Below are 57,671 nucleotides of genomic sequence, written 5' to 3'. Positions count from 1 at the left end.
GCTCCACCGGACTACCCAAAGGCTGTTTGCGGCACGAAAGCTCTTGGCTGGCCAGCTTTGAAGCAGACCAACCCTTCTCTGAAGTCACCGCGCAATCAACCATTCTGGTGGCCGGCAGTTTTGCCCATTCGCTGTTCACCTATGCGGCCATTCGCGGCCTGGTGGCGGGGGCGAAAATTGCGCTGCTACCCAACTTCCACCCCGGCGCTTTATTGCGGCAGATTGAACAGCATGAACAAGCGATGCTGTTTGCCGTGCCGACGCAATTGGATGCGCTGGTGAACGCCGCCAAAGGCACCTATCCCAATTTGAGCAAAGTGCTCTGCACGGGTTCGAAATTGGCCCCACACCTCGCGGCTAAGGTGAAAGGTCGTTTTCCCAAGGCTGACCTAATCGAGTTTTACGGCACGTCCGAGCTGAGCTATGTCGCGGCGCGGCCCGTGCAGCAAGACGATGCGGCAAGCCTTGTGGGCAAGCCGCTTTCTCCGGTGCAAATCGAAATTTTGAATGAAGAGGGGCAGCCTGTGCCGCCGGGCGAAACCGGGCAGGTTTTTGTGCAAAGTCCACTGGCGTTTAAAACTTACCTCACCGAAGCGGGGCAGCGCGATATGCCGAACCGGATCAGCGTTGGCGATACAGGCTTTGTAGATGCGCAGGGGAACTTGCATCTGGTGGGGCGGGCGGACCGCATGTTCACCGTCAGTGGCCGCAATGTGGCGCCGGAGGAAATTGAAGCGGCCTTGCAGAAATTACCGTACGTTGCCCATGCCGCCGTGTGGGGTAAGTCCGACCCCAAGCGTGGCCACCAGATCGTTGCGGCGCTACAGCTAGAAACCACGCAGTCGCGCGCCCAGATTTTGAGTGACTTGCGCCCGCATCTCACCCCCTATTTAATGCCGCAATATCTGTTTGCCGCAGGCGATTGGCCATACACCAGTTCGGGCAAAACCGATCTGCAAAAGTTAAATGCCCAATGGCAGGCAAACCAATTGCAGGAGCTGACATGAGCAACGGGGTCTATATGGTGGCGGCAAAGCGCAGCGCGGTAGTACCGCGCGGCGGCGCGTTCGCCAATTTGCGCCCCCATGAGCTGGCCACCCCAATCGTGCAGGCGCTGTTGCAGGAATCCGCGCTGGACACGGCCCAGATCGACCATGTCGTGTTGGGCAATGGCCTCTCGGGCGGCGGCAATGTGGCCCGCATGGTCGGGCTGGCGGCGGGCCTGCCCCAAAGCGTACCCGCGATCACGCTAGACAGCCAATGCTGCGGCGGCATGGATGCGGTGCAAATGGGGATGCATATGATCGGGGCCGGGGCGGCGCAAACGGTGCTGGCGGGGGGCGTGGAAAGCTATAGCACCGCACCGCGACGCATCGCCCGCGGATTGAACGGTGCGCCCGACCAAGAATATCAGCGCCCACCCTTTGCCCCAGACCCGACGCAAGATCCGGATATGCTCGACGCAGCGGCGCAATTGGCGGCTACGCGCAGGGCCAGCCGCGCTGCGCAGGAAGACTTTGCCATCCTCAGCCATCAAAAGGCGATAGATGCGTCGGCTAGACTGCACGATGAAATTGTGCCCATCGCAGACATCGACCAAGATCAATTCACCCGCCAGCTCAGCGCCAGACTGTGCGCCAAACTGCCCGTGCTGACCGGCGACAAAGAAACAGGCCTCACCGCGGCCACCACCGCTGTGGAAGCGGATGGGGCGGGGCTTTGCCTTTTGGTGTCTGAAGCCATGCTGAAGGCGCATCCACAATGGCAAGATCGCGCAGTAAAACTATGTGGCGGTATCAGCAGGGGCAGCGATCCGGCCATGCCTGCATTGGTGCCTATACCTGCCATTCAAGATGTTTTGCAACAGCTTGGGCTTAGCGCAGCAGATATCTCAGTGATCGAAATGATGGAAGCTTTTGCCGTGCAGGCCATGGCCTGTCTTAAGGAAACAGATTTGCCGCTCGACCGCACCAATTTAGGCGGAGGGGCCTTGGCGCGGGGCCATCCCATCGGGGCATCCGGTGCGATCAATTTGGTGCGTCTATTTTATGAATTGCGGGGGCTTGAAGCTGGGGCTTATGGTTTGGCGGCCATCGCTGGCGCGGGTGGAATAGGATCAGCCATGGTGATGCAAAAATGATCGAGATAATACAGATCATCGATTGGCCAGAATATATGGGCACAACATTTGAGGATGCCTCACCGAGAGCGGTGACGCCAGCTCAGCTGGCGGCCTTCTTGCAGGCCTCGGGCGATGCAAATGCGATTCATCAGGGCGATGAAGCGATCATTCCTGGCAACTTGCTGGTGAGCCTCGTACCCCAGTTTGTACAGCAGCATTTGAAATTATCTGACACCATAATTGGCATGAGCGTTGGATACGACAAGGTGCGTTTTAAAGCCCCTGTCAAACTTGGAGAGCCACTATTCTATATGGCCGAAATCGCGCAAGTGCGGATGCACAAAGATGCTGCCTATGTGACCTATCAGGTGCGATGTGCACGCGCAGGACAAGTGGTGGTGACGTTGGAAATGAACGACCATTTTACCACCAATAATCTGGCCGACTGATCAGATTGGCATGTGCTAAAAGCCCTATTCTTCAACAAATTCTTCGAGCAGATCGAGAAGTTTTTCAATGCGCTCAACGCCATATTTTTCTTCTAGCGACTGATAGATGCGGCGCTGTTCTGGCGAGATGGCTTCAATAAAAGCTTTGCCGCTTTCGGTGACAGAAAGCACGGCGCGGCGGCCATCATCATCGGCCCGGCGGCGCAGAATAAAACCGCGATCTTCAAGCGTTTTGATGATGCGCGTAAGGCTCGGCGCCAACACAGAAGCACGGTTCGCCACTTCGGTGGCATCCAACGGGCCTTCTTCATCAACAACACGGAGCACCCGCCATTGTTGCTCGGTCACATTGTGCGCAGCCAGCATTGGCCGAAAATGAGACATGACAGATTCGCGAGCACGCAACAGGGCCATTGGCAGTGAGCGGCGGGTACTTTGTGGAAACATATTTCTTTCCATCCGGCTTCAAAAAACTTGGCACCCTTTATTGCGGGATTGTTGAATTGGGGCAAGCCTTTTCCTTTGATGCTTGACAAGAGAGAAAAATATATTTAACACGTTAAACAATATTGGGACGGAGGCAACTATGCCGCATTTGAGCATAGAATACTCAGCCAACCTGGCTGATAAGATTGATATGAACGCACTTTGCCATGCGCTGCATGAGGTGATGATCAATGCAGGGCCGTTTGAAAAAGGCGGCGTGCGCGTGCGCGCTTTCCGAGCAGATCATTATGCCATTGCGGATTTGCATGCGGAAAATGCATTTGTCGATATCAATTTGCGCATTGGTCAAGGCCGCAGCCAAGAAGAGAAAAAGCAGGTGGGCGAAGCGCTGATCGCACGCGCTGAGGCCGAATTGGCATCGCTTTTCGAAACCGAACATTTTGCTCTTTCACTCGAAATTCGCGAAATTGACGCCGAATTGAGTTGGAAGCGCAACACCATCCATAAACGCATTCGAGCAACAGGATCTAACGCATGACCGACCTGAAGACCAATATTGAAAAGGCACAATCCTATTTAGAACGCTTTCGCAAAGAGGGTGTGTTGAACCATATTGCAGGGCAATCAGTTGCAGCAGATAGCGGCGAGCAGTTCGAAATTATCTCGCCGGTTGATCTAGAGCCGATTGCAAAGGTTGCGCGCGGCGGCGCATCGGATATCGACAAAGCTGCAAAAGCGGCAAAGGCAAGCTTTGCGGAATGGGCTGCGATGCCAGGCAAAGAACGCAAGAAGCTGTTGCACCGCATTGCCAATGCGATTGAAGCGCGGGCCGAAGAAATTGCGTTTGTTGAAAGCATGGATACGGGCCAAGCCATCCGCTTCATGTCTAAAGCCGCTTTGCGCGGGGCAGAGAATTTCCGCTTTTTCGCAGATCGTGCGCCAATGGCCCGCGATGGCGAAGCCTTGCGCGCCAACAATCAATTGAACATTACAGCACGCTCGCCAATCGGCCCCGTTGGGATCATCACCCCATGGAATACGCCGTTTATGCTGTCGACCTGGAAAATCGCCCCAGCGCTAGCGGCAGGCTGTACAATTGTGCACAAGCCTGCGGAATTTTCGCCGCTTACCGCGCGCCTATTGGTGGAGATCGCAGAAGAGGCAGGCCTGCCAAAAGGGGTGTGGAACCTGGTGAATGGCTTTGGCGAAGATGCCGGCAAGGCGCTCACCGAGCATCCCGACATCAAGGCGGTGGGCTTTGTGGGCGAAAGCCGCACCGGCTCCATGATCATGAAGCAGGGCGCCGACACATTAAAGCGCTTCCACTTTGAGCTGGGCGGCAAAAACCCGGTGGTGGTTTTTGATGATGCCGATCTGGACCGCGCAGCAGATGCAGCCGTGTTCATGATCTACTCACTAAACGGCGAGCGTTGCACCTCTTCATCACGCTTGTTGGTGCAATCATCCATCTATGATGAATTCACTGCCAAGGTGGCGGAAAAAGCCAAAAACATCAAAGTGGGGCACCCGCTTGACCCGCAAACCGTGGTCGGCCCGTTGATCCATCCAGTGCACGAAAAGAAAGTGCTGGAATATCTTGAGATCGGCCCGAAGGAAGGCGCAACTGTTGCTGCTGGCGGCAAGAAAGCGGAAGGGTTTACCGGCTGCTATGTGGAGCCGACTTTGTTCACCAATGTCACCAACGATATGCGCATCGCTCGGGAAGAGATTTTTGGCCCCGTTTTGAGCGCCATGAAATTTGACAGCGAAGAAGAAGCGCTAAGCATCGCCAACGACACCGAATATGGCCTCACAGGTTATGTGTGGACTTCAGATGTGACCCGCGCCTTGCGCTTCACCGAACAGCTAGAAGCGGGCATGATCTGGGTAAATTCAGAAAATGTACGCCATTTGCCATCGCCATTTGGCGGCGTGAAAAGTTCTGGCATCGGCCGCGATGGCGGCGATTGGTCTTTTGATTTCTACATGGAGACAAAGAACATCGCTTTTGCCACCACCGCACATGCCATTCCAAAATTGGGTGGCTAAGCCCGCCCCACAAATAAGAATTGAGTTTGCGGTTTTAGGCCGCGTTGAGGAGATCCGTTAAAATGCCTGTACCCAAGAGTAATTTATATCCCGACTTCAACATTGTTCGCCTGTCTCATGTGGAATTTATGGTGACCGATTTGGCGGCCAGCAAAGCTTTTTATGCTGATACGCTTGGGTTGCAAATCTCTTACGAAGATAGCGAAACAGTGTTTTTGCGTGCTTTGGAAGAACGCAATCATCACTGTATCATTCTGCGCAAAGGCCAGAAAGCTGAAGCCAATGTGCTGGGCTTCAAGGTCTATGATGAGCAGGAATTGGACAAGGCTGAAATCTATTTCAAAGAAAAAGGCCTGCCCAGCGAATGGATCGAACGTCCACATCAGGGCCGCACATTGCGCACTCAGGATTTGCATGGCATCCCGCTGGAATTCTATGCACGCATGAACCAGCTCGACCCAATCCATCAGCAATATAAGCTTTATAAAGGCGTGCGGCCCTTGCGCATTGACCACTTCAACTGCTTCTCCACCAATGTGGATGAAAGCGTGGCCTTTTATAATGATCTCGGCTTCCGCGTGACCGAATATACCGAAGATGAAGAGAGCAAAAAACTTTGGGCGGCGTGGATGCACCGCAAAGGTGGCGTGCACGACATGGCCTTCACCAATGGCCGTGGCCCACGTTTGCACCATACGGCCTTTTGGGTGCCAAACCCGCTGGCCATCATCGATCTACTTGATCTGATGTCGACAACTGGCTATCTCGAAAACATTGAACGTGGCCCGGGCCGTCACGGCATTTCAAATGCGTTTTTCCTCTATATTCGCGACCCAGATGGTCACCGGATTGAGATCTATTGTTCAGACTATATGACCGTTGATCCGGACCTTGAACCGATCAAGTGGGATTTGAAAGATCCGCAGCGGCAAACTCTTTGGGGGGCGCCAGCACCGCGCAGCTGGTTTGAGGAAGGCACTACCTTTGCCAATACAGAAATCAGCGACAGCCAATTGGCCGCGCAGCCTATTGTGGCGCCATAAAGCGAACCCACTGGCGTTGGACGGGGCTAAGATAACGGCAAGGCGAGAACTTTTCACGCACTGAGTCGTTGACCAATTAACCCGCACCAACGCCAAGAGGCGTTTGACTTGAACGGCCAACAAAGGAAAGCGACATGAAACTGAACGACCCAAAATTGCTCCGCGAAGCCCTGCCAGTTGCTGGTAAATGGATTGAAACCAGCGATGATATGCTGACGGTCAAAAATCCATCTACTGGTGATATTGTGGGCAAGCTGCCAAAAATTGGCGCTGAAGAAGTGGAAGAAGCGATTGCCGCAGCGGCCAAAGCGCAAAAGCAATGGGCCAAACGCACCGCAAAAGAGCGGGCACAGATTCTGCGTCGCTGGTTTGAATTGATGATGGAACATCAGGATGACCTCGCGGCCATTCTGACCATTGAGCAAGGCAAACCGCTTTCCGAAGCCAAAGGTGAAATCGCCTATGGCGCAAGCTTTATTGAATGGTTCGCCGAAGAGGCGCGCCGTGTTTGTGGCGATTTGATCCCGGCCCACCGCACCGATAGCCGCATCATGGTGATGAAGCAGCCCGTTGGCGTTGTGGCGGCCATCACGCCGTGGAACTTCCCCAATGCGATGATCACCCGCAAAGCCGGACCAGCGCTCGCTGCAGGCTGCGCCATGGTGCTGAAACCCGCGTCGCAAACCCCGTTCTCGGCGATTGCATTGGCCGTGCTGGCGGAACGCGCCGGGTTGCCCATGGAATTGTTCTCCGTGGTCACTGGCTCCTCCAAAACCATTGGCGTTACGCTGACGGCCAGCGATGTGGTGCGCAAAATCACCTTTACCGGGTCCACGGAAGTGGGGGCGATGCTCTATGAGCAAAGTGCACCAACCATCAAAAAACTCGGCCTGGAACTGGGCGGCAATGCACCCTTTATCGTGTTCGACGATGCCAATGTGGACGACGCGGTGGAGGGAGCAATCATCGCCAAGTTCCGCAATAATGGCCAGACGTGTGTGTGCGCCAACCGTATATATGTGCAGGCTAATATTTATGATGAATTTGCCCAAAAGCTGAAAGAAGCATTGCAGAAACTCAAAACCGGGGATGGTTTTGCCGATGATGTGACCTTCGGGCCGTTGATCGATCAGGGCGCAGTTGAGAAGGTGGAAGAACATATTGCGGACGCCAAGCAGAAGGGGGCGGAAGTAACCTTGGGTGGCCGACGCCATAGCTTGGGCGGCACCTTCTTTGAACCCACCATCATGACCGGCGTCACCCAAGATATGACCGTGGCGACGGAAGAAACTTTTGGTCCCGTTGCGCCGCTGTTCAAGTTTGAGAGCGAAGCTGATGTGGTGCACATGGCCAATGACACTGAATTTGGCCTCGCCTCCTATTTCTACGCCAATGATTTGAGCCGAGTTTGGCGCGTCGCCGAAGAATTGGAATATGGCATGGTGGGCGTGAACACCGGGCTTATCTCCACTGCGGAAGCGCCATTTGGTGGCGTCAAACATTCCGGACTGGGCCGCGAAGGCTCCCACTATGGCTTGGATGAATTTTTAGAACTCAAATATGTCTGCCTTGGCGGCATCAAGGAAAATGAGGAATAATATGACCAATCGGGCGCGCATCGCCACCTTTAAGCGCAACAACAAGCTGGGCTATGGGGCCATCACCGACACAGGCGTGGTGGACCTTTCTGCCCGCTTTGGCACCAAATATGCGGGGTTGCGTGAAGTGATCGAAGCGGGCGCGCTGCCTGAACTGGTTGAGGCTGCAAAGGGCCAGCCGGACGATTTTGGTTTGGATGAGATTTCAAACGAAATTCCGATCCAAAACCCCGAGAAATTGATTTGTGTGGGCGTAAACTTCCTTAACCGAAATGAAGAATATAAGGACGGGCAAGAGGCACCGCCAAACCCGTCACTTTTCATCCGGTTCCCACGCTCCTTCACTGGCCATGACCAAGCCTTGGTACGCCCCCACGCTTCGCCACAATTGGATTATGAAGGCGAGATCGTGTTAGTGATCGGCAAAGGCGGTCGGCACATTGCTGAAGAAGACGCGCTGGACCATGTGGCGGCCTTGACCTTGTGCAATGAAGGCACCATTCGCGATTGGGTGCGCCATGCCAAGTTCAATGTGACCCAAGGTAAAAACTTCGACGATACGGGCTCAATCGGCCCTTGGTTGGTGCCGTTTGAAGGCGAAGAGCAATTGGCCGATGTGCGCCTGACCACCAAAGTGAATGGCGAAGTCCGTCAGGATGATCGCACCTCACGTATGATTTTCAGCTTTAGAAAATTGATCAATTATATTTCGACCTTCACCACCCTAGTGCCCGGCGACGTGATCGTGACTGGCACACCAACAGGCGCAGGCGCCCGGCTTGACCCGCCACAATGGCTGAAGCCTGGCGATGTGATCGAAGTGGAAGCCGAAGGCATCGGCCTGTTGCGCAACACAGTGCGGGATGAGGATTAAAATGATTAGTGATAATGATGCCAAAAAGCTGGCGGAAGAACTGCATAACGCCGAGGAAACGCGGCAGCAAATTCCGCTGATCTCCAAGCGGTTTCCGGAGGCAGAACTGGCCGATGCCTATAAGGTGCAAGATGCCTGGGTGGCCCATAAATATGGGTTGGGGCGTCGACGCATTGGCTGGAAAATCGGCCTCACGTCAAAAACCATGCAGGCGGCATTGAACATCACCACGCCGGATTCAGGCGTGTTGTTTGACGATATGGCGTTTGAAAATGGCGCGACAGTGCCAAAAGATCGATTTATTCAGCCGCGTATTGAAGCGGAAATCGCCTTTATTTTGAAAGCACCGCTCAAGGGCGACAAGGTCACCCTGTTCGATGTGCTGAACGCCACGGACTATGTGATCCCGTCTCTGGAGATTTTGGACACGAGGGTCGTGCGCAAAGATACCGAAACCGGGCAAATGCGCACCATTGTCGACACGGTGTCAGATAATGCGGCCAATGCCGGGCTGGTGTTAGGTGGCCGTGCCATGCGGGTTGACGAGGTGGATTTGCGCTGGGTTGGCGCCATCGTGCAACGCAATGGCGTGGTGGAAGAAACCGGTCTTGGCGCGGGGGTGCTGAATCACCCAGCCATGGGCATTGTGTGGCTGGTGAAGCGGCTGGCGCAATTTGACATTGGCTTAGAGCCTGGTGAGATTATCCTCTCCGGCTCCTTCATCCGCCCCGTGGAAACCCGCCATGGCGACACCATCATGGCAGACTTCGGCCCCTTGGGCACTGTCAGCACTTTTTTCGAATAAGGAACATCAACATGCCAGCACCCACCAACAAATTTAAAGCCGCCATCCTGAATGGCGAAAAGCAGATTGGGCTTTGGATGGGCCTTGCCAATTCTTATACGGCTGAAATTTGCGCGGGGGCCGGCTTTGATTGGCTGGTGATCGATGGTGAACATGCCCCCAATGATCTGCAATCTATTTTGGGCCAACTGCAAGTTTTATCCAACTATCCGGTGAACCCGGTGGTGCGGGTGCCGATTGGCGAAACCTGGTTGATCAAACAAGTGCTGGACCTTGGGGCGCAAAATATTTTGGTGCCGATGGTGGAAAGTGCTGAACAGGCAAAAGAACTCGTGCGCGCGATTAAATATCCGCCTGCTGGCGTGCGCGGCGTTGGCGCAGCGCTGGCCCGGGCATCGCAGTTCAACCGCATTGGCGATTATCTGCAAACGGCAAATGATCAAACCTGCCTGATTGTACAGGTGGAAAGCCAAGTCGGCGTTGAGGCGATTGAAGAGATCGGTCAGGTTGAAAGCGTGGACGGCATCTTTATCGGCCCTGCTGATTTGGCAGCAGATATGGGCTATCTGGGCCGCCCCGGCGAGCAGACAGTGAAAGACGCGGTGCTTGACGGTATTGCAAGGATTGCTGCCACAGGTAAAGCCGCAGGCATTCTGAGCGCCGACAAAGCTTTTGCGCGCGCTTGCCTAGACCAAGGCGCCCGCTTTGTGGCGGTGGGCACGGATGTAACCCTTTTCTCCGGTGCCACCAGCAAGCTGGCGGAAGAGTTTACAGGTGCGGGCCATGCTGCACCTGCAGGTGACAAGACCTACTAGTTTTCTAAAGCTATGCCCTGCCAATCAGACGAGCAGGGCAAACTTGCGCGCGAGCTTTTCGAAATTTACATTTCTGGGTGGGCAGCTCGATTTGTTTGAAATACCAAACATGGCTTTGCCCTACTCACCTGTAGTCGCTTAGCGGCGCTTTAAATGTTACAACCGCTTTATTTGTGGTTGTGGGAGTAAATTGAGATGCAAAACCAAATTTTGTCCTGCCAATGTGGCAACGTGCAGTTGAGCATAAAGGGCAAGGAAATGGCCAGCGCCGATTGCGGATGCGGCAGTTGCCGCACGGCGGGTGCGAAGATGCAGGCTTTGGATGGCGCACCTACAATTTTGAATTCGCACGGCGCGACGCATTTCGAGCTTTATCGCAAAGATTATATCAATTGCGAAAAGGGCGCTGAGCATTTGGCGCAGTTTCGCCTGAAGGAAGATAGCCCCACCCGTCGCATCATCGCCACGTGCTGCAACACACCGATGTTCCTCGATTTTGGACCGGGCCATTGGGCCAGTGTTTACGGGATTTTGTGGCCAGCCGGTACCGTAACGTCAAAACGTGCTAAATCATTTTCAGCTGGTTTTATGGCCAAGCTATTGTGGGCATGGGCAAAGATGGGCTTCAAATCGCCTAAGATCACATTTGTCGATCGGCAAATTGAACTTTAAGGGCGCCAATTGCATGTGTAAAATCCACTTTTGCGTGTAAAAAACGCCTATTGCATTGTTTTGCCTTAACTTCTCCCTTAGCTTTATCGAGATTTATTTGGGGAGGTAGCCAATGAGCGGTACGGAGAAATATAACGCGCCAGCGCTCGATAAAGGGCTCGACATTATTGAAACATTGGCCGAGGCAGGGGAAAGCCTCACCCAAGGTGAAATCGCCAAACGTCTGGATCGCTCTGTCAGTGAAATTTTCCGGATGCTGGTGGTGCTGCGGCGGCGTGGGCTGATCGCGCTGGATGAAACCAGCGACCGCTATTACCTCACCACACGCCTGTTTGAATTGGCCCATCGTATCCCCATCGTAAAGCGGTTGACCGTGGCGGCCGCACCTGTAATGCAGCGCTTAGCCGCGCAAACCAACCAATCCTGTCATTTGGGGGTCCGTTCTGGCGATAGCATCGTGATTGTGGGGCAGGTGGACAACCCCGGCAATAATGTGTTGAGCGTGCGCATGGGCGCGCGGATCGAATTTTGGCGCACCTCATCTGGTCGGGTGATTCTGGCGCATTCCGACCCGGAAGTGCGCGAAAAGGCAATCGCCAGCATTCCTCATCCTGATAAAGTGCCTGCCAAACAATTGCGCACCGAACTGAACCAGATTGCCAGCCAAGGCTATGAGCAATTGGAAAGCCTTGTGGTGAAGGGCATCGAAAATATCAGTGCCCCGATATTGGGCTTTGATGGCTTTGCCACCGCAGCGCTGACCATACCTTATATGGAGCGCTTGCAAGGCGGTATGCCGAAAGAGGAATGTTTGCAGGAATTGCTGGCCGCCGCTGAAAGCATTTCAGTGCAATTGGGCGGCCCAGCACGGGCGCTCACTTAAATCGTAAGCGTGGCTCAAGCTTCTGGAAGCGGGTGGGATGGCAATTCATTGGCCTCAAAACACGCTTCCACCAATGCCATTGTGTCGATGCAGTTTTCTACCGAGGTTTCCAGCGTCTCATCTTCCCCAATATGGAAGCGCTGCGCATTACGGAAAATGCCGGAAAACGCGTCGAGGAACCAAGATCCTTCAAGCGGGATTTGCTGCCATTCCTGCTCTTTTGTCGCCAACCACAATTCGTCTGGCTCGCCCTTTGGATAGTTCAGATTAACGCCGATCTGGGTCACGATCGCACCCTTATCGCCTTCAAAGCGGAACAAGCACTCTTGAAACTTACGTCCATAATCATGGTTATGATTTAGGGTAAGAGTGCAGCGCAGCTTGTCGCCATAATCCAAAATGGCAGAAGTGCGTGTTTGCGCCATATTGGCCGATCGCGGATCGCCCATTGTGCGCGCAAACACGCCTTTAGGCGTGCCCACCAGCGACCGGATCAAATCTAGATAATGAATAGAGTGCACCGCAATTTCGATCCGCTCCAGACCCTCAAGGAAAGGCCATAACTCCCATGGCGTTTTCAAATTGAGGTGCATTTCAATTTCGAGCAACTCACCCAAAACACCCTGCTGAATCGCGTCACGCACGGCCAGCATTTGTGGGCTGAACCGCAATTGAAAATTGATTCCCGCTTTCAAATTGCGATCACGGCAAATCTGCAAAATCGCTTTCGCCTGATCGAAATTCGATCCCATTGGCTTTTGAATCAGTACCGTGGCGTCCTCAGGCACATGGCGCAACGTTTCGGCAATGGCCGCAGGGGGCAAGGCCAAATCATAAATCACGTCGGTGCCGTGCTGCATGGCCTCAGTAAGCGTTGTGAACACTTTGTCCACACCCCATTCGGATGCAACTTCCTGCGCGCGTTCCTGATTCAAATCGAACAGGCCAGCCACCGGAATGCCTTCATTTTTATAGGTGGGCAAATGTGCATCAACCACAATGCTGCCCGCGCCAATGATGACGGTGGGGGTGGTGCGCGATGGTTTTGGCCAGCTTTGCATAAGCGTCATGGGAGTACCTTTCCGCCATTTTTTGATTTGGCGATCTTGAAGAATTAGCCGAGCAAGGGGGTAAATGCACCCCAAAAGTTAATTTCATTTATAAAAATACTTTTGACATATAAAAAAATCAAGTTTAGTTTGCGGGAAAAATCAATCCAATGGAGCAGCCAATGGAACGCATGGGAATGGTGATCGGTGTGCGGCCTGAATTTATTGCGCGCTATAAAGAACTGCACGCAGATGTGTGGCCGGAAATTTTGCAAAGCCTGAGCGATTGCAACGTCACCAACTATTCCATTTTTCTGCGCGAACCAGAAAATTTGCTGTTCGGCTATTGGGAATATGTGGGCAGCGATTTTGCCGCCGACATGAAGAAAATGGCCGACATGCCCATCACCCAAAAATGGTGGGAATTGTGCATTCCGTGTCAAAAGCCATTGGAGAGCAAACAAGAAGACGAATGGTGGGCATCTATGGAGCAAGTCTTCTACCATCCATAATCCACCTTGCGGATCGAAAGTCTATTCATGACCAATAAAAATAACACAGCCCCAATGGGCGAATATGATCCACGACTGATATTGCTGGACCCGAACGACAATATATTTGGCGTGGCCCGGCCCATTCGCGCGGGCGAAATGCTGATGATTGATGGCGAGCTTGCGCAACTCGACCAACAGGCGGGCATGGGCTTTAAAATTGCGGCCCGCAACATCGAACAAGGCGAACATATTTTAAAATATGGCGCCGTGATTGGCGTGGCCAATCAACATATCACCAAGGGCCAATTGGTGCATGTGCACAATATTGAAAGCACCTATATGGCTAACACCGTGACGACAGGCACCAGAAAAGAGGTTATCTCATGAAGGGCTATTTACGCAGCGACGGCCGCAAAGGCATCCGCAACATTGTCACAGTGGTATATCTGGTTGAATGCGCGCACCATGTGGCGCGGCAAGTGGCGCAGCGCTTTGCGCCACAAGATGTGCAGGTGATCGGTTTTCCCGGGTGCTATCCCAACGAATATGCCCAATCCATGATGGAACGACTTTGCACCCACCCCAATGTGGGCGCTGTTTTGCTGGTCTCTCTCGGATGCGAGGGCTTCAACAAGCTAAAGCTGAAAGATGTTGTGGCCGAAACTGGGCGTCCGGTTGAAGTGCTGACCATTCAGGGCGAAGGCGGCACCGGCAAAACCATGCAAAAAGGCATCGAATGGGTCGAGCAACAATTGCAGGATTTGAAAGAGGCACCAACGGTCGATATGGACTGGTCGGAACTGGTGGTGGGCACCATTTGCGGCGGGTCTGACGGCACCAGTGGCCTCACCGCAAACCCTGCAATTGGCCGCGCGTTTGACCAATTTGTGGACAAAGGTGCGGCTTGCATCTTTGAAGAAACCGGCGAGTTGATCGGATGCGAGCCGCATATGGCGAAACGCGCGGCAACTCCTGAGCTAGCTGAGGAATTGGTGCAGAGCATCGAAAAGGCAGCGCGTTACTACGAGGTGCTGGGCTATCCAAGTTTCGCGCCGGGCAATGCCGATGGTGGCCTTTCGACCATTGAAGAGAAATCCATGGGCGCTTACGCCAAATCTGGCGCGTCGACCATCTCCGGCTTGATCAAGCCAGGTGACATTCCGCCCTCAGGCGGGCTTTATCTTTTGGACGTGGTGCCAGATGGTGAAGTGCGCTTTGGTTTCCCCAACATTGTCGACAATGCTGAGATTGTTGAGCTGATCGCGTGCGGCTCGCATGTGATTTTATTTGCCACGGGTCGCGGTTCGGTTGTGGGATCCGCCATTTCACCCGTGGTGAAAGTGTGCGCCAACCCGCTCACCTATAAACGCATGGCCGACGATATGGACGTGAACGCAGGCAAGATTTTGGACAATGAGGCCAGCCTTGATGAGGTGGGCCAAGAGATTGTTGATCTTGTGGCGCAGGTGGGCGATGGCGAAATGACACGCTCTGAGGCGCTGGGCCACACCGAATTTATTCTCACCTATAAGAGTTTTGAACCGATTGGACCGGCCTGTTTGCCGGCCGCATAGGAGTTAAAATGCAACGCGTAAAAGACAAGTTTTGCCTGGTCACCGCAGCGGCACAAGGCATTGGCCGCGCCAGCGTAAAACGCTTGGTGGACGAAGATGCCACCGTACTGGCCACCGATATTGACGAAGAGGGCTTGGCCTCTTTGGCGGAAGAAACAGGCTGCGCCACCAAAGTGCTCAATGTGATGGATAAGGAGGCAATCAAGGCGATTGCGGAGGAATATCCAAACATTGATGTCCTATTTAACTGCGCTGGCTTTGTGGCCAATGGCAATATTTTGGAGTGTGACGATAAGGATTGGGACTTCTCATTCAATCTCAATGTCACGGCCATGTATCAAATGATCAAGGCGCTGTTGCCGAACATGATCAAAAATGGCGGCGGCTCCATCATCAATATGTCTTCTGTTGCCTCCAGCGTCACAGGCGTGCCAAACCGCTTTGCCTATGGTGCATCCAAAGCGGCGGTGATCGGCCTGACCAAATCCGTTGCGGCTGACTTTGTGAAAGACAATATTCGCTGTAACGCAATTTGCCCCGGCACAGTGCATTCGCCATCGCTGGAACAGCGCTTGGCTGCGCAAGGCGATTATGAAACGGCAAAAGCGCAATTTATCGCACGTCAGCCCATGGGGCGCATTGGTGAGCCAGATGAAATTGCGGCACTTGTGGCTTATTTGGCTAGCGATGATAGCGCGTACACCACAGGACAAATTCACGTCATCGATGGCGGCTGGACGATCTAAGGAATAACAAAAATGAAACTTTTACGCATTGGCCAACCGGGCCAGGAAAAACCTGCTCTTTTGGGGCCGAATGGCGAATATTATGACGTATCTGCCTATATTGATGATGTGGCGGGTGAAGCGCTTTCTGATGAAAAGCTGAATGAACTTTCGCAGTTGGACTATGTTGATTTGCCGCAATTGGACGCCAATGAACGCATTGGCGCCTGCGTGGGTAATGTGGGCAAATTCATCTGCATCGGCCTCAACTATGCTGACCATGCAGCGGAATCTGGCATGGAAGTGCCTTCCGAGCCCGTGATGTTTTTCAAGGCGACGTCAGCCATTTGCGGCCCAAATGACGAGGTTGAAATTCCACGCAAATCAAAAAAATCTGATTGGGAAGTGGAATTGGGTGTCGTGATTGGCAAGCGCGCCAAATATGTGGAACAGTCTGACGCCATGGACTATGTGGCCGGCTATTGCGTGGTGAATGATCTGTCCGAACGCGAGTTTCAGATTGAGCGCCAAGGTCAATGGGTGAAAGGCAAATCTGCCGACACTTTTGGACCAATTGGCCCTTATTTGGTGACGCGCGATGAAGTGGCCGACCCGCAAAATCTCGACATGTATCTCGATGTTAATGGCGAGCGCCGCCAAACCGGCAACACCAAAACCATGGTGTATGGCGTGGCGGAACTTGTGTCTTATGTATCACAATTTATGAGCCTTCAGCCAGGCGACATTATCTCCACCGGTACACCGCCAGGCGTTGGCTTGGGCATGACCCCACCAACCTATTTGAAGGTGGGTGACACAATGGAATTGGGCATTGAAGGCATGGGCGTACAGCACCAGACCTGCGTTGTCGCAAAAGACTAACCCTCGTAACCCCGCTGGCCGTTCCCACACTCGTTCAGAGTTGGTCAGCGGGATTGCTTTTGCCTTTAGGCACGCAAGCACACATTAAGCTATAAAGTTTGGAAGTGGCCTAAGGTGTTTTAGGCGGTGAGCAACTATTGCCAATGATCAGCTTTGGCGTGGTGATCGCCGTGCGCGGCTCAATCATCCTGCTTGGCGATGCGATACGCTCGAACAACATGTCGCTGGCAATTTTGCCGATTTCCTCAATCGGCTGAACAGCCATGGTGAGCTTTGGTTGGATAACGTCTGACCACGGCACATCATCGATACAGGTCAGTGAAATATCTTCGGGGCATTTAAACCCAAGGTTCTGAATGGCTTGCAAGGCGCCAAGCGCCATCACATTGTTGGCCGCAACAATCGCACTGGGCGGCTGGGCCCGTGTGAGCAAGCGCATGGTTTCTGCGTAAGCTAAATCACCATCATATTTTGCGTCCACCACCAAGCTCTCATCCACATCAATGCCCGCAGATTGCATGGTGGCACGAAACCCTTCAGTCCGCATATCAGCCGAATAAAGGCCTTCCTCACCCGCCAGCAACGCAATGCGCGTGTGGCCGAGGCGGATCAAATGTTCGGTGAGCATAGAGCTGGCCAAGCTGTTGTCCGACCCGACAAAGTCGGTTTCAAGCCCTTCCACCTTGTGGTCAAACAACACGGTGGGCATGCGGAGGCGATTAATATGATCGATGAACTCTTGGTCTTTCCCGTGTGGCGAAAGCAAAATGCCCGCCACGCGCTGGCCCGCCAAAAAGTCCAATATCTGGCCTTCATGTAGGGCAACGCCGCGGGATGCCGAAACGATCACCAAATGACCTTTTTCAATCGCGCAGCTTTGAATCTGATTAAGCAGACGGCCAAAAAAGGGGTTGGCCACGTCGCCCGCGACAACACCAATCAATTTGGAAGACCCGCTTTTCAAGCTGCTGGCAATCGGATCGACCTTATAGCCTGTCGCGTGAATAGCTTGTTCAATTTTATGCAAAGTTTTTGCGCTGACCCGTCTGGAATCATTTAACGCAAGTGAAACGGTGGAAATCGACACACCGGCAATTTTAGCAATATCGCGAATAGTGGTCATTATCGAACCGATTTTATAAATTGAAATCTGCTTATTTTCTAAAGGTATAGCGGATTATTCATTTCATGGCAAGCAAGCCAAGCCCCTGTGAGTAGGGGTTTTAGCAAGAATATGATATTCGTATTTGAAAATAAATTTTATATATGATAGTTAGCTTTACGCTTGACTTGAATTTGTCAGGCGTGATTATGTGAATTTATCGAAACGGTTCGACAACGAGTTAAAGATAATCTATCGCTTCTCCATATCAATGTGAGATGATCGAATAGAGCTCATATGTCGACATTGGACTTGTGCAAATGGGAGGACACTCAATGCAGCTATCCAAAACACTTAAATCAACCGCACTGGCCACAGGGCTTGGTCTGGCGCTTGCAGTGCCAACATTGGCGCAGGAACTCAAAGTATGGGAATTGTCTTCCACCAGTGATGGCGTGAACCAGAACTGGGAAGATGTGATTGCGCAGTTCGAAGCTGAGCATCCTGGCGTGACTGTAAAGTTCGAAACGTTTGATGGCGAAAGCTACAAAAAAGGTCTGGCTGTCGCACTGGCATCAAACAATGGTCCAGACGTGTTCTTCAACTGGGGTTCTGAAGATTCAATTTCACTGGCACGCAACGGCTTGGTTGCGGATGTTAGCGAATTGGGCGAAGGCCGCTGGTTGGATTATATCGGCGAAGAAATGCTTGGCCCATTCTCCATGGACGGCAAAGCCTATGGCGTGCCAACACACTCCATCGCGGTTTACATGTATTACAACAAAGATTTCTTTGCTGAAAACAACATGGAATTCCCAAAAACAAGCGATGAAATGTTCGAAGCTTGTAAAAAAGTGCCAGAAATGGCCGGCGGTGCAGCATTCACCGTTTTGGGCAACAAAGACCAATGGCGCGGCATTCACTATGTTTCTATGATCACCTCACAATATGTGGGTTCAGAGAACATGCTGAAAGATATGCGTTTGCTCAATGATGCAGACGAGCTGTTCACAGACCCAGGTTATGTGAAAGCGCTTGAATTCATCGCCCGCATGGAAAAAGACGGTTGTTTCCAACCTGGCGTAAATGCCACAACTGCAGATATGTCTGACGCGATCTTTACCTCAGGTGGCGGCATGTCAGATTATTGCGGCACATGGTGTGCATCTGGCTTCGACAATCAAGGCTTTGACGGCAAATATGCAATTGCGCCATTCCCAGCCATTTCTGATGCGCCAAAAGAAAATCAAAACTACATTTTGGGTCTGACAGAAGGCTTCCAAATCAGTGCAAAATCTGAGCACAAAGAATTGGCTGCTGACTTTGTTTCACTGTTGTTGACCGACGAAGTGCAGGCACAGCGTTTGGTGAAAGCAGCGCGTATCCCGTTGAACGGCGCGAATGTTGATCAATATGCTGACGAAGTTCACCCAACCATTCAAGAAGTGGTGGCGGATTTGCCGAACTATGACGGGTTTGCACCGATCCTTGATGTAGACCTAAATGGTAAACTGGTGGACGTTTATAAGCGTGGTATTCAAGACGTGATTGATGGTCGCACAAGCCCTGAAGAGTTGATGGCAACTGTTCAGGAAGAAGCGAAGAAAATCAAGAATGCCATGTAAGTCGATCTAATTTAGATCGCAGGTTTCATCTTGGTGTCTCAGGGCCTCAAATGCAGGCCCTGAGACATTAAATTGCAGCACATTGTTTGCAATTCTGCGCGCCATTTGCGCGTAATTTCCAACACCATTCGCATCTTCGCTTTGGAGGGACGACCAAATGGGCAAGAACCGCAAGGATTTAGGTGCAACCTTTATCCTTCTCCTACCCGGCCTTTTGTTGCTCGGTGCCTTTATCTTTTTGCCGCTTATGCAAACCATTTTATGGTCCCTGTTTCGGCAAGAGGTTTTCGGCGGGCCGCAACGTTTTGTAGGCTTTACAAATTTCCAAGAAATCTGGGGCGACGACACCTTCTGGTTGGCGCTGGTCAATAATATTCAATTCGGCATTTTGTCCGTGGTGCTACAAGTTGGCATGGGCCTTGTGCTCGCCGCTTTGCTCGATCGGGGCGTACGCCGTCTCAAGGTCGTTTACCGCACCATTATTTTTGCCCCAATCGTCGTGTCCACCGCAGCCATCGGCTTGCTCTGGAGCCTGTTTCTTGATCCCAATATCGGCCCAATCCAAGACTGGTTGGCGATGTTAAATATTCCCCATCCACGCAATGGTATTTTGGGCGACCCCGATAGCGCGCTTTATGGCGTGATCTTTGTGGGTGCTTGGCAATATACCGGCTTTATGATGGTGATTTTGCTGGCCGGCATGCAATCAATCCCCGAAGAGCTTTATGAAGCCGCCCGCATGGATGGCTGTAAACATATTCGCTCTTTCTTCCACATTACATTGCCCTTGATTCGCAATGTGATCGTGACCGCGATTTTGCTCACCGTGATCAGTGCCTTTAAAGTGTTCGACTTGGTGTATGTTCTCACCAATGGTGGCCCCGGCACCGCAACAGAAGTGTTGGCCTCCTACATTTTCCGTAACGCGTTTGAATTCTCCAACATTGGCCACGCCAATGCGATGAGCGTGATTTTCCTTGGCATTGCTCTGGCCTTTGGCTTTGTGCAGCACCGCTTGACGAGGAGATGGTAATATGGCGACGAAACTGTTTCCAAAAACCAGAAAACTAGCCTTCTTCATGCATCTCTTTCTGGGTGCCTATGCTGTGATGATCCTGTTCCCCTTGAGCTGGATGTTCATCGGCGCCCTAAAGAGCCAACGGGAAATGTTCACCAACCCAATCGGGCTGCCTGAAAGCCCAAATTGGGGTAAATTTGCCGAGGCGTGGGACGCCGGGGTACGGGATTATTTCCTCAACTCGATCATCGTATCCTTCTTCTCGGTTGTGCTGATCGTGTTCATCTCGGCCATGGTGGCTTACGCCCTGGCGCGGATGGAATTTCCGTTCCGTCGTACCCTCTATTTGTTGATCATTCTGTGCTTTGCCATTCCGGTACATGCGGTGCTTGTGCCCGTTTATGTGCTCTTGTCTGAGACCAATTTGCTCAACACCCATTTGGGGCTGATCTTGCCCTATGCCGCATTTGGCGTGCCGTTTTCGGTGATCCTTATGTATTCCTTCTTCTATGAATTCCCTAGCGAACTTGAAGAAGCGGCAAAGCTTGATGGCTGTGGCCCCTGGCGGCGGCTTTGGTATGTGGTTTTGCCACTCTCCAAACCAATTCTGGTTTCCGTCGCAATTTTTAACCTGGTTTCCGTTTGGAACGAATTCTTGCTTGCCACGATCGTGATGACCTCGCGCGAAGTGCAAACCTTGCCACTGGGCTTGGTGCGGTTCCGCGATCAATACGCCACCGATTGGCCGGGCATGTTGGCCGCGATCACCATGGGCTCCTTGCCCCTGCTGGTGATCTTCACCCTGTTCCAAAAATATTTCGTGAAATCCATGGCAGGTATGGGAAAGTAAAATGTCAAATTTAGAAATCAACTCCCTGGTTAAACACTATGGAAAACATGAAGCTCTTCACGGCCTAAGCCTTGATGTGTCGGGCAATGAATTTGTGGTGTTTGTGGGCCCTTCAGGGTGCGGTAAATCCACCTTTTTGCGCACCATTGCAGGACTAGAAGATATCACCTCCGGCTCCATTTCGATTGATGGCGAGCCGATCAATGATCTTGAACCAGACCAACGTGGTGTGGCCATGGTGTTCCAAAACTATGCGCTTTATCCGCATATGAGCGTGGCACAAAATATGGGTTTTGCCCTGCGCATGGCTGGGGTGCCGAAGGATAAGATCAAAGAAAAAGTAGATGCCGCCGCAAAGGTGCTGAAGCTGGAGCCTTATTTGGAGCGTCGGCCAGCCGATCTTTCTGGTGGTCAACGTCAACGTGTGGCCATTGGCCGTGCGATTGTGCGCGATCCAAAAGTGTTCCTTTTTGACGAGCCTTTGTCGAATTTGGATGCGGATCTGCGCGCCCATATGCGCCTTGAAGTGATCAAGCTGCATCGCCAGCAAAAAGCCATCTCCATCTATGTGACACACGACCAAGTGGAAGCCATGACCATGGCCGACAAAATCGTGGTGATGCGCGACGGCTATATCGAACAAATTGGTTCGCCACTTGAGCTTTACAATGAGCCGATCAACCAGTTCGTTGCGGGCTTTTTGGGTACACCAAAAATGAACTTCTTGCCGGCAATGGTGAAGGCAACTGAAGGCGACAAATTGGCCGTTTCTGTGTTGGGCACAAATGTTGAAGCGCAACTCAAGCCAGACCACAATTTGAGCGTCAATATTGGTGACAATCTGACAGTTGGTGTGCGCGCCAATGGCTGGGTGCAAGATGAAAATGGCATCAAAGGCGGCTTGGTCCACGCAGAGCAATTGGGCAGCGAAACAGTGATGTTTGTTGCGCTTCCGCAGGACAATCAAGTGACTTTGGTTCGCCCCGGTCAGCATCAATTTGAACCGAGCGAAAACCTCTCAATTTCCCCTGATCCAAGCAAGTTGCACTTGTTTGATTCAGAAGGAAATTCGCTTCCCGTTCAACGCGTTTATGGCGCCAGCCAATAGTTTTCAGGATTATTTATGAGTAATGCATTTCGGCAAGTCCATTTGGACTTCCACACCAGTGAAGCCATCCCCGAAGTGGGTCAAAAATTTGACGGCAAAGCGTTTGCCAGCGCGTTTAAGCGTGCCCACGTTAATTCCGTCACCTTGTTTGCCCGCTGCCACCATGGCTGGAATTATTATGACGGCAAAGTTGGCCAGCGCCACCCAAGCCTGAACTTCGACCTGCTGCGCGCCCAATATGACGCGTTGAAGGCTGAGGGCATTCGGGTGCCCATTTACATCACAAGCGCATGGGACGAATTGAGCTGTCGTGAACATCCTGAATGGCGCGTGATCACCCCTGAAGGCAAGTTTTTGTTTGCTGGTGGCAATTTGGGCACGCAGGAAAAAGTGCGCTGGGGACTGTTGGATTTCTCAACACCCTTTATGGACTTTTTGGAAGCGCAAATTGAAGAAGTGGCGACACTCTTTTCAGATTGCGATGGCATCTTTTTGGACATTGCCCACCAATATCCTTCATGCAGCCCAGCGGCGTTGCAGCAAATGAAGGAAATGGACCTGGATTGGACCAAAGAAGAAGATCGCTTGACCCACGCCGCCCATACCAAGGCTGAATATATGCGCCGCACCACGGCTGCCGCCAAAGTGCTGCGGGCGGATATGCCTGTGGTGCACAATCACGGCAATCTGACGCTGGGCGACCGTTCCATTTTGGACTTTAACGAACATTTGGAAATTGAATCTCTGCCCACAGGCGGCTGGGGCTACGAGCATTTTCCAATTGGCGCGAAATATGCGGAAACCATTGGCGCCGACTATTTGGGCATGACTGGAAAATTCCACACCACTTGGGGCGAATTTGGTGCGTTCAAACATCCAACGGCGTTGCAATATGAATGCGGCTTTATGCTGGCTCACGGTGCCCGGTGCTCCATTGGCGATCATTTGCACCCAAGCGGCGAAATCACCCAAACCACATATGACATTATCGGCGAGGCCTATAAGCAAGTGGAAGATAAAGAGCCATGGTGCTTGAACACCAAAAATGTTGCTGAAATTGCGGTGCTATCCGTGCGGGCGATCAACTCGCCAAATATTCCCACATGGGAACCCGCTTCAGTGAACAATATCGCAGATGAGGGCGCGTCGCGCTTGCTTTTGGAAGAACATCAATTGTTCGACTTTATTGATGTGGACGCCGAGTTTGCGAATTATCGCCTGATCATCGTGCCGGATGAAGCGCATATTGGTGCCGAGCTGCAGCAAAAATTGCAGGCCTTTGTCGATCAAGGCGGCCGTTTGCTCTTGACCGGTCAATCGGGCGTTGATGCAGAAACGCAAAAGCCGCTGTTTGACTTCGGGGCTGACATTGCGGGCCCAGCAAAATTTGAAAATGCTTACGCTGATTATGCCAAGAACATTGCCGCAGATTTTGTGCATGATCCCGTATTGCTGGGGCAAACAGGCTACAGCTTGAAAGTGACGGAGGGCGAAAGCCTGGGGCAAATGTTTGACCCTTATTTCGACCGTTGCCACAAGCATTTTAACGGCCATATGAACACACCTTACCACACAGAGCCGAGCGAATTTGCTGCTGGTGTGGTGCATAATGGTGTGGCTTATTTGCCTTATCCCATGTTCTCGATCTACTTCGAGGCAGGCGCTGTGGTGCACCGCCGGGTGCTCGGCAATTTGGTGAATTTGCTGTTGGATAATCAACGCAAAGTCACCACCAGCCTACCTGTAGGTGGTCGGGTAACTGTGCGTGCGCAAGATGCAGAAAACCGCGACATTGTGCACTTACTATACGCAACCCCACAATTGCGGGGCACGTTTAATGGCCAGCCTGTCGAGATCATCCAAGATCTGCCAGAACTGCGCCAGATTGACGTGGCTTTAAAAACCGACAAGCCAGTTTCAGCCGTGAAATTGGTGCCCGATAATAAAGATGTGGCGTTTGAGCAGGCCGCCGGTGAAGTCAAATTCACTGTAGATAAGATTCAAGGGCATCAGATGGTAGCTGTAAGCTACTAAATCTATAAACTTGGCGATGAGCCACTTGTGGCGGGGCAGCCTTTGGCTGTGCCCGCCATTTTTATGTGAACATGCTGCATCGTTTAAAATCATGATCAGCCTGTTTCGTGTCTTGCAAAATGATCATCCCAAGATAGTTACATCTTGACAAATAGAACAAAAAGTGAACATTTAAGGAGTCTGGCGACGAACGGCCACTTTTACGAGTCTTGCAATGAGGTGGATGACGCGCATGGACAAAAAGGAAAAATTTTTGCAATTGCAGCAAAAACTGCGCCGCATTGAACAGGCAAATGCGCAGGGGTATGGGCTGCATGCTTATACGGGCGATCATGTGCCTGCGGCGCTAACGCCCGCCAATGATGAAGCGGGCAAAAAGCAGCAGCTTTCCTTGCCTCCTTTTGTAAATCAGCAGCAAGACCCCTTATTGCAATGGTGGCGAAAACATCATTCTTCTGACATTTTAACACGCCCTGCAGTGCACGAAATCTACCCGAAAACCTATGGGGATATGGCCAGTTTGAGTTTTATGTTGCTCAGCCTCAAAATGTTGTTGCGCGACCAAAATTCAACCGCACCAATTTTATGGTGTGCGCCATATTATGAAGTGCGAGATTTAGGCCATTTATATGGGCCGGGGTTGATGGCGTTTGGCCTTGATCCAGGCCAGTTCATCTTCGTGCGACCTCATAGCGAAACAGACTTGTTATGGGCACTTGAAGAAGCGGCCAACAGCAAGAGCTTTGCAGCAATTGTTGGCTATGCCCAAGATCCAAGTTTTACCCAAACCCGTCGCCTATCACTGGCCTGTCAAAAAGGGCTGACCCCTTTATTTTTGCACCGGCCCCATAAGTGTCAGGGCACCAGCGCTGCCTTTTCCCGTTGGCAAATTGAAAGCCAACCCAGCGCCAAAAACCTGTTGGATGAGCGCGCACCAGGCACCCGCAAAATTAAAGCCCATTTGATGCGGGCACGTACGGGGCAAACCGGTTCATGGAGTTTTGAATATGAAACCACGGCGTATCCTTTGTATATGGTTTCCCAACCTGCCAATCGAACATTTGCGGATCGCGTGGCGGCAGGACCCCGTCAACATCAGCAAAATGGAAGAGCAGGGGGCGAATAATGCAGTCAAAACGGATGGTGCCCACAAAGGCAAAAAACCTTTTGCGCTGATTGAGCAGCAAGCCCACGGCATTTATATCGCCGCTGTGAACGAAGTGGCGCGCCAAATGGGCGTGCATGCGGGAATGCGGCTAACAGATGCTAAAGCCCTGTGCCATGAGCTGGAAGCTTTGTTTCATAATCCGGCAGCAGATCGCGCTTTGCTGCATCAAAGGGCAGCATGGTTGAAAAGCTTTTCCCCCATTGTGGTCCCCGGGGAAACCAACATTATTTATCTGGACATCACAGGTTGTGATCATCTGTTTGGGGGCGAACATAAAATGCTCATGCAAATCATGGCGGCACTTAAGTCTATGGGGCATCAAGTTCGGCTTGGCCTGAGCGACAATATGGGCGCAGCATGGGCATTGGCACATTATGCCGAAAAACCGCTTTCAATTTTGCCCCCCTTTGAGACAAAACACGGCTTGGCGCCTCTCCCTGTTGAAGCTCTAAGGCTGCATAAAGACCATATTAATGCGCTTTATCATTTGGGTTTGAAAACAATTGGTCAATTGTTTGCGCTGCCCCGTGCTGCCCTTTATCGCCGTTTCTCCGATAAAAAACATGGCGATGCGGTGCTCAAAAAAATGGAGCGGGCTCTTGGTTTGCAAGAAGAACCGCTCACACATGATGAAGAACAACCAACCTTTCGCTTCAGCGTAGCTCCCATTGATCCTTTGATTGATCTGGCCAATATAAGCCAGCAATTCGACCAATTGTTGGAACAACTTTTTGTGCTATTACAGAAGCGGCAACAAGGTGTAGTGCGGCTTTCACTGGATCTTTTTTACAGCGATGGTCGGATCAAAAACATAACCATTGGGTTGGCACAGCCCACAAGGGTTAAGGCGCACATTTGGCGCTTGTTTGATGAAAAGCTCAATGAAATCGATCCTGGCTTCGGCATTGATATTCTGGTGCTATCAGCACATAAAATTGGCGACCTTGCGCCAAACCAATTGCAGTTGGATGATCATAAGGATGCCAAACGGCAAGATGCGCATTTGGCCCCGCTTCTAGATCGGTTGGCAAATAGATTAGGGCAGGGCACGGTTTACCGTATTTCTCCCATAGAGCGGCACTTGCCGGAAAAAGCACAAAGGAAAGTGCACCCGTTAAAAGGTGAAACCTGGCAGCAGTGGGAATATTCCCCGCGTCGCCCCTCAACCCTATTGGCTCAGCCTGAACTTATTGAAGTAAGATTTGGTGAGACGACACCTGTGCCAGCGCAGTTTTTGTGGCGTAAATTATGGCATCAAATTATCTATGCACAGGGGCCAGAGCGAATTTTGCCAGAATGGTGGGAGAATTTAGCAGGCCGTCATTTGCCGCGAGACTATTATGAACTTGAAGACCAAATCGGTTTGCGATTCTGGGTCTATCGTGAGTTTAAGCAAAAACAGGCCACCCGAAATGAAGCCGCGACATGGTGGCTGCACGGGCTTTATGCATAGCCATGTATGCAGAGCTTCAAGTTACCTCAAATTTTTCATTCTTACGCGGCGGCTCGCATCCCAACGAGCTCGTCGCCACAAGCTATGTGCGCGGCCATGCAGCAGTAGCGATCACAGATCGAAATAGCTTTGCTGGCATCGTGCGGGCCTATCGCGAGGCCAAACATATCCGCGAAACGGATAAGAATACGCCGTTTCGGTTGATTGTAGGAGTGCGCCTTGATCTAGAAGATGGATATAGCCTGTTGGCTTATCCCACAGATAGAGAGGCCTTTGGTCGCTTGTGCACCCTTTTGTCCTTGGGCAAAATGCGGGCCGAGAAGGGCGCCTGTCACCTAGATTTTGAAGATGTTAAAGACCATTGTCGCGGCTCAATTTTTGCGTTGATCCCGCCATCATCCATTCGGCAGGCGGAAATCAACCATCTTGGTCAGATGGCAAAAGCCTTGCCGAAACCAGTTTATCTGGTGGCCAGCGCACCTTATCGCGGGGAAGATCGTGCCCATATTGCGCGGCTCAACAATCTTGCGACCCAATTGGGCGTTCGCCTGTTGGCCAGCAACAATGTGCTTTATCACGAAGCGGAGCGTCGCGACCTGCAAGATGTGCTGATCTGTATTCGCGAAAAAACCACCATCGATAAGGCCGGTTTTTTGCTCAAGGCCAATGCAGAACGGCATTTGAAATCTCGTGATGATATGGCCGTAATTTTCAAAAATTTTGAACATGCATTGGAAGCCACGCAGGAAATTGTGGCGCGATGTCAGTTTGATCTGAGCGATCTAAAATATGAATATCCGGACGAGACGGTGCCTGATGGAAAAACACCGCAGGACTATCTGATAGAACAGACCTGGATGGGGGCAAAATGGCGTTACCCGAATGGTGTGCCAGATAAGATCAAAATCAATATTGAAAATGAGCTCAAACTTATCGCGCAAAAGAACTATGCGCCTTATTTTCTCACCGTTTATGACATTGTGAAATATGCCCGTACCCCACAGCCGGACAAGGGGCGTTTTGATGAAATATTATGCCAAGGGCGCGGGTCTGCCGCCAACTCCACAGTGTGCTATTGCCTTGGGATCACGTCGGTAGATCCCAATGAAATTGATCTGCTGTTTGAGCGTTTTATCACTGAAAATCGCAATGAACCGCCTGATATTGACGTAGATTTTGAACATGAGCGCCGCGAAGAGGTGATCCAATATATCTATGAACGGTTTGGGCGTCATCGCGCCGGCCTCACCGCTACAGTCATCACCTACCGCTCGCGTTCGGCCATCCGTGAAGTGGGCAAAGCGATGGGGCTCACAGAGGATGTGACGTCGGCCATGTCGTCAACAATTTGGGGGTCGTGGGGCTCTGCGGGTGACAAAAATCTGAGTGAGTCTGGCTTAGATTTTTCTGATCCATATCTCACCAAAGTGGTGGAGCTCACCCGAGAATTGATTGGTTTTCCGCGCCACCTTTCCCAGCATGTGGGTGGCTTTGTGCTGACCCAGCGACCACTTATCGAAACCGTGCCCATTGGCAATGCGGCCATGGAGGACCGTACCTTTATCGAATGGGATAAGGACGATATTGATGTGTTGGGCATTTTGAAAGTTGATGTGCTGGCATTGGGCATGTTGACCTGTATCCGCAAGGCCTTTGATCTGCTGCGGGCTCATTACGATATTGATTATAATCTAGCGGCCATCAAACATGGCGATCGGCATGTCTATGACATGATTTGCCGCGCCGATACGCTCGGAACGTTTCAGGTTGAAAGCCGTGCGCAAATGAGCATGTTGCCGCGCCTAAAACCGCGCAAATTTTACGATCTCGTTATTGAAGTGGCAATTGTTCGCCCCGGGCCCATTCAAGGCGACATGGTGCACCCTTATTTGCGCCGCCGAAAGGGATTGGAGCCGATTGAAATGCCATCGCCCGCGCCCGAACATGGGCCGCCAGATGAATTGCAGCGAATTTTGCAAAAAACCATGGGGGTGCCTCTGTTTCAGGAGCAGGCGATGCGCATTGCCATGGAGGCTGCAAAATTCAGCCCCAGCGAATTGGATGAACTGCGCCACGCAATGGCAACCTTCCGCCGATCTGGTACCATTCATACTTTAGAAGAGCGCATGGTGGAGCGGATGGTGTCGCGGGGATATGACCGTGAGTTTGCGCAACGTTGCTTTAATCAGATTAAGGGGTTTTCTGAATATGGCTTTCCCGAAAGTCATTCGGCCAGTTTCTCTTTGCTGGTCTATGTGTCCTGTTGGCTCAAACATCACCATCCAGAAGTTTTTGCAGCGGCATTGCTCAATGCACAACCCATGGGTTTTTACGCGCCCGCGCAAATTGTACGCGATGCGAAGGAGCATAATGTGGAGATTTTGCCGGTCGATGTGAACCATTCCGACTGGGACTACACACTTGAGCCCATTGAAGGTGAATGGGAAGAACCTCCAGCTCCGCCGCCACCTGTGGCTGAAGAGCATTGGGGGAAAACCATCAATCAAAAGTCAACATTCTGGGCGCAGCTCTACCCCAAGCGCAAATGGGCATTGCGCGTGGGTCTACGGCAAATTGATGGCTTCCATAAACAATATGCTGAACAGCTTATGGCTGCGCGACAGCAAAAACCATTTGCCTCTATCGAAGATCTGCAGCGCCGTGCTGATTTGCGCTTGTTTGATGTGGAGCGTTTGGCTGATGCTGACGCTTTGCGTTCTATTGGCTTGGATCGGCGGCAAGCCAAGTGGGCTGCCCGCGGTTTAACCCCTGCAAAACCTTTGCCCTTGTTCGACCATGTCAACGCGCCGGAGCAATTGGAGGAGCAGCCTTCTCAATTGCCCGCATTGCGTCAATCAGAGCAAGTGTTTGCCGACTATCAATTCACTCGATTTTCTTTAAAGGCACACCCGATTTCTTTCTTGCGGGACGAGTTGCAACAGCGGCGGTTGACCACGGCGCATGATATTAGAAAGCTGAACAATAACCGATGGGCCAGCATGGCGGGGGTTGTGCTTGTGCGCCAAAGGCCGGGTACAGCCAAAGGCGTTGTCTTCGTAACGCTGGAAGACGAAACGGGTGTCACCAACGTAATCGTTTGGAAAAAGATATTAGAAAAATACCGCAAAGTGGTGATGGGCGCCAAGCTGATTGAGGTGCATGGCCAAGTGCAAACAGAGGATAATGTGATGCATTTGATCGCTCGCAAATTAATCGACCGCACCGATTGGCTGGAAAAATTATCCGATGGATTTGTGCGCCCCGCTTATGCACCAGCAGATGAGGTTGTTTCAAATGTTGAATATGATAGCCGGGTTAAGCCAGACACGGCACGACATCCACGCAATGTGCGCGTCATCCCGCGGTCTCGTGATTTTCATTAAGTTCTAAAGTGACAAGACCAAGCGCCGCGCTGAATCTATGTCGGAGGCTGCCAAAATTGTGCTTCTTGGCCGATCTGTTTAGCAATGCGCAAAAGGGCAGGCTTAAGCGTTTCCAAATCGGCCAAAGATTTGTGCGCAGTGGATGTTGCGACGGATAGCGCGCCAAGCACGCGATTATTGGCTGATAAAATCGGGGCCGCAATGGAGATAATGCCCTGCTGATGTTCTTCACGGTCAAGCGCAACGCCCTCCAAACGCACCTGCGCCAACTCAGCCTGCAATGATTTTACAGATTTATGAGTACTGGGCGTATAGGCATGAAATGCCTGTTGGCTGAGTGCCAATTGCAAAGGTTCTGGCGACATAAAAGCCAACATGGCTTTGCCCACGCCCGTGCAATAGGCCGGAGCCACATTGCCCACTTGCGCCAATGTTTCAAATTGATCGTCGGCCTTGCGTTTATCAATGTAAAGCACCTGTCCAGCCTCAAACTGAGCCAAATGCACAATGTCACCCGTCTGCTGCGCCAGTGCGTCAACAAATGGGCGCGCCAAAGGGGCCAGAGAGCTGGATTTCCATGCCGAATGGGCCAGTCGCACCACCCGCAAACCCACTTGATATGTGCCTTGATCCGCATCGAAGGCCAGCATGTTTTGATGCACCAATGTTTGCAACAAGCGATAAAGGGTAGCTTTGGGGAAGGGGCTTTGCTCAAGCAGTTGGTTGAACTTCACCGGCTGACCAAATACCGCCACCATATCCAACACGCTGAGCGCCTTACCCACGGTGCCATCGCCTGATGATTTCTCGCGCATCTAAACCTTGCCCCGGCAGCTGGATGATCTTGACAAAATCCGACCCATCTTCCAATATTTCAATAAATGGAAATAAGTTTCATTATTTGAAACTAAGTTGCTGAAGAACTGATGTCAAGCACGGGCCAGATATTGGTGGCGAATGTCTAGTCGGTGAGCAAGGGAGGCAGAATTGAGCGATAAGAAAAAACGCCGCAGCCAGGCATGGTATGGCAAGCAGGATAAGGATGGATTCATCCATCGCTCTTGGATGAAAAACCAAGGCTTCCCCGATCACGTATTTGATGGTCGCCCCATCATCGGCATTTGCAACACATGGTCTGAACTCACGCCCTGCAATGCGGGGCTTAGAGATTTGGCAGAAGCCGTAAAGCGTGGTGTTTGGGAAGCGGGCGGTTTCCCAGTCGAATTCCCCGTGATGAGTTTGGGCGAAACCCAAATGAAGCCCACCGCCATGCTGTTTAGAAACCTCCTGTCCATGGATGTAGAAGAAAGCATTCGCGCTTATGGCATTGATGGTGTGGTGTTGCTGGGTGGCTGCGATAAAACAACTCCCGGCCAATTGATGGGCGCGGCGTCGGTCGATTTGCCCACCATCGTTGTGTCCTCCGGCCCCATGCTCAATGGCAAGTTTAAAGGTCGCGACATTGGCTCGGGCACCGATGTGTGGAAATTTTCCGAAGATGTGCGGGCGGGTGAAATGAGCTTGAAGGACTTTATGTCTGCTGAATCGGGCATGAGCCGTTCGGTCGGTGTGTGCATGACCATGGGCACCGCATCCACCATGGCATCTTTGGTGGAAGCGATGGGGTTATGCCTGCCCACAAATGCTGCATTGCCCGCAGTTGACGCGCGCCGTGCCGCATTGGCTCACCTCACGGGCAAACGCATTGTGGAGATGGTTGAAGAAGATCTCACCTTCTCCAAAGTGGTGAAAAAAGAAAATTTTGAAAATGCCATTCTCGCCAATGCGGCCATCGGCGGCTCCACCAATGCGGTGGTGCATTTGCTTGCCATCGCAGGGCGAGTGGGTGTCGGTCTTACACTGGAAGATTTCGAGCTGGGCAAGGATTTGCCGCTTCTGGTCAATTGCATGCCGTCCGGCAAATATTTGATGGAAGATTTCTGCTATGCAGGTGGCATGCCCGCTTTGATGAAAGAGCTGGCGCAACACATTCGCCCGTCCAATACTGTGTTGGGCAAAGACATCACATCCTATTTTGAAGATGCAGAATGCTATAATCGCGATGTGATTTTCGCCTATGACGCACCAATCAAGCCAAAGGTTGGCCTGCGCGTGCTCAAAGGCAGCTTGGCGCCAAATGGAGCCATCATCAAGCCGTCAGCCGCAACGCCTGAACTGCTTCAACATGAGGGCGAAGCCTTTGTGTTTGAAAATATCGAGGACATGAAAGCCAATATTGACCGGCCCGACCTTCCCGTCACCAGCGAGACGATCTTGGTGCTAAAGGGCTGTGGGCCAAAAGGTTATCCCGGCATGCCGGAAGTCGGCAATATGCCCATTCCGCGCAAACTGGTCGAGCAGGGCGCGCGCGATATGGTGCGGATTTCCGATGCGCGCATGTCTGGCACAGCATTCGGCACAGTGGTGCTGCACACCTCGCCCGAAGCGGAAGCGGGCGGCCCCTTGGCCCTTGTTAAAACCGGAGATCGCATTAAGCTCGACACTGAAAACGGTCAGCTTGATCTGCTGGTTCCAGAAGAAGAGTTGGCCGCGCGCCGCGCCAACTGGCAGCCAACGCTACCACATTATGAGCGCGGCTATGCCAGTCTTTATATTGAGCGGGTTTTGCAAGCCGAAAAAGGCGCAGACCTTGATTTCCTTGTGGGCAAAGACACACGCCCCGTCACGCGGGAGAGCCACTAATGCAGACTTATGCAACATTTCATGATTTGAAAGATAAAAGTGTATTCATCACCGGCGGCGGCTCGGGTATTGGCGCAGCGCTCACAGAAGGCTTTTTGGCCCAAGGCGCTAAAGTCGCCTTTGTTCAGCGGTCAGATGCCACCGCATTTGCTGAAGAGATGGGCGACAAATACGGCCAAAAGCCATTCTTTTTGCCTTGCGACATCACCGATATTGACGCGCTGAAAAAGGCAATGGCCGACAGCGCCGAAGCCCATGGCGATATTTCAGTGCTGGTGAACAACGCCGCCAACGATCAACGCCACAGTTTGGAAGAATATGGGATTGAGGATTGGGACAAATCTCTCAACATCAACCTGCGCCCGCATTACTTCACTGCCCAAGCCGTGGCGCCGGGGATGAAGAGAATGGGCGAGGGCGCCATCATCAATTTTTCCTCCGCATCCTACCTGATGGGCAATGCGGGCTATAGTTCCTATGTCGCGGCTAAAGCGGGCATAACGGGTCTCACCCGTGCATTGGCGCGTGAGTTGGGGCCAGACAATATCCGCGTCAACGCGCTGGTGCCGGGCTGGGTGCTCACCCAAAAACAGTTGGACATGTGGGCAACAGAAGAGGGGCTTAAAGAACATCTAGAAAAACAATGTTTGAAAGTACATTTGGTCGAGCAAGACATTGTTGATGCCACTCTGTTTTTGGCCTCCAAGGCCAGTCGCATGATGACCAGTCAAGCCTTGGTGGTTGATGGCGGTGTGGTGATGACCGGATAGGCATTGCGCCATCAAAATTGCTGTGGCCTAATCCATCACAGAAAGGTGGCTCTATGACCCAAAAAGGCCTCGGCGTTTGCTATTATCCTGAACAATGGCCCAGCCATATGTGGGCCAGCGATGCCCAGCGCATGGTTGAGCTCGGCCTCACATGGGTGCGCATTGGCGAGTTTGCGTGGAGCAAAATTGAGCCTAAACCCGGCCAGTTGGAGTGGGCATGGCTCGATCAAGCAATTGATACCCTTGCAAATGCCGGGCTCAAAATTGTTTTGGGCACGCCCACTGCAACACCGCCGCGCTGGATGCTCGCCAAACATCCCGATATGTTAGCCGTTGATGCACAAGGGCGACCGCGCAAATTCGGCTCCCGCCGTCATTATTGCTTCTCCCACGAAGGCTACAAAAAGGAATGCGCCCGCATTGTTGGCTTGTTGGCCGAACGATATGGCGATCATCCTGCCATTTGCGCGTGGCAGACAGACAATGAATATGGCTGTCACGACACCACCATTTCTTATTCTGACGCAGCACGCGACGCTTTTCAGCGCTGGTTGAAAAACCGATATGGCACTGTCGAAGCGCTCAATCAGGCATGGGGCAATGTGTTCTGGTCGATGGAATATGGTGCATTTGATGAGGTGGATTTGCCCAACCTCACGGTCACTGAGCCAAACCCGGCGCACCAAATGGCGTTTCGCCGTTTTTCCTCAGATCAAGTGGTTGCTTTCAACAAGCTGCAAGTGGATTTAATCCGCGCACAAACAGACGCGCCGATCATCCATAATTATATGGGTCGCATCACCGATTTTGATCATTTCAAAGTCGGTCAGGATTTAGACATTGCCAGTTGGGATTCCTATCCGCTTGGCTTTATTGAAGACCGCATCAATGAAGACGAAGCGTTCAAGATCGCCTATTTCAAGCAGGGGCATCCTGACTTCCAGGCTTTCCATCACGATCTATATCGCGCGGTGGGTCGTGGTCGATGGTGGGTTATGGAGCAACAGCCGGGGCCAGTGAATTGGGCACCTTACAATCCTGCTCCCTTGCCGGGCATGGTGCGCTTATGGGCGACAGAAGCCTTCGCCCATGGGGCAGAAAGTGTGCTCTATTTCCGCTGGCGACAAGCGCCGTTCGCGCAAGAACAAATGCATACAGGTCTTTATCTGCCCAATGATCACCCAAACATCGCTGCCCACGAGGCGGAGCACGTCGTTCGCGATTTGTCGATTTTGCAAACTGATCAAATCCAGCCTGCACGCGTGGCGCTCATGTTTGATTACGAAAGTCAGTGGGGCACTGAAATCCAACCACAAGGCCAAGGATTTGATTATTTCGACTTGGTCTTTCACCATTACAAAGCGCTTCGCCGCCTTGGCGTGAACATCGATATTGTGCCGCCGAATGCAGAAAATCTCGCCGCCTATGACGTTATCTTCGCCCCCGGCGTCATGACACTTAGTGCCGAGCAACAAGCCGCATTGCGCCGAAGTGGCGCCAAAGTGGTGCTCGGCCCGCGCACCAACGCCAAAACCGAAGAATTCGCCATCCCACAAGCGCTAGCGCCAGATATCGACGGCCTGCCACTGCACATCACCAATGTAGAAAGCCTGCGCCCCGGCGCTTACGTCCCCCTCGCAAATGGCAGCAGCTTCTTGCATTGGTTTGAGCATCTGGAAGGCGATGTCACCACCCTGCTGACCACAACGCAGGGCCAACCTGCCATCGTGGAAAAACACAATCTGATCTATTGCGCCGGCTGGTTCGACGATGCGTCACTAGTTGAGTTCATCAGCACCCAGTTACATGACGTCGAAATTCGCACAGAGCTTATGCCAGATGGCCTCCGCCGCCGCGAAACCGACCAGCACATCATCTACATGAATTATAGTGCGCATGAGGTCACACATAATGACCAAAAATTCGCACCAGCAGAAATCTTGTTCCTGAAGAAGTAAGAGCGCAGTAAAAAGAAAAAGTATCTAGGTCGACAGAAATTTTAGGCAGCGCACCCGAGACTTCGGCCCGCGCGGATCAAGTTGAAACAATGTAGGTCTTTTGCTCAGATAACCCCGCCAGTTTTTCTCGGGATAGGAACTGATCTTAATCTTATACTTGGCGTGCATCCGAGGCGCGAGTTCAGCCACCATCATTCCCTGTTTTGGATCACCATGCTGGCGTATCATCTCAGCAATTCTTTTATCAAGTTGATTAGGATTGCTAAATGATTTTTCATTTTGAGGCGCCGCTTTCCTTGCCGCGGGGCGCTTGAGAATTATGAATTTGTTGCATGCTTTGCGAAACGTTTGAGGCGTTTTTTCTTCGCCAATGCCGACGACATTTGCCTTGTGCTCACGCAATCTCATTGCGACATGCGAGAAGTCACCGTCTGAGCTCACAATGATAAATTGCTTGATATCTTTACAGTGAAGCAGATCCACAGCATCTATGCTCAGGAGGGTATCAGATGCGTTCTTCCCAATTCCAGCTGCAAAAAAGCCGACACCTGGGAAATTGACCCAGCCATTCGCAGTTTGAGCGCCGCCATAGGCGCGCGCGACACAAAGGTTCCCCTGCTTGCGCGCTTGTTGGAGAATCTGCTCGCCAAAATCCGGTGAAACATTGTCGCCATCAATAAGTAGTGCACAATCCTCAATTTTCATCCGTTGAAACTCCCTTCTACAACATTGTTAGAGGGGCAATGTTAAAAATTTGGAACAACACGTGATTGGTCAGAACCGTTCTACGCAGCATAAGCTACGAACGCCCCGTGCCGGTGAAGATGCTTTGACATCATCCATCATTGTTTTAGCTGAGCAGTTCGGAAGATACGACTATCGCCGGAATACTTCATTGCTCAGATTGTGCGGTTGGCGTTTTAGTGCAGGTCGGAAGGCGGGCATTCGCCAGTGTCACGTAAGTCTGTACCCATAAGGGCCCTGGTGAGCATAGTTCGATCTCAAGATTTGCAATCTAGTGAAAAGCCCTGTTTGACCTTTCTAATTTATAGCCAAAATCTCCCTATTTTATACCACGAAACGCCTCATCAAGATGTTCGATTAGCCGTCTGACCCTACGTGGCAAAATCCTATTGCCAGGGTAAACAATTTGGAGGGGTATATCGGGAGAATCGTAGTCAGCCAGTAGCGGCACCAGAGTTCCTGTTTTCAGTTCATCATAGATGTCCAACCGGGACTTGAAGGCAATGCCATGTCCCTTTAGGCACCACTCTCTGACAATACTGCCATCGTTGGTCGTGCGATGTCCCCGAACGGTAACGGTTTCAGTATTGCCATCTTTCCCAAAGGTCCATTCGTGGGCAACATTTTCACCGAAACGCATGATCAAACATTTGTGGTGCAACAGGTCTTGCGGCGTTTTAGGAACTCCATTTCTGTTGAGATAGGTAGGAGACGCACAAAGGATGCGGCGTGAAGTTGCGAGCCGGTGGGCGATCAGTGAGCTGTCCGGCAATACGCCATATCGAACAGCCAGATCGGTGCCGAGCCCGACCAAATCGAGGTAACCGTCTCCCAGTGTCAGATCGACACTTACTTCTGGGTGCTGTGCTTGGAATGCCTCGAGAAGGGGCACAATACGTACGCGTCCGAGGTCTGACGGTGCACTAAGGCGGATGAGACCGGAGATCTTTTCAACACCGTGTCGGACTTGAGCCTTTAAATCTTCCGCTTCCGATAAAAGTCGTCTTGCGCCGTCCACAACCAGTCGGCCTTCGTCGGTCAGGCTGATGGAGCGAGTGGTGCGGATCAGCAGCGTGGCACCATAATGTGCCTCAAGTGCTGCGAGCCGTTCAGAAACAGTAGCGGGTGCTAATCCAAAGTCACGCCCGGCGGCGGAAAGACCGCCGCGCTCTACGATACGTAGAAAAAGAGCGAGGTTGTCAAACATAGTATCATACTTCCATTTTTCGGCAAATCCGAAATATTATTTCTATTTTTAACCGATTATCGCCATTTATGAAAGTCGCTATGTTCCCATTCGAAAGGGGTCATCCTATGCATCTTGATCACATTACAATCCGCACCCGCGACCTCGCTGGAATGCGCGCGTTTTTATTAAATGTATTTGAAGACCTAGAAGAATACGGGCGCCCAAAGGCAATCCAGCGTATCCCCGGACATTGGCTCTACGCTGGCGGTAGGCCGATTATACATCTGATTGGCGCACACGGCTATGGGCTTGATTGCGCTGCTGAAGCCTTCGATCACGTTGGCATTCACTTGAACGGCTATGGGACTTTTCGAGCTAAACTTGAACGTTTGAAAATCCAATATTCGGCAATGGATCTACCTGAGATTGACGAACGCCGTTTGTTTTTCCGAACCCCTAGTGGTCCGTTGTTAGAAGTGGTCTTCAATGAGCCCAGCGCCGAAGAGGCAACTCAATGAAATTTTCGAGTGATACAAAAACCATAATTGTCGGAGGTACATCCGGCATTGGAAGGGCCGTTGCCTTCTCGCCGCTCAAGCCTAGCGTTTCTAAACACCCAAAAAGGAACACAAAATGACACTTTTAAATGCGACAAGGATCGGCGCCATTGACGTCGATAACCGAGTGGTCATGGCTCCGATGACACGCTCTCGTTCAACCCAACCGGGCGATGTGCCGAACGAGATGATGGCTGAATACTACGCGCAACGTGCTTCAGCAGGCATGATCATTACTGAAGCCACTCAGATAACGCCCGAAGGGAAGGGGTATTCCTTCACGCCGGGCATTCATTCTGCGGAACAAATTGCCGGATGGAAAAGGGTGACAGATGCGGTCCATGCCAGGGGTGGGCGCATCGTGTTACAGCTTTGGCATGTGGGGCGGATGAGCCACCCCATGTTTCATTTAGATGGCAAACCTGTTGCACCCTCCGCCATTGCGCCCGGCGCTACTGTTTGGGTTGTGGATCCCACCACCGGGAGAGGCGGCATGGTCGAGTGTCCCGTGCCACGTGCCCTCAAAACGAACGAAATTGCCCGTGTCGTGGAAGATTATCGCCTTGCCGCGCGTAATGCCAAAGCTGCTGGATTCGATGGTGTCGAGATCCATGCTGCCAACGGTTATCTGATTGACGAATTTTTACGCAGCACGTCAAATCACCGTGACGACATTTACGGGGGACCAGTTCAGAATCGCATCCGTTTTGCTGTGGAAGTTGTTGAAGCTGTTTTATCCGAGATGGGTGCAGACCGCACCGGCATACGCTTTTCTCCGTTTATTATGCAAAGGGGGATGGAGGATTCGGAGGCGCCTGAAACGATACTGAGCTTAGTGAAAGAATTGGAACGCATGGGGCTAGCCTATGTCCACCTCGCCGAAGCGGACTGGGACGATGCACCAGAAACGCCGGAGTGGTTTCGAAAGGAATTGCGCGCATCTTTCACTGGTGCGGTAATCGTTGCTGGCGGTTATACGCGGGAAAAGGCTGAGTTCATGATTAATAGCGGCTTTGTCGATGCCGTTGCCTTCGGACGTCCGTTCATCGCGAACCCTGACTTGCCCTATCGCTTTGCCCAAGGCCTGCCAATCACTGATTTCGATGGCGATACGCTTTTTGGCGGGGACGCACAGGGATATACGACCTATGTAGCGCTAGCATGACCGCGCCGCTTTCAGATCAGGAAATTGCCATAGGTCAAACAAACGACCAGATAGGAACGACGTTGGTTTCGTCAATTGATGGGATGCATATCTGGCATCTGCGCCTATCACCAGGTGAAACCCTTCCGGCGCACCGCCACGCTCGACCTTATTTCTGGACGGTCCTAACGGATGGTACAGCCCAATCCCGTTTCGATGATGGGCGTGTGGTCAATTTGGCCTACACGAGTAGCCAAACGCGACATTTCCCCGATTTGTCAAAGGACAATTCTTTTGTCCATGACCTGACCAACACCGGCGAAACGGAGCTAGTCTTCGTAACCGTCGAATTCACAAACTAGGAGAACCCCATGAAAGCTGTTGGATTTACGCACTACTTGCCCGTTAAGGACACCAATGCGTTCCTTGATCTTGAAATGGCTGCGCCAAAACTAGAGGGACATGACATTCTTGTTGCTGTCAAAGCTGTAGCAGTGAACCCAGTAGATACGAAAGTTCGCGCCCCAAAGGATGAGGTTGAAGAGACCCCGCGCATAATTGGCTATGATGCGTCGGGCATTGTGGAGGCCGTTGGCCCTGATGTGAAGTTCTTCAAAAAAGGCGATGAAGTCTATTATGCGGGTGATATTACACGCTCAGGTACAAATGCGGAATTTCATCTTGTGGACGAACGCATCGTCGGGCACAAACCTGCATCACTTAGCCATGCGGAGGCTGCCGCTTTACCTTTAACCACCATAACAGCCTATGAGGCATTCTTCTCGCGCCTCGGCATTGACCGTGATGGCGCTGACAAAGGCCAGTCGATCTTGATCATCGGCGCTGGTGGCGGTGTCGGCTCAATCGGTATCCAACTTGCCAAGTTGGCTGGTCTGAAGGTGATCGCTACCGCCTCACGCCCTGAGACTTCAGATTGGGTGAAAGCTCTAGGGGCTGATCATGTCGTGAACCACAGTGGCGATATGGTGGAACAAGTTCGTGCGCTAGGTTTCCAGCATGTTGATCACATTGCTATTTTTAACGATATGCGCCACTGGGAAGCTGCAGTTGAACTAATTCGACCACAAGGCGGTATCGTTTCAATTGACGACACTGATTTGCCCATGCCGATGGGTGGAATGAAAATGAAGGCTGCGAGCATGCACTGGGAGTTTATGTTTGCGCGTGCGATGCATCAGACGCCTGATATGATTGAACAACATAAGCTGTTGAACGATGTCGCAGAACAAATTGATGCAGGGACGATCAAAACGACCCTATCGAAGGTGCTTGCCCCAATCAACGCGCTAAATATGCGCGAAGCACACCGATTAGTTGAAACCGGCCAGGCAAAGGGGAAGATTGTTGTTGAAGGTTTTTGACTCGGAAAGCGGACTTCGAATTTTTGTGAGTTGCAGACTGTGGAATAAGACGATCTGACATATTATGTCGGAGTTAAGAGGGGCGAACGCAGAATAGATTTACTGAAGAGCGGAAGCGAGCGGTTCACCTTGCGATTTGAACTGAGTTCATTACGTAAGGTAAACAAGTGTGGGTTCGATTATAGTGTGCAACATTTTGCTCACCATTCGAGGTTGTTCGCATTCATTCTGCTACAGAACAGATTGCAGCAATCTTTAATGCCCTCAATTACAAGCGCTTAGGTTGCCAGTACAATTCATTTGGCCGCCGCGTTTGTTGCATTCATAGTTTCTAATTTTTATCGCATTGGTGCGTTCTATTTTGTTGAGGATAATGTCAGCTTCTGTACTTTGATACCAACCTTTGGCATCTATTTTTTTAAAGCGCGAGAAGTGGTTTTGTAGGCATATGCTGGTTTCTTTGGTAAACCGTCGACCATGACGAGCAAATATCTCATTTCGCGCGACATAGAGTTCCCAACTGTTTAATTTTTCAAGCTGCGAAACATCGATAAGTTTGTCGTTGGACTGTGGCAGTATGAAGCCAGATGTTGACAATGCTAACTTCTCATGAGGGATTTGCGTGAATATCTCTACTGTTTCAGAACGGTTGTTGACTGAATCAGCTTCACTAAACCCTACAGCCAAACCTCCCGTTAGAAGGCCAAATATCAGAAGCACAATCCAAGGGTGTGCCTGAAAAATCGTTCTCCATTTTGGCGGAGAACCCACCTGAGTGATTTCTGAATGATCAACCAAAAATTTCTCAAGTTTGAGCCGCTCCTGGTCCGTCGCCTCAAGTGCATCCAAAACCAGACGGAATTGCCGATCCTTCATCGATCGGGGATAATTTTTGTTGTTTCGCCAATTGTTTATTGTGCGACGCTGTACATTTATTCGATCAGAGCCGATCATTTGAAGTCGGGTAGCTTTTCTAGCAATTTGCTCGTCTGATTTAATGTTACGCAAGTGCATGAGCTTGCTCAGGTATGAACCAAAATTTTCCTGATCTGTGTTTCGCGAAACCATTTGTGCAGAATTACCCATAACACTTTGTTTTATAAGCAAAAAACATGGAAATTTCCCTAAATATCCCCCTATTTCCGATTTATCCTAACTACATAGCTTCCCCATTCCAATAGATTTTCCTATTGTTTAGATAAAAGCGAGCATCCAGTTATATTGGCTAAGCTGATTGTTAGTCTGGTGTGGGAGGAAATGGTGGATTTTGCGAAACAATTTTTTGCAGCATTATGTGCTTGCTTGATGCTTTCTATAAATAGTTTAGGTTTTTCAAACGACAATTTGTCGGCATCTGACAGTCGAGTGATGTTTGTTCTTGATGGTTCGAATTCCATGTGGGGGCAAATTGATGGTGTTGCCAAAGTCACGATTGCCAAAGACGTTTTGACCAAACTTATCGAGAATTGGGACGATGAAATTCCGGTTGGATTGTTGGCATACGGGCATAGGAGAAAGGATGATTGCAATGACATAGAAGTTGTTGCCAATCCCGGTCAATACGACAAAACACAACTCATAGATTTCGTAAATTCGCTATCGCCGCGCGGGAAAACACCCATTGCTTCAAGTTTGATTGCCGCGGCTTCCTCATTCGGCACGAATAGTGGTGTTCGGCAGATCATTTTAGTCAGTGACGGGCTAGAAACCTGTGGGGGGGATCCATGCAGTACAGCCTTCTCCTATAATTTCATCAATCCAGGATTTGACGTTCATGTCATCGGATTTGATGTAAATGAAGAAGAAACAAAGTCATTACAGTGCATTGCTGCGAATTCTGGCGGGCAATTTTTCAAGGCCAACAACGCAAATGAATTGCAGGATGCCTTGAAGAAGACCGTTTCAGTTGTCAAAGAAGCAGTGGCGCAAGCTGAACCACGAGCGTCTCAATTTCTCTATGCAAAATTGTGCGAGACCTGCGAACGGATAGCGCCACTTGATGTCAAATGGAATGCTTATAAGGACGGAAAGCCCTTCTATGAGGGCCTAGGCGTCATTTTTCCAACCGGCCCCGTGTTCACAGCGGGCGAATATGAGGTTGCAGCACGTTATCAGAGCTCAGTGATTACAGGCCAAGGCAAAATTGAGTTCGGCGATGACGGTAAGCAGATTGGTGAACTTAATCTCAATGGTGGCTCAGCGGTTTTGTTTGCTTACGCAACAGATGATAAGACGATAGCCGCTGATCCAATCTTCTACCAGTTTTATCCGATTATGGAAGGCAAAGCGGCACCAGAGCCTTTGACGGAAAACGCCTCCTCAAACTCTAACACGTGGTTGCCTGCAGGACGTTACCGTGTTGTCGCCACGCATGATCAAATCGCGGAAAGTACGGAAATTGATATCGTCGCGGGAGAAGAGACTCGCTACGATTTCGATATGCGCGTTGGCTATATTCGACCTTCGGCCGTCTTAACACCCGGTGGCAAACCGCTGGGGGGAAATGTCGACTATCGAATATACAAATCAGAAGAAAACGCCAACAACAGCTATGCAGACGGGATTAACTTCATGCTCGGCGGGTCCCGCTCTGAACCCATGAAACCCGGAAAGTACTTTGTGCGGGCGATGCTGAGCTACAATGGTTCAACAATAACGGTAGTAAAGGTGTTTCCGATTGAGATCAAATCCAATGCGGTTGCGGAGCCGGTCTTCGATATGCAGGCAGGTTTGCTGGAGCACACCGTAAAAAGTGAATCCGGATTGCGGATTTTTAACATTGATTATGTTCGTGAAAGCGATGGCAAACGCGCGGCCTATTTCAATTCAGGTACGTCAAATTTGCTCGCCCTTCCCGTCGGCCAGTATCATATGCGCGTCATGGGTAAGGACAAAGAGGGCAAAAACGAAACGCTGGAAACGGATGTGTTTGCGATTGAACCGGGTAAAACTACCACCGTTAACGTCACCATTCCTTGAGGTAAGACCATGAAGATGTATGTCCGAAGCGTTTCGGTTGCCTGCGCCTGTCTGACGGGGGCGTTTGCTGTATCTGTCTTCTCGCCGGCTTGGGCGCAAACCCTGAATGTGCCGGTCATGGAACATGCGAGCGACGGGCTCGACACCTGTGCACTAGGTCATGTGACCGGCCTGAATGTGGAGGGTGACGGTTTCCTCGCTGTTCGCTTAGGTCCAGGTTTGGAACACATCAAGTTGGACGAACTGCACAATGGTGATCATGTCTGGCTGTTTGATCGGCGGGGCGCATGGATAGGTATTGTCTATGCGGCAAAGGATCTGATCTGTAGCCCGATCGAAAATGATCGGCCAGTGGAAACAGACGGCAAGACGGGGTGGGTTCATGAAGACTGGATTCAAATTCTGGCGGGCTGATTTCATGACAATGATCTTAAAAAGTCTCATGCTTGCAGCACTTTTTTGTTCAATGCCACTGATGGCTGTTGCCGCAGATTGGCCAACCATGGATTGGAAGAGCCGCTGGTCGGAAGAAACCAATGATGGTGAAATTACTGATTATCCACCCTTTGTGGCTGTCGATGGCGTGCGGTTGCACCGCTTTTCCGAGATGCAATCAATTGCATATCAGGGTGTGTTTTTGGTTGAGCACGGAGAATTGGAAACCGAACGACTTCATATTTTTACCGTCTGGCAGGGGGGCGCCAGTCAAGGCGAACAATTAATGGCGGTGAGCATTCGGCAAACTGGGATCGACATCATGGGGCCATATGGCCAAGATTTCGAAAAACTAAGAATAATACAGAATAACAGGCAGGGTGCGCTTGAGTTTCATCTTTTGACAGATGAAGACGCACCGATTGGCACTGTTTATTTTGAGGCAGGAGATTTCCGGCCAAAACGCACGAATGAGGAATGAAAATGAAGGCGAAACTGTTTGGTATGCTTGAGAATATGGGACGTGGCATATTGTGTGTTGCCTTGCTGATGCCGTCACTTTCTTCAACCTCATCTTTTGCGCAATCGAGCACTCTTTCCGGGCCCATGGCTGCTCAAATGCAGCACGCGGTGGAACAATATGAACACGACCATAATAGCCTTTACTCTTCTGGTCTGAGGATGCAATTGCAAGATCTTCTGGTCATGCCCGCAAGTGAGATCGATGCCCTAGATCGCGATTTGCAGCGCGCGGCACAAAGTTGTTCAATGGCGACATATGATCAGCTTTGGCAGGATCGCAACAAGAAGATTTTAATACAAATATCAACGGCACTCGCTGGCTGGGAACAGTTGGAACAGCATATCAATAGGTCCCGTGATGAATGGCAGGACAGCTTTTTGACCTTGCGCCGTGCAATGGCACAAATTCCGATTTTAAGCGAAACACTAGCTCAAGAGTTTGTCGACGAATCTGGCGCACTATCGCCTTTTCAGCATTGGACGCCAATTTTTGGCATTGAGGCAGATGAGAGCCAATCTTATGCCGATTACAATCAAGAATTACGCTCGAAATATACCGAGATTTTTCGAGGCGGGCTGGACGACATACTAGAAGCGTTGCCTGGGCAAGAAAATGCGTTATTGCGCGGTGTGTATGACACATTCCATCAACAGTCTTTTTCAAGACTGATGGAGCAGCAAGAAGGGGCGACTGCACAAGATCGAAAAATTGCAGCCTATTTGGCCGACGAACAACAACGATTTTTGCGCGACTATGATGGCGATCTTGCAGACTTTGATAAACGGCTTGCAGCCGACATTGAGGCTCTATATCGCGTGTTCAAAGCTGCACAAAATATCTACGAACAATATGCCTTGTCGCCAATTGTTTACCCATTCTCTTGTGCTCAACCCCAAAATTATTGTCCAATCGATTATGAATGGCTTGGGCGCAGCCATTACGAGTCGGTTCAGGCCAAATTGCGTGCAAAGTTTGATGTTGGCCAGCCATATGAACTGACCGCCCACGCAGACCGATTGGATGGCTATCTCGATCAAGTTGTACGCGAAGAAGGCCGCCGAATGGCTGATCTGCTGACGGGATTGGTCGAGAATGCCGGTGAAGACGGCGACAACCCGCTTTCAGTTTCTCGAGAGCGTAACGAAACGAACCCAGACAGCACCGACCTATTGGTGCCACAGGGAATTGGCGCGAAAAGTGAAGACGTTCAGCGTTTGGTCAGCCAAATCCTGAACTTGCCATCCCAAGAGCAAGAACGTGTGTTAAGTTATTTCCAAGCACTTGCGGATGAGACCGCAACCGTGCGACGCGCAATTTATGAAGAGCGTGTAAAAGAAGGTATTGCAGATCCGATTGCGGCCTTCGAGGCGGGTGAAATTGGACCTTTTGCAGCCTTAAGGGAGGTCCAAGAGAGGGCGCGCGCCGAGTTGACGAAAGCGGGCGTGCCCCTTCAACCCGAAATCAATATCTCCGAAACTGGAAATGACGAATTTGGCCTGAATAGCGGTGACATTCTTGCGGGCATAATTGGTGGGGTGCGGAGCTATGAAACGTTGAACGAAGAGATTAGAGTTGAGTTGCAGGCTCGGGCGCTTGCAGAAGAAGCACTGCGCCGCGAAGTCAAACTCTACGGCGGCGTGCGTTCACATAGCTTCAACCCCGAAACTGGAACCAGTTTTGATGCAACTGTAAAGGTGCCACAAACTGCACATGACAGCGCAATCGCGTCTTACTTAGAGCGTCCAGAATGGATGGAAGCGGCTTATGCCGAGTTAAGCGCCCATACGATGCGCAAACGTCGCGAAGGACGCGCGTGGTTGGAACAAGCCATTCCCGGTGTTCTGCCAAACCAAGGCAATGTAACCTCAATTGCGAACGATGATACTGAACAAGTCGACTCTCCTTCAAACAATGATAATGTGTTGCAACATGGCGGAATCGAATTGTCTAGCCCGCCACCAGTGGGGCAAAAGCTGCAGACGAATGAAATTGTTTTGCCCGAATTCGTCGCGCCGAGTTTCGATCTACCGGCTTTCCCAAGTGGGGGCATCGAACCATCGACCGACCAATCTGTTGGTCCCAACGATGACATATTTGCGGATTCGGGCCATTCGTCGTCAGCAGCACCTTCAAAAGAAATTTTGAAGGATATTTTTTCCAATGTATTTCCTAAAGAGGATGCTCGCCGCGTGAAAGCGGGGTTGGATCAATTAACCGATGGATTTGTTGCTCAGTTGCAAGAAGAGCGTGGCCGGTTAGACGAGATTAGGGCCGACGCCCTTCGCGATGTCGCGTCGCTAGATGAGAATGAAACACGCCAACTTGTGTCGACACTCATTGATAGCATTCTTGAACATCAGGAGCGAGTCCGCGCAATTGATGCCAGGCTTGAGGAGGCATCAAGCCAACTCGATATCAATAGTGAACCCGATTTGAGTGCATTGCTCGATCAGGCGCCTGCTGAGGTTTGTGAACCGCCTAGCGATTTTGATATCGCTAAACGTGCGTACTACGCCGCACTCAATGCGTTCAAAGTCCAGCATAAAGCGCCAATCTTTGATCGTGCAAAGCAACTAGAAGGCAATTTAACCAGCTTTGATTTTTCGCAATATATGGCCACCAAAGAGAAATTTTGTGAGACCTATCGCGGGGGTGACCCGGTAAAGAGTTGCGGTTATCAATTGATCAGACCGCGTGTTGGTTTTGCGGACGCATCTAACACCGCCCCAACGGGTATCCCTGATTATGCTTTCGATCATATTCTCAGCGTCGCAGGTTATGGTGTCGCGTCCGTTTGGAAATCAGGAAAAAGTAACCCGTTGCACACGCTCCAAGTGCATTTTCCTTCAGGTGATCACGACAACCAAGGCATTTTTCATGCCGAGGCTAATGCTGTTGAAGCTGCATTTGAAATTCTTGAGGAAAGTGCGCGCCCCACAGACGGGTTTGTTATTTCAAACCCAGGACCATTCTTTGAAAACGGAGGAAGATTTATCGTACGTGACGAGGTGAAGACCGAATTTGCCGCCGTGCTTAAGTCTTATGATGCCTTTTTAAAGGCACATGCGCGCTTAAGAGTACATCGTAGCAAACCGCCTCATTCGTCAGGACTATACCTTGAGGCACCTTCTGCCTTCGATTTGTCCGTCCTAAAAATGCACCCTCAAGATTTGTTGGATCAAATGGAGGCCAGCAACGCCACTCAAGTCTTTGTGTCGCATCAGGCAGGCGGCGTTGAGTTTCCTTATGAAACAGCCGATTTCGACGGTTACGCGCTTTTGGCGCGAGGGGCCCTGAGCACTGAGCTTATTTCCAACTTGTGGGCACGTGTGCCGGATGACAGAATAAAATCGCGCATCGCCTCGCAGTTGCTAGGCCAAACCTATTGGCTATTTTGTGATGAAGCGAGCGAGTATACTGCCAGTTTTAGGTGCAGAATAATAGTGCCAACGGTAGACGTTTGGACCTACCACGCCACCGGCCGCGATCCAGACCAGTTTCGTATCGAAGCAACTGATATGCTGAATACGGCGCTCACCTTCGCAGCATATTTGGAGGGAGTGGATTGAAAGTTGGGTTTATTCGTGGCTTTGCACAGTCGGAAAATTAGAGTGCAGAAACATCATCAGCGCCACCGAACTGACAGTACTTCCTATTGTATAATCGCACTGTTGCGATAGGCAGAACGGACGGGAAAGCGGTCATTCAACAATGTCAACCTTTATGTTAGCTATACGTACTTTTAGGACCTTCAAATTGGTAAATCAGCTAGCAATGCAATCATTGGTTCCGGTTTGTCTGTGATGCAAACCTATGTAGAAAGTGGACGCATCGAAAGTAAATCCGCCAAGCTTCATCGGCGAACAGAAAGCAGGCTTCCTATATAGATTGTTATAATGATTATGCGTTGTTAACTCTTAAAGGTGTCAAACTGCGTGATTTTTCCTTGAGATGACCGTTAGAAATAGCTATTCTGGCTGCTAAAAGGTTGGTTTATTCAATTCGTTAGGGTGATATTGCTTTGAAGGACCAAAAGGCAGAAGTAGATGCCCATTGCCAGTTACATTCGCGCATGAATAGTGTTTTGACGGCCATCGACCTCTTTAGCGGCGCTGGCGGCCTTACGCTTGGCTTGAAGCAAGCTGGGTTTAAGGTGCTAGCGGGTGTTGAAATCGAGAAAATCCCGGCAGCGACGTATAGTCTTAATCACCCAGATGTACATTGTTTTCGAAAAGACATCCGCAAAATTGGTGCTATAGAACTTCTGAAAACCACTGGCTTAAGAAGGGGCGAACTCGACTTATTGGCTGGCTGCCCACCTTGTCAGGGTTTTTCAACGCTTCGAACCCGTAAAAAGTCAAATGCAGTTGCAGATGATCGGAATGACCTCCTGTTTGAATTTCTACGCATTATAGAGGCTATTTCTCCTCGATCTATAATGATGGAGAATGTGCCTGCACTAGCTCATGATAACCGAATGAAAGTGTTCTTGAAGCGAATTTCAATGCTTGGTTACAAAGTAGGGCGGAAGAACATAAGGGTAGAGGATGCAGCAGAATACGGTGTTCCTCAACGGCGGTATAGAATGATCTTGCTTGCTTCCAAAACTGGCCAAGTCAAGCAAGCCGAAAAATCTGAAACCATAACTGTCAGAAGATGCCTCGATGCTGTGCGTCTAGCACCTGTCGGTGAAGCAGGTGACCCGTTGCATGACCACGTTCCGAACAGAGCTGCACATGTGGCTGAGATTATCCGCAATATACCCAAGGACGGGGGATCAAGAACATCGCTGCCTGAACATCTTGTACTTGATTGCCATAAACGCAACAATTCTGGCTTTCGTGATGTATATGGACGAATGTCTTGGAATAAAGTTTCCCCTACGATGACAGGTGGCTGCGGGAACCCATCAAAGGGACGATACCTGCATCCGGAAGAAGATCGTGCAATTAGCTTGCGTGAAGCGGCATTGTTTCAAACGTTTCCTGTTGACTATCAGTTTGACCTCACTGGAGGTCGCGGCAAAGTTGCATTAATGATCGGGAATGCGTTGCCCCCAGAATTCATTAGGCGGCACGCCATACAGATTGCAAAATCGTTGGCATACTGCTGACCCCAGACTAGTTGGCAGCTAACCTTTGCGAAATGGCTCGAATTCATCGAAGCCGATCCTAGAGATTTCCTGGCTCATATTCTGCGCAATTCTAAGTGCCCGCTTGTACTTAAGATTTGCGAGCCAGCGGTAGTCCGTATTGTTGGCATCCGGGACATGGTAAATCTCTCTCTGCTCATCATAGTATATTGGGATATGCCCAATGGCATCGTTTATCACACCAAAATCGAGAGACAGGGATTTGGTGTAGCACTTTGGCGGAACCGAAAGGCCCACGAAGTTGATAAGCGCTCCATTTCTTCCATGAGGAACAACGATATCTGGAATATCACTATCCACGACTTCGAGCGGTACGAAGAAAAATAATCCAGCCCCACGAACAGTATCACAGGTCGCTTGTAAGCATAAAAAATAGCCGTCTTCAACATCCGAGAAAATGACGGATCCTAGCCCCAATTTTGGCGGTGCTTTTCGGTGTACCATACTAAGCTCGCTTGACTGAGAGTTAGTCAGGAACGAGAACTGCAACATGGATAAATTTGCCGCTTCAATAGTGTCGCAGAACAACGTCGAAAAACTGTTGGCAAACGTGTCTTTGGACGGCCTTGGGCTGGCTTGACGGTCGCTTTGCCTCTCCTCAGCCGCCTTTTTGTCCGCTTCCGGCCAATCTGAAAAGCCACGTTCCATAATTGACATGACATCTTCAATATTGAGCTTAAATTCTTTTTCTTCATTCTTTTTGTTTATGTACCGAAGCGTAAAATTTTCTGGGTGCTGAGGCATCTGGGCTAAGCGACGTTTGATTGCGTCAACGGTCGTGTATTTAGAAGTGACTTTTGACTTATCCACCTCTGACTTCAAAGCGCTCATTACAACAGAAATGGCATAATCCATTGAATCGGCTGAATTTTTCAGACGTGCGCGATGATGAAAGAATGGACCATCGAGTTCTGACGAAAATTTGCTCAAAACATGATGCGTCGTGTCTCTCATCGAGGAGATCGTTGCGAGCGCGACGTTCGAAAGTAGACCATTCGACAATTCTGAGAACGCCTTCAACAGCTCTTTGGGAAGTTGCGTCTCGGAAACGGCATTGGCCAATTTTTCATTGCCCATCGATTTTTCACGCCAAATTATACGTAAACCTGACGAGTTGCTAAGGACATCACCTGTCTTAGTAACCTTGCCAGAGATTTCCTCGGCTGCGTTGAGCCTTTCAGCAATTTTTTCAAGGATGGTTCCCTGATCCTTGTTGCCGGTGTAGATCGCAATCAATCTCAGGCGTCCTCCAATGGCCTCATCCCCACGAAGAATTTCCTGAATAATCTCTGATGCTAGCTCGCCATCATCACCATGATTCATGTGCCAGTCTAAGGATACGATATCAGCTCTCAACGAGGCCTTAGCGACACTTTTAGCTACACTACCTTCATCACCAGTCGGATTAACAACCGAGCAGACAAGCCCCAAGTCTAGGGCGCTCTTTATCAATCCTTTTGCGTCTAGCGGATGTGAGCGTTTTGCTTCAGGTTTCTGATCAACCTTCTTGGCGGCCGCAACATCGCGCCTACCAGGCGTCTTAACCTCAAGGGCTGGTTCTGGTTCGACAGGGTCATCTACAGGTTCGTCGTCAACCACGATCATTGTATACGCGAAGGAGCTGGCGGCGTTGTATTGGTCGTCGGCAAAATTCATCTGATCAAATCTTCTATTGAGACATCTTTGAGATACGGAAACAGGCACCAGAATTGGGGGTTGGTGGATCGACATTCAGTTCGTAACCAAGCCGGCCAAGCGCTTGCCTTGAAATATGCAGTCCCATTCCTCTGCCGCCCGGCTTTCGAGTAAAGCTGAGCTCAAAAATGTTTCGGACATCAATGCTACTCACTCCACGACCGTTGTCTCTGACACAAAGGTCGCCATTGTCTTCAATCAGTTCAATGATGCCCGCGTCGTTTCTCGCACTGGACGCCCAATAGATCGCATTATCGATTAGGTTGACGAAGACAGGATAAAAGTCCGCGTGAAACCCATGCAGAGTATGAGCCTTAAACCCCTCATCAGCGACCAGCCGAACATTGTGACGTTTAAGCCGCTTTTCAAACAAGTCAGACACAAATCGAAATATATCACTGCCTTTGATATCGACGGCTGTCGACTGAAGCTTCCGGTCTAGTGGGTTGAACAATGCCAAGTAGCTGTCCAAGTGATCAAAATTGACGCGCATGTCGTCGTATAGGCGCTTCATGTCAGGATTGGCATGAGCCCAGGATTTCATGCGTCTAAGGCCGTCTCGCAAGCTGCCAGCCGTCTTTCCAAATTCATGATTAATCGTGTTAAGCGCCATCCCAATTTGGGCGAGCTCGAAATCGACCTCTTGTCGCTCGCGAAGCGCGACGACTTCCTCTTCCAGAGCTTCAGTGACTTCGACCATATCTGAACCGCTGGATTGGGTTGATGATAGAACAGCGTCGAGTTGACTGTAGATCTTCCGCAGTTTTTCGCTCTCTTCTTCGAATGCGTCAGCTACCAAGGTCTCGAAAGCCTCCCGCTGTTTTGAGAAATCGAACTCTGCCTGCTTCTTACCTTTAACGGCCTCAAGCTCGGCGAGGACCTCATCAACGACTTTCGATACGTTTCGAAAGCTGTTTTTTGTTGTATCCCTTACTGTGCGTGTAAGGTCGGTGAGGGTCTCCTCCGTCTGCGTTCGCAGAGTTTTCATGGTTGAAAGGGTCTCTTTCGTGTGCTTTTGGACGGCAGCATTCAGTCGCAGCCCAGGCTCAAGGTTCAGCTTGTTTTTCTTTACAGTTGTTGTGACGATGTTCTCGATCGTCTTCTCGGCGGGCAACACTAGGTCATTCGTTAGCCTGCCCATTTCTGTTTGGTAGGCCTCCCAGTTGTTGCGTAGTTCGGTGTTTAGCCCAACTCCTCGCGGTTTCGAGATAGCATGCTCCTTACGAAGTTGGTCCAGATGCAACTTCGCCTCAGCCTCCAGACGGCCAATTGCAAGTGCCTTGGCTTGTGGATTCTTCTTGCTATTGATTTCGGAAAGCACGTCCGCTTCAAAACCTGCAACCGCATCAGATATGGTTTTTGGCAACTGTCCGGAGTCTATAACCTTGAAGAATTTCTCCAACTGTTCACCGAACCTGTCTTTCTTGCCTTTGGACTGTTTCTCACGCTTTTTTCGAACTTCATCGAGGCGCTGGAGTTCATAACGTTTTTCAGTCCATTCTTCAGAATATTTGCCATTTTCCCGGAAGAAATCTGCCGCCGACTGTATGAAAAAGTTAATCAGAATACTTCGAAACTGCCGGTAAGCCTTATCCTCACGAAAACCTTCCCTCCCTGCTTTCTCTACCAAGTTGGGGTTGTCTAGAGATGTTAGTTCGACCGCCCCCATGATATTTCTGAAGGAGTAGTAGGCTGTTGCTGCTCGCAAGTTTCGTCGGCGCTCAACATCGAGGAAGTCGAAGTCCGGACCGCCATATGGTTGAACTCGGACCCCATCTTTGTAGATGTAAACTCCGCCATGCCGTTCAAGTTTTCTTCGGATTTTGGCGTGCTCGGTAGGATCAACTAGCGAGTCCGTTGGCGTTGGCTGTATCACCGCGATTGAAAAGTCAAATGGGCCGCAACTAGTCGGTTTGCCGTCTGTATTTGGCCAGTTGAGCACATATTCGGAGGGCAATGTTTGATAGACGCCAACCTTTCCACGAAACTGACCGAATTCATCGAAGCGACCGCGAATATGATGGTCGACTTGCCTGAACTCTTCAGGACTAAAGAATGCTTTCTCGCCGACTCTCTCTAAAGGCTCTCCCTCGTCCATGTGATCTCTAAACCGTGTTATGATCTTTGGCTTCCGGAATTCCGGCGTCATGGTATTTGTGAAGCCGATGAGGTTTTTTTCGAACCTTGTTGCCTTGGTGGATTCATCCCGATCATCAATGTCGTCTTGGATGATCTCATCTGCAGGCAGTATGTAAAAATGAGTTCCGGATCCGTTCAAATCGAAAGAAGGCTGCCCAAGGTAGGTTGACGCATCTCGAGGGTCTACTTTGAAAGCATCCATGTCATCGCGGATAGTCTTAGCAACCTTCTCGTCTATTCGGCTGGAAAGGGTGTTCAGGCTATCCCGGGCTTTTGCTACCATCTCTTGCACATCTTCAAGATTCGGCAGGGTGTCAGCTCTAAAAGTTTCAAGTGGGATAGTAATTTCGTCGAGATCGATCCCAGGTAGCTCAAACAAACCCCAATGTATGTAAGCAGCAGTAATGCTGTCCTCAGCTTTTCCACCGACTTTAGCACGAGTTATTACGAGTACTTGTCTACCGATAACCGCAATTGCTAGCCGTCCTATGCCCTTTTCGCCAAGTAGTGGGCGAATGTCTTGCGCGCTGTCAACGGGGGGACGTTTTAGGCCCGAAAACGATCCTACCTTGCTGTCAGTCCCAAGTGTGAGCCAGCGATCTTCAAAGTCTTGCTTGGTCATCCCGAGACCGTCATCTCTTAAGACAAAGAGCCCATCGTCCCGAAAGTAATCCACCTCTGCTATTGTTGCATAAGCATCATGCGCGTTCTTAAATAGCTCACTGATTGCCGTCGATATGTTGGCGATCTGTTGTCGACCAAGAAGATCAATAGTTCGTGCTCTAATGTGAAACTTTGCCACTAAACTTGCCGACCTTTTCTACGCATGAGACACCGCCTTATAATTCCAATCCGTATTCTCTTCACGAGGCAAGTTAGCCTTGAAATTTGACTTTGCCAACGTCATTTTAATATACGATTGCATCTTTGACGCTCATGCAAACACTCGATCAAAAAACAGAACGGGCCATCCTGATTGACCGACCCATTCGTCGAATTAAATCTCGACACTTTCAGATATCGACAAAGCGTCTTCGAGGTCCACGCCAAGATAACGCACAGTGCTGTCCATTTTTGTATGACCTAGAAGTAATTGTACGGCTCTAAGATTGCCTGTCTTCTTATAGATTTGCGCGACCTTTGTTCGCCTCATTGAGTGCGTCCCATAGGCACTTGGCTCCAAACCAATTGATTGAACCCAACCTTTGAGCATTCTGGCATATTGCCGGGTTGAAATATGGGGTCGATCATGAAATCGACCAGGCCAAAGAAAGCTGTGGCCTCTCATTATGGGATGATTGATCCACTCTTTGAGCGATGCCCTGGTTCCTTCAGTTAATTCAAATCTGACTGGTGACTTGGTTTTGCGTTGTAGGACCGAAGCACGTTCTTTGATGGCGCCGGCGCTATAAACATCAGAAACCTTCAATCTGACGAGATCGCACCCACGTAGCTTGCTGTCGATTGCGGTGTTAAATAGTGCGAGGTCTCTCACCGCATTTGCAATTTCTAGGCGCACGCGGATTGCCCAGACATGTTTGGGCTGAAGTGGTCTTTTTTGGCCGATGATACGTCCACGATTCCAGGCCCGATTGGATGGAATGACCATTGGTAGGTTTGTTGAAGCAGACATGACAGGTCCTTTTCACCATACCCTCCAACCACAGCACTCCGAAATTTAGCAACCTATTATCTCACTGTGATGATGCAATTGGCAAATTGGGGACAGGGTGCAGCTAATCCCTTTGCGTTTAATTACGAAATTGTGGTAAAGTTTTCCTATGAGCAAGATCGTAAAGACACAACGCGAAGCATCTACTGGACGGTTTGTCCAAACCAACCTCGGCAAAGCGAAAGCTTCAAAATTCGCCTTGGTCGAAGGTATGTCTTTGAATTCAAATTCTCGCAACTTAATCTCCCGTCTAGAGCGCCGCGGGCTTAAAGGTGATGCCTTGCGCAAAGAAATCATGAGTTCGTTTGCCACCAAGCAGGGCTAATGAGTCGCTATAAGGCCACCGAAGATCCTCTTTGCTATCAGGGTACACAAGTTCTTAAAAACAAAGCCGGCCTTCGCGAGCAGGATGAGCTCGATCAATTTGAGCAACTGATGTATTTGACGCGGGCGGAAGAACCGCTACCCACTGGTAACCTCGACTACGAGCATTACAAGCGCATTCATCGCCATTTTTTCCAGGACGTCTATGACTGGGCCGGCCAATCCCGAGAAATCAGGACTGGAAAAGGTGGAAACTGGTTTTGCTTTCCCGAGTATATTGATGGCGAAATGACTAGAATTTTTGGGCAGCTAGCCAATGAAGACCATTTAATTGGGCTTACTAACTCAAAACACTTTGCGGAGCGCGCGGCAGATTACATCGCTGAAATCAACGCCATTCATCCCTTCAGAGAAGGAAATGGGCGCTGCCAGCTTACGCTGCTCGATATTCTTCTTGCCAATTCTGGTTTCAACATGAACGAAGACCAAATCGATCCTGACATTTTCATGCAGGCAATGATTACAAGTTTTCACGGCGAAAATAGGCCGCTTGAACAAGCCATATTAGACTTGATGTCGTAGTTGGTACGTAGCGTCAAGACTTTCAACGCATAGCCTAGCCACCGCCATTTAGGGAATAGGAAGAGAATTCCGCTGGCTGTCCAAAGCCTAGCATCGCGGCCGACGAAGGTCCGCTTTAAGGAATTCAAATCAAATGGCTCCAATGTCCTGTGTGGATGGCTCCGTAATTGCAAGTACTTTTTGTGACTTATTTCCGAGATCAGATACAGTCCTGTGTCCGGCCTATTGATGCAGGTTTATGCTGCTGGCCCTGATGATTTCCGCGAACCAAGTCCCATTCCGCTTGGCGGACTATTTATGTCCCCGGACATTGGCGGGGTGTCTTGGCTCTCCGGCTGGCCCGGATATTCATCACATCATACGTTCTTGCAAACTTATTCTCTTTTTAGGTTGTACTCATCTCCCTGTACGGTTCGCCATTGGTGAGCACCGCCCATGCTATGCGAGCTGTTTTGTTTGCCATAGCAACGGCCGCGAGCTTTACGGGCTTGCGCTCGAGCAGGCTGAGCATCCATGGATCAGCTCTTTCAGGTTTGGTTTTGGCAGCGCGCACGCGACTTGCCATGCCGTTGACCAAAAGCTTGCGTAGATATTGATTGCCCATGCGACTTATGCGCCCCAACACTTGTTTACCACCACTCGATTTGTTGAGTGGCGTCAGGCCGATCCAGGCAGCAAAGTCGCGAGCACTTCGAAACTGCCTTCCATTGCCGATGGTCGCAACGATGGCGGAGGCTGTTAGGGGCCCGATGCCGGGTATGGTTCGTAGTAGTTCAATGCGTTCATCCTGCTTGGCCTGCTCAGAGATGGTCTTGTCCAGCCTGGCGATGCGCAAATCAAGATCAATCAATTGATCGCACAGCAGCGCAATGACATCTTCAGCACTCTCGGGAATTTCCAAAAGTTCGCCAACCTGCATCTCGCGCGCAAGGCGGCGCAAATGATCAATGCCTCTGGGAATAATAATCCCAAACTCGGCGAGCAAACCACGGATCATGTTTACCAGCTGGGTGCGTTGATTGATCAGTGCCTGACGAACACTATGTTGGCTTAATATAGCTTGCTGGTCTTCTGTCTTGATGGCCACAAACCGCATGCTGGGACGTGTGACAGCCTCGCAGATAGCAGCAGCGTCTGCCGCATCCGATTTGCCGCGTTTAACATAGGCTTTTACGTAAGTGGCTGGCATCAATTTTACTTCATGACCCAGCGTCGTCAGCTCACGCGCCCAATAATGGCTCGATGCACAAGCCTCTATACCAATCAAGCAGGGGGCTAATTTTGCGAAGAAGGGCAGCATTTGGGCGCGACGTAAGGGTTTGTTGAAAGCGACCGATCCATCTTCATAAACGCCGTGGACCTGAATAACATTCTTGGCAAGATCAACGCCAATTGTGATAATCTGCATTTGTGGCTCCTATACTAGCAGTGATAACACCTGCCATTATGGCGCATTTAACGCCGGTGTGTAGGAGCCATCCACACCATCCGCTATTGGGAT

General features: G+C 50.8%; 50 protein-coding genes (1 of these 50 running past the window's edge). 39 read left to right on the top strand and 11 right to left on the bottom strand.

The window, feature by feature from the left end; genetic code table 11:
• The 3 genes in view from ACP15Y_RS11080 to ACP15Y_RS11070 are tightly spaced (each overlapping or abutting the next) and all read left to right on the top strand, a layout consistent with a single transcriptional unit that may run on beyond the window.
• Positions 1 to 1,007: the 3' portion of a class I adenylate-forming enzyme family protein gene (locus ACP15Y_RS11080; protein WP_424983143.1), read on the top strand. 385 nt of this gene lie to the left of the window's left edge; only the last 1,007 of its 1,392 coding nucleotides appear in the window; its start codon lies beyond the left edge, outside the window; the stop codon is at positions 1,005 to 1,007.
• The gene (locus tag ACP15Y_RS11075; protein ID WP_424983142.1) at positions 1,004 to 2,140 is read left to right on the top strand and encodes a thiolase family protein; all 1,137 of its coding nucleotides are present in this window, start codon (positions 1,004 to 1,006) and stop codon (positions 2,138 to 2,140) included. The genes ACP15Y_RS11080 and ACP15Y_RS11075 overlap by 4 nt, the downstream gene beginning before the upstream one ends.
• Positions 2,137 to 2,571, top strand: a complete 435-nt coding sequence (locus tag ACP15Y_RS11070; protein ID WP_424983141.1) for a MaoC family dehydratase — start codon at positions 2,137 to 2,139, stop codon at positions 2,569 to 2,571. The genes ACP15Y_RS11075 and ACP15Y_RS11070 overlap by 4 nt, the downstream gene beginning before the upstream one ends.
• Before the next feature lie 24 nt (positions 2,572 to 2,595).
• Here the strand turns inward: ACP15Y_RS11070 and hpaR are convergent, their stop codons facing one another.
• Positions 2,596 to 3,018 carry a homoprotocatechuate degradation operon regulator HpaR gene (gene hpaR, locus ACP15Y_RS11065; protein ID WP_133573725.1) on the bottom strand — a complete coding sequence of 141 codons (423 nt, stop codon included), beginning with the start codon at positions 3,016 to 3,018 and terminating at the stop codon, positions 2,596 to 2,598.
• A gap of 139 nt (positions 3,019 to 3,157) precedes the next feature.
• Between hpaR and ACP15Y_RS11060 the strand changes: the two genes are divergently transcribed.
• The 9 genes from ACP15Y_RS11060 to ACP15Y_RS11020 all read left to right on the top strand — a co-directional run bounded on the left by ACP15Y_RS11060 (position 3,158) and on the right by ACP15Y_RS11020 (position 11,757).
• Positions 3,158 to 3,556 carry a 5-carboxymethyl-2-hydroxymuconate Delta-isomerase gene (locus ACP15Y_RS11060; RefSeq protein WP_424983139.1) on the top strand — a complete coding sequence of 133 codons (399 nt, stop codon included), beginning with the start codon at positions 3,158 to 3,160 and terminating at the stop codon, positions 3,554 to 3,556.
• Positions 3,553 to 5,067, top strand: a complete 1,515-nt coding sequence (hpaE, locus tag ACP15Y_RS11055) for a 5-carboxymethyl-2-hydroxymuconate semialdehyde dehydrogenase (protein ID WP_424983138.1) — start codon at positions 3,553 to 3,555, stop codon at positions 5,065 to 5,067. Before ACP15Y_RS11060 ends, hpaE begins: the two co-directional genes overlap by 4 nt.
• 62 nt (positions 5,068 to 5,129) lie before the next feature.
• Positions 5,130 to 6,110, top strand: a complete 981-nt coding sequence (gene hpaD, locus ACP15Y_RS11050) for a 3,4-dihydroxyphenylacetate 2,3-dioxygenase (protein ID WP_424983137.1) — start codon at positions 5,130 to 5,132, stop codon at positions 6,108 to 6,110.
• 134 nt (positions 6,111 to 6,244) lie between these two features.
• Positions 6,245 to 7,708 carry an NAD-dependent succinate-semialdehyde dehydrogenase gene (locus ACP15Y_RS11045; protein ID WP_424983136.1) on the top strand — a complete coding sequence of 488 codons (1,464 nt, stop codon included), beginning with the start codon at positions 6,245 to 6,247 and terminating at the stop codon, positions 7,706 to 7,708.
• A 1-nt stretch (position 7,709) separates the two neighbouring features.
• Positions 7,710 to 8,582 (top strand): fumarylacetoacetate hydrolase family protein, encoded by an 873-nt coding sequence (locus ACP15Y_RS11040; RefSeq protein WP_424983135.1) that lies wholly within the window; start codon positions 7,710 to 7,712, stop codon positions 8,580 to 8,582.
• Position 8,583: 1 nt separating this feature from the next.
• On the top strand, positions 8,584 to 9,387 hold the full coding sequence (hpaH, locus tag ACP15Y_RS11035) for a 2-oxo-hept-4-ene-1,7-dioate hydratase (protein WP_424983134.1): 804 nt from the start codon (positions 8,584 to 8,586) through the stop codon (positions 9,385 to 9,387).
• A gap of 11 nt (positions 9,388 to 9,398) precedes the next feature.
• Positions 9,399 to 10,202, top strand: coding sequence for a 4-hydroxy-2-oxoheptanedioate aldolase (gene hpaI / locus ACP15Y_RS11030; protein ID WP_424983133.1), 804 nt, complete (start codon positions 9,399 to 9,401; stop codon positions 10,200 to 10,202).
• A gap of 195 nt (positions 10,203 to 10,397) precedes the next feature.
• Positions 10,398 to 10,874 (top strand): DUF6151 family protein, encoded by a 477-nt coding sequence (locus tag ACP15Y_RS11025; RefSeq protein ID WP_424983132.1) that lies wholly within the window; start codon positions 10,398 to 10,400, stop codon positions 10,872 to 10,874.
• 112 nt (positions 10,875 to 10,986) lie between these two features.
• Positions 10,987 to 11,757, top strand: a complete 771-nt coding sequence (locus ACP15Y_RS11020) for an IclR family transcriptional regulator (RefSeq protein WP_424983131.1) — start codon at positions 10,987 to 10,989, stop codon at positions 11,755 to 11,757.
• Between the two features lie 14 nt (positions 11,758 to 11,771).
• Here the strand turns inward: ACP15Y_RS11020 and ACP15Y_RS11015 are convergent, their stop codons facing one another.
• The gene (locus ACP15Y_RS11015) at positions 11,772 to 12,827 is read right to left on the bottom strand and encodes a Gfo/Idh/MocA family protein (protein ID WP_424983130.1); all 1,056 of its coding nucleotides are present in this window, start codon (positions 12,825 to 12,827) and stop codon (positions 11,772 to 11,774) included.
• A 161-nt stretch (positions 12,828 to 12,988) separates the two neighbouring features.
• Here ACP15Y_RS11015 and ACP15Y_RS11010 point away from each other — a divergent pair, with 161 nt between their 5' ends.
• The 5 genes from ACP15Y_RS11010 to ACP15Y_RS10990 are packed head-to-tail and all read left to right on the top strand — an operon-like array spanning position 12,989 to position 16,481.
• The gene (locus ACP15Y_RS11010; RefSeq protein WP_424983129.1) at positions 12,989 to 13,318 is read left to right on the top strand and encodes an L-rhamnose mutarotase; all 330 of its coding nucleotides are present in this window, start codon (positions 12,989 to 12,991) and stop codon (positions 13,316 to 13,318) included.
• A 27-nt stretch (positions 13,319 to 13,345) separates the two neighbouring features.
• The gene (locus tag ACP15Y_RS11005; protein WP_424983128.1) at positions 13,346 to 13,687 is read left to right on the top strand and encodes a UxaA family hydrolase; all 342 of its coding nucleotides are present in this window, start codon (positions 13,346 to 13,348) and stop codon (positions 13,685 to 13,687) included.
• Positions 13,684 to 14,874, top strand: coding sequence for a UxaA family hydrolase (locus tag ACP15Y_RS11000; RefSeq protein WP_424983127.1), 1,191 nt, complete (start codon positions 13,684 to 13,686; stop codon positions 14,872 to 14,874). Before ACP15Y_RS11005 ends, ACP15Y_RS11000 begins: the two co-directional genes overlap by 4 nt.
• Positions 14,875 to 14,882: 8 nt before the next feature.
• Positions 14,883 to 15,620: an SDR family oxidoreductase gene (locus tag ACP15Y_RS10995; protein WP_424983126.1), complete on the top strand. Its 738-nt coding sequence runs from the start codon at positions 14,883 to 14,885 to the stop codon at positions 15,618 to 15,620.
• Between the two features lie 12 nt (positions 15,621 to 15,632).
• Complete coding sequence (locus ACP15Y_RS10990; protein WP_424983125.1) at positions 15,633 to 16,481, top strand: fumarylacetoacetate hydrolase family protein; 849 nt, start codon at positions 15,633 to 15,635, stop codon at positions 16,479 to 16,481.
• A 109-nt stretch (positions 16,482 to 16,590) separates the two neighbouring features.
• Here the strand turns inward: ACP15Y_RS10990 and ACP15Y_RS10985 are convergent, their stop codons facing one another.
• A complete protein-coding gene (locus ACP15Y_RS10985; protein ID WP_424983124.1) occupies positions 16,591 to 17,604 on the bottom strand; it encodes a LacI family DNA-binding transcriptional regulator in 1,014 nt (337 codons plus the stop codon).
• Positions 17,605 to 17,918: 314 nt separating this feature from the next.
• Here ACP15Y_RS10985 and ACP15Y_RS10980 point away from each other — a divergent pair, with 314 nt between their 5' ends.
• From ACP15Y_RS10980 to ACP15Y_RS10945, 8 genes are all read left to right on the top strand, one after another.
• Complete coding sequence (locus tag ACP15Y_RS10980; protein WP_424983123.1) at positions 17,919 to 19,208, top strand: ABC transporter substrate-binding protein; 1,290 nt, start codon at positions 17,919 to 17,921, stop codon at positions 19,206 to 19,208.
• A gap of 157 nt (positions 19,209 to 19,365) precedes the next feature.
• Positions 19,366 to 20,241, top strand: a complete 876-nt coding sequence (locus ACP15Y_RS10975; RefSeq protein WP_424983122.1) for a carbohydrate ABC transporter permease — start codon at positions 19,366 to 19,368, stop codon at positions 20,239 to 20,241.
• A gap of 1 nt (position 20,242) precedes the next feature.
• Positions 20,243 to 21,076 (top strand): carbohydrate ABC transporter permease, encoded by an 834-nt coding sequence (locus tag ACP15Y_RS10970; protein ID WP_424983121.1) that lies wholly within the window; start codon positions 20,243 to 20,245, stop codon positions 21,074 to 21,076.
• A gap of 1 nt (position 21,077) precedes the next feature.
• Positions 21,078 to 22,184, top strand: coding sequence for an ABC transporter ATP-binding protein (locus ACP15Y_RS10965; protein ID WP_424983120.1), 1,107 nt, complete (start codon positions 21,078 to 21,080; stop codon positions 22,182 to 22,184).
• A 15-nt stretch (positions 22,185 to 22,199) separates the two neighbouring features.
• Positions 22,200 to 24,218 (top strand): alpha-amylase family protein, encoded by a 2,019-nt coding sequence (locus tag ACP15Y_RS10960; protein ID WP_424983119.1) that lies wholly within the window; start codon positions 22,200 to 22,202, stop codon positions 24,216 to 24,218.
• Positions 24,219 to 24,450: 232 nt separating this feature from the next.
• On the top strand, positions 24,451 to 25,344 hold the full coding sequence (locus ACP15Y_RS10955) for an ImuA family protein (protein WP_424983118.1): 894 nt from the start codon (positions 24,451 to 24,453) through the stop codon (positions 25,342 to 25,344).
• Positions 25,226 to 26,839: a Y-family DNA polymerase gene (locus tag ACP15Y_RS10950; RefSeq protein WP_424983117.1), complete on the top strand. Its 1,614-nt coding sequence runs from the start codon at positions 25,226 to 25,228 to the stop codon at positions 26,837 to 26,839. The genes ACP15Y_RS10955 and ACP15Y_RS10950 overlap by 119 nt, the downstream gene beginning before the upstream one ends.
• Complete coding sequence (locus ACP15Y_RS10945) at positions 26,836 to 30,222, top strand: error-prone DNA polymerase (RefSeq protein ID WP_424983530.1); 3,387 nt, start codon at positions 26,836 to 26,838, stop codon at positions 30,220 to 30,222. The genes ACP15Y_RS10950 and ACP15Y_RS10945 overlap by 4 nt, the downstream gene beginning before the upstream one ends.
• Positions 30,223 to 30,257: 35 nt before the next feature.
• Here ACP15Y_RS10945 and ACP15Y_RS10940 read toward each other — a convergent pair whose 3' ends face one another.
• Entirely contained in the window at positions 30,258 to 31,037 is a 780-nt protein-coding gene (locus ACP15Y_RS10940) for an IclR family transcriptional regulator (protein ID WP_424983116.1), read from the bottom strand.
• A 172-nt stretch (positions 31,038 to 31,209) separates the two neighbouring features.
• On the opposite strand from ACP15Y_RS10940, the gene ACP15Y_RS10935 reads away from it, so the two are divergent.
• Genes ACP15Y_RS10935 through ACP15Y_RS10925 form a run of 3 tightly spaced genes read left to right on the top strand, consistent with a single transcriptional unit; the run spans position 31,210 to position 35,653 of the window.
• Positions 31,210 to 32,925, top strand: coding sequence for an IlvD/Edd family dehydratase (locus ACP15Y_RS10935; RefSeq protein ID WP_424983115.1), 1,716 nt, complete (start codon positions 31,210 to 31,212; stop codon positions 32,923 to 32,925).
• On the top strand, positions 32,925 to 33,695 hold the full coding sequence (locus ACP15Y_RS10930; RefSeq protein WP_424983114.1) for an SDR family NAD(P)-dependent oxidoreductase: 771 nt from the start codon (positions 32,925 to 32,927) through the stop codon (positions 33,693 to 33,695). The genes ACP15Y_RS10935 and ACP15Y_RS10930 overlap by 1 nt, the downstream gene beginning before the upstream one ends.
• A gap of 53 nt (positions 33,696 to 33,748) precedes the next feature.
• Complete coding sequence (locus tag ACP15Y_RS10925) at positions 33,749 to 35,653, top strand: beta-galactosidase (protein ID WP_424983113.1); 1,905 nt, start codon at positions 33,749 to 33,751, stop codon at positions 35,651 to 35,653.
• Between the two features lie 24 nt (positions 35,654 to 35,677).
• On the opposite strand, the gene ACP15Y_RS10920 is transcribed toward ACP15Y_RS10925, so the two are convergent.
• Positions 35,678 to 36,358 (bottom strand): NYN domain-containing protein, encoded by a 681-nt coding sequence (locus ACP15Y_RS10920; protein ID WP_424983112.1) that lies wholly within the window; start codon positions 36,356 to 36,358, stop codon positions 35,678 to 35,680.
• Positions 36,359 to 36,716: 358 nt separating this feature from the next.
• Positions 36,717 to 37,604, bottom strand: coding sequence for a LysR family transcriptional regulator (locus ACP15Y_RS10915; protein ID WP_424983111.1), 888 nt, complete (start codon positions 37,602 to 37,604; stop codon positions 36,717 to 36,719).
• Positions 37,605 to 37,711: 107 nt separating this feature from the next.
• On the opposite strand from ACP15Y_RS10915, the gene ACP15Y_RS10910 reads away from it, so the two are divergent.
• The 4 genes from ACP15Y_RS10910 (at position 37,712) to ACP15Y_RS10895 (ending at position 40,669) form a co-directional block, all read left to right on the top strand.
• On the top strand, positions 37,712 to 38,104 hold the full coding sequence (locus ACP15Y_RS10910) for a glyoxalase (protein WP_424983110.1): 393 nt from the start codon (positions 37,712 to 37,714) through the stop codon (positions 38,102 to 38,104).
• Positions 38,105 to 38,219: 115 nt separating this feature from the next.
• The gene (locus ACP15Y_RS10905; protein WP_424983109.1) at positions 38,220 to 39,308 is read left to right on the top strand and encodes an alkene reductase; all 1,089 of its coding nucleotides are present in this window, start codon (positions 38,220 to 38,222) and stop codon (positions 39,306 to 39,308) included.
• Complete coding sequence (locus ACP15Y_RS10900) at positions 39,305 to 39,649, top strand: cupin domain-containing protein (RefSeq protein ID WP_424983108.1); 345 nt, start codon at positions 39,305 to 39,307, stop codon at positions 39,647 to 39,649. The genes ACP15Y_RS10905 and ACP15Y_RS10900 overlap by 4 nt, the downstream gene beginning before the upstream one ends.
• 9 nt (positions 39,650 to 39,658) lie before the next feature.
• Positions 39,659 to 40,669 carry a zinc-binding alcohol dehydrogenase family protein gene (locus tag ACP15Y_RS10895; protein ID WP_424983107.1) on the top strand — a complete coding sequence of 337 codons (1,011 nt, stop codon included), beginning with the start codon at positions 39,659 to 39,661 and terminating at the stop codon, positions 40,667 to 40,669.
• A 264-nt stretch (positions 40,670 to 40,933) separates the two neighbouring features.
• Here ACP15Y_RS10895 and ACP15Y_RS10890 read toward each other — a convergent pair whose 3' ends face one another.
• Positions 40,934 to 41,755, bottom strand: coding sequence for a YARHG domain-containing protein (locus tag ACP15Y_RS10890; RefSeq protein ID WP_424983106.1), 822 nt, complete (start codon positions 41,753 to 41,755; stop codon positions 40,934 to 40,936).
• Positions 41,756 to 41,890: 135 nt separating this feature from the next.
• Between ACP15Y_RS10890 and ACP15Y_RS10885 the strand changes: the two genes are divergently transcribed.
• The 5 genes from ACP15Y_RS10885 to ACP15Y_RS10865 all read left to right on the top strand — a co-directional run bounded on the left by ACP15Y_RS10885 (position 41,891) and on the right by ACP15Y_RS10865 (position 49,719).
• Positions 41,891 to 43,648, top strand: a complete 1,758-nt coding sequence (locus ACP15Y_RS10885; RefSeq protein ID WP_424983105.1) for a vWA domain-containing protein — start codon at positions 41,891 to 41,893, stop codon at positions 43,646 to 43,648.
• A gap of 117 nt (positions 43,649 to 43,765) precedes the next feature.
• Positions 43,766 to 44,062 carry an SH3 domain-containing protein gene (locus ACP15Y_RS10880; RefSeq protein ID WP_424983104.1) on the top strand — a complete coding sequence of 99 codons (297 nt, stop codon included), beginning with the start codon at positions 43,766 to 43,768 and terminating at the stop codon, positions 44,060 to 44,062.
• Positions 44,031 to 44,564 (top strand): hypothetical protein, encoded by a 534-nt coding sequence (locus ACP15Y_RS10875; protein WP_424983103.1) that lies wholly within the window; start codon positions 44,031 to 44,033, stop codon positions 44,562 to 44,564. Before ACP15Y_RS10880 ends, ACP15Y_RS10875 begins: the two co-directional genes overlap by 32 nt.
• A 2-nt stretch (positions 44,565 to 44,566) precedes the next feature.
• A complete protein-coding gene (locus tag ACP15Y_RS10870) occupies positions 44,567 to 48,175 on the top strand; it encodes a hypothetical protein (protein WP_424983102.1) in 3,609 nt (1,202 codons plus the stop codon).
• A gap of 452 nt (positions 48,176 to 48,627) precedes the next feature.
• Positions 48,628 to 49,719: a DNA cytosine methyltransferase gene (locus ACP15Y_RS10865; protein ID WP_424983101.1), complete on the top strand. Its 1,092-nt coding sequence runs from the start codon at positions 48,628 to 48,630 to the stop codon at positions 49,717 to 49,719.
• Between the two features lie 18 nt (positions 49,720 to 49,737).
• Here the strand turns inward: ACP15Y_RS10865 and ACP15Y_RS10860 are convergent, their stop codons facing one another.
• The 3 genes from ACP15Y_RS10860 to ACP15Y_RS10850 form a co-directional block, all read right to left on the bottom strand.
• Positions 49,738 to 51,414, bottom strand: coding sequence for a response regulator receiver domain (locus ACP15Y_RS10860; RefSeq protein WP_424983100.1), 1,677 nt, complete (start codon positions 51,412 to 51,414; stop codon positions 49,738 to 49,740).
• Positions 51,415 to 51,427: 13 nt separating this feature from the next.
• Positions 51,428 to 54,394 carry an ATP-binding protein gene (locus tag ACP15Y_RS10855; RefSeq protein WP_424983099.1) on the bottom strand — a complete coding sequence of 989 codons (2,967 nt, stop codon included), beginning with the start codon at positions 54,392 to 54,394 and terminating at the stop codon, positions 51,428 to 51,430.
• A 195-nt stretch (positions 54,395 to 54,589) separates the two neighbouring features.
• Complete coding sequence (locus ACP15Y_RS10850) at positions 54,590 to 55,225, bottom strand: tyrosine-type recombinase/integrase (protein WP_424983098.1); 636 nt, start codon at positions 55,223 to 55,225, stop codon at positions 54,590 to 54,592.
• 148 nt (positions 55,226 to 55,373) lie between these two features.
• Between ACP15Y_RS10850 and ACP15Y_RS10845 the strand changes: the two genes are divergently transcribed.
• Positions 55,374 to 55,589 (top strand): hypothetical protein, encoded by a 216-nt coding sequence (locus ACP15Y_RS10845; RefSeq protein WP_424983097.1) that lies wholly within the window; start codon positions 55,374 to 55,376, stop codon positions 55,587 to 55,589.
• Entirely contained in the window at positions 55,589 to 56,170 is a 582-nt protein-coding gene (locus tag ACP15Y_RS10840) for a Fic/DOC family protein (RefSeq protein WP_424983096.1), read from the top strand. Before ACP15Y_RS10845 ends, ACP15Y_RS10840 begins: the two co-directional genes overlap by 1 nt.
• A gap of 385 nt (positions 56,171 to 56,555) precedes the next feature.
• Here the strand turns inward: ACP15Y_RS10840 and ACP15Y_RS10835 are convergent, their stop codons facing one another.
• Complete coding sequence (locus ACP15Y_RS10835; protein WP_424982476.1) at positions 56,556 to 57,578, bottom strand: IS110 family transposase; 1,023 nt, start codon at positions 57,576 to 57,578, stop codon at positions 56,556 to 56,558.
• Positions 57,579 to 57,671: the final 93 nt, after the last annotated feature.

Source organism: Maritalea sp. S77 (genome assembly GCF_049801075.1).
Classification (GTDB): Bacteria; Pseudomonadota; Alphaproteobacteria; order Rhizobiales; family Devosiaceae; genus Maritalea.
This window is presented reverse-complemented; position numbering and strand designations above follow the sequence as displayed.

Bases quoted from the DNA above. Each gene is read 5' to 3' on its own strand.
- ACP15Y_RS11075 (WP_424983142.1), top strand. From the start codon at position 1,004: ATGAGCAACGGGGTCTATATGGTGGCGGCAAAGCGCAGCGCGGTAGTA.
- ACP15Y_RS11070 (WP_424983141.1), top strand. From the start codon at position 2,137: ATGATCGAGATAATACAGATCATCGATTGGCCAGAATATATGGGCACA.
- hpaR (WP_133573725.1), bottom strand. From the start codon at position 3,018: ATGTTTCCACAAAGTACCCGCCGCTCACTGCCAATGGCCCTGTTGCGT.
- ACP15Y_RS11060 (WP_424983139.1), top strand. From the start codon at position 3,158: ATGCCGCATTTGAGCATAGAATACTCAGCCAACCTGGCTGATAAGATT.
- hpaE (WP_424983138.1), top strand. From the start codon at position 3,553: ATGACCGACCTGAAGACCAATATTGAAAAGGCACAATCCTATTTAGAA.
- hpaD (WP_424983137.1), top strand. From the start codon at position 5,130: ATGCCTGTACCCAAGAGTAATTTATATCCCGACTTCAACATTGTTCGC.
- ACP15Y_RS11045 (WP_424983136.1), top strand. From the start codon at position 6,245: ATGAAACTGAACGACCCAAAATTGCTCCGCGAAGCCCTGCCAGTTGCT.
- ACP15Y_RS11040 (WP_424983135.1), top strand. From the start codon at position 7,710: ATGACCAATCGGGCGCGCATCGCCACCTTTAAGCGCAACAACAAGCTG.
- hpaH (WP_424983134.1), top strand. From the start codon at position 8,584: ATGATTAGTGATAATGATGCCAAAAAGCTGGCGGAAGAACTGCATAAC.
- hpaI (WP_424983133.1), top strand. From the start codon at position 9,399: ATGCCAGCACCCACCAACAAATTTAAAGCCGCCATCCTGAATGGCGAA.
- ACP15Y_RS11025 (WP_424983132.1), top strand. From the start codon at position 10,398: ATGCAAAACCAAATTTTGTCCTGCCAATGTGGCAACGTGCAGTTGAGC.
- ACP15Y_RS11020 (WP_424983131.1), top strand. From the start codon at position 10,987: ATGAGCGGTACGGAGAAATATAACGCGCCAGCGCTCGATAAAGGGCTC.
- ACP15Y_RS11015 (WP_424983130.1), bottom strand. From the start codon at position 12,827: ATGACGCTTATGCAAAGCTGGCCAAAACCATCGCGCACCACCCCCACC.
- ACP15Y_RS11010 (WP_424983129.1), top strand. From the start codon at position 12,989: ATGGAACGCATGGGAATGGTGATCGGTGTGCGGCCTGAATTTATTGCG.
- ACP15Y_RS11005 (WP_424983128.1), top strand. From the start codon at position 13,346: ATGACCAATAAAAATAACACAGCCCCAATGGGCGAATATGATCCACGA.
- ACP15Y_RS11000 (WP_424983127.1), top strand. From the start codon at position 13,684: ATGAAGGGCTATTTACGCAGCGACGGCCGCAAAGGCATCCGCAACATT.
- ACP15Y_RS10995 (WP_424983126.1), top strand. From the start codon at position 14,883: ATGCAACGCGTAAAAGACAAGTTTTGCCTGGTCACCGCAGCGGCACAA.
- ACP15Y_RS10990 (WP_424983125.1), top strand. From the start codon at position 15,633: ATGAAACTTTTACGCATTGGCCAACCGGGCCAGGAAAAACCTGCTCTT.
- ACP15Y_RS10985 (WP_424983124.1), bottom strand. From the start codon at position 17,604: ATGACCACTATTCGCGATATTGCTAAAATTGCCGGTGTGTCGATTTCC.
- ACP15Y_RS10980 (WP_424983123.1), top strand. From the start codon at position 17,919: ATGCAGCTATCCAAAACACTTAAATCAACCGCACTGGCCACAGGGCTT.
- ACP15Y_RS10975 (WP_424983122.1), top strand. From the start codon at position 19,366: ATGGGCAAGAACCGCAAGGATTTAGGTGCAACCTTTATCCTTCTCCTA.
- ACP15Y_RS10970 (WP_424983121.1), top strand. From the start codon at position 20,243: ATGGCGACGAAACTGTTTCCAAAAACCAGAAAACTAGCCTTCTTCATG.
- ACP15Y_RS10965 (WP_424983120.1), top strand. From the start codon at position 21,078: ATGTCAAATTTAGAAATCAACTCCCTGGTTAAACACTATGGAAAACAT.
- ACP15Y_RS10960 (WP_424983119.1), top strand. From the start codon at position 22,200: ATGAGTAATGCATTTCGGCAAGTCCATTTGGACTTCCACACCAGTGAA.
- ACP15Y_RS10955 (WP_424983118.1), top strand. From the start codon at position 24,451: ATGGACAAAAAGGAAAAATTTTTGCAATTGCAGCAAAAACTGCGCCGC.
- ACP15Y_RS10950 (WP_424983117.1), top strand. From the start codon at position 25,226: ATGAAACCACGGCGTATCCTTTGTATATGGTTTCCCAACCTGCCAATC.
- ACP15Y_RS10940 (WP_424983116.1), bottom strand. From the start codon at position 31,037: ATGCGCGAGAAATCATCAGGCGATGGCACCGTGGGTAAGGCGCTCAGC.
- ACP15Y_RS10930 (WP_424983114.1), top strand. From the start codon at position 32,925: ATGCAGACTTATGCAACATTTCATGATTTGAAAGATAAAAGTGTATTC.
- ACP15Y_RS10925 (WP_424983113.1), top strand. From the start codon at position 33,749: ATGACCCAAAAAGGCCTCGGCGTTTGCTATTATCCTGAACAATGGCCC.
- ACP15Y_RS10920 (WP_424983112.1), bottom strand. From the start codon at position 36,358: ATGAAAATTGAGGATTGTGCACTACTTATTGATGGCGACAATGTTTCA.
- ACP15Y_RS10915 (WP_424983111.1), bottom strand. From the start codon at position 37,604: ATGTTTGACAACCTCGCTCTTTTTCTACGTATCGTAGAGCGCGGCGGT.
- ACP15Y_RS10910 (WP_424983110.1), top strand. From the start codon at position 37,712: ATGCATCTTGATCACATTACAATCCGCACCCGCGACCTCGCTGGAATG.
- ACP15Y_RS10905 (WP_424983109.1), top strand. From the start codon at position 38,220: ATGACACTTTTAAATGCGACAAGGATCGGCGCCATTGACGTCGATAAC.
- ACP15Y_RS10900 (WP_424983108.1), top strand. From the start codon at position 39,305: ATGACCGCGCCGCTTTCAGATCAGGAAATTGCCATAGGTCAAACAAAC.
- ACP15Y_RS10895 (WP_424983107.1), top strand. From the start codon at position 39,659: ATGAAAGCTGTTGGATTTACGCACTACTTGCCCGTTAAGGACACCAAT.
- ACP15Y_RS10890 (WP_424983106.1), bottom strand. From the start codon at position 41,755: ATGGGTAATTCTGCACAAATGGTTTCGCGAAACACAGATCAGGAAAAT.
- ACP15Y_RS10880 (WP_424983104.1), top strand. From the start codon at position 43,766: ATGGAACATGCGAGCGACGGGCTCGACACCTGTGCACTAGGTCATGTG.
- ACP15Y_RS10875 (WP_424983103.1), top strand. From the start codon at position 44,031: ATGAAGACTGGATTCAAATTCTGGCGGGCTGATTTCATGACAATGATC.
- ACP15Y_RS10870 (WP_424983102.1), top strand. From the start codon at position 44,567: ATGAAGGCGAAACTGTTTGGTATGCTTGAGAATATGGGACGTGGCATA.
- ACP15Y_RS10860 (WP_424983100.1), bottom strand. From the start codon at position 51,414: ATGAATTTTGCCGACGACCAATACAACGCCGCCAGCTCCTTCGCGTAT.
- ACP15Y_RS10850 (WP_424983098.1), bottom strand. From the start codon at position 55,225: ATGTCTGCTTCAACAAACCTACCAATGGTCATTCCATCCAATCGGGCC.
- ACP15Y_RS10845 (WP_424983097.1), top strand. From the start codon at position 55,374: ATGAGCAAGATCGTAAAGACACAACGCGAAGCATCTACTGGACGGTTT.
- ACP15Y_RS10840 (WP_424983096.1), top strand. From the start codon at position 55,589: ATGAGTCGCTATAAGGCCACCGAAGATCCTCTTTGCTATCAGGGTACA.
- ACP15Y_RS10835 (WP_424982476.1), bottom strand. From the start codon at position 57,578: ATGCAGATTATCACAATTGGCGTTGATCTTGCCAAGAATGTTATTCAG.